We start from the raw sequence: 57,671 nt of genomic DNA on the forward strand, positions 1-57,671 counted from the left end.
CCGACGTCGGCGGCGCGGTCGAGGCGCGGGCCCCTCCTGCCCCGCCCCCCCCCCCCCCCCCCCCCCCCCCCCCCCCCCCCCCCCCCCCCCGACCCCGTCCCTCGCGCTTCCCGCCGCCTCGGTGAGCGGGTCCGACCGAAGGTGACCGCACGCGATCACTTTCGGTCCGTGAATGCTCTCTTTCGTCGCGGGTGTTTCACCGGGACCATCACCCGGTCCTTCGCGGCGTCATCCGCCGCGCGCGGCAGGGAACGCCCCTCGCCGCGAATCGCCGCGCCGGCGGAACCCGAGTGCCCGACGCGATGACGCGGGCGCGCTTTCGGCCCGCCTCCCTCGGCACGGCGTCGGCGGCCTTTTTATCGACGGGCTGATTTCGTCGTTTCTCCGCACCGTTCCAGAATCTCCCCGAAGGGGTCGACCGGCATGCATGAAGACAGCTCCTTCTCAGAAGACAGTTCCTTCCCGGCGGACAGCGTTTCCCGGGATCTCTTCGAACTGACGTCGGCCCAGCAAGGTGTCTGGTACGGGCAGTTGATCGATCCGGACAGCCCGAAGTACAACATCGGGGAATGCCTGGAGATCCGCGGCGACCTCGACGAGGCTCTTTTCGCCGCCGCGCTCGGCCGGGCCGTCGCCCACTGCGACAATCTCCACCTGCGGTTCGAGACCGGCGACGACGGCGTCCGGCAGTACGTCACCGAACGCCCGGCCATCGCGACCGACCGGGTCCGCCTGATCGACCTGTCCGGCGCGGAGGACCCGGCGGCCGAGGCCGAGGCGTACATGGCACGGGACATGGCCACCGTCGACCGGCTCGACGCCCCGTCCCACCACTTCGCGCTGCTGCGTCTGGCCCCCCGGCTGCGCTACTGGTACGTGCGCTACCACCACATAGCCATCGACGGCCTCAGCGGCGGCGTGGTCAACCACCTCGTGGCCGACCTCTACGCGCGTGCGGTCCGCGGCGAGGACATCGCCGCGGTCGACCTCCCGGCCGCCTCACTGCGCGAGCTGGTGGCGGACGAGCTGGCGTACCTCGGGTCGGAGCGCCACCGCGCGGACCGGGCGTACTGGATCGACGCCTTCGCCGGGCCGACCGCCGAACGCGGGACGGACGCGACCGGGACGGCCGGGACAGCGGCACCGGTGGGAACGGCACGAACGGCGGGAACGGCGGACGAGGCGGAAGCCCGCGGCGGCGCGCCGCTCATCCGCCGCCGCGCCGCGGACCTGCCGGACGCGGGCGACGACGCCGGGCCGGGCGCGGGCCCGGCCGCCCCGCTGCACACCGGCGAGTCGCTGCCCGTCGCCGTCCTGGACGGCCTGCGACGGCTCGGCTCCGCCCGCCGCACCACCTGGACGGCCGTCGTGGTGAGCGCGGCCGCCGCGTACGTCGCGCGGGCCACCGGCCGCGAGGACGTCACCGTCGGGCTGGCCTCGAACGGCCGGCACAGCGCGCTGCGGCACGCCGTCGGCATGACGGCCAACGTGCTGCCGATCAGGCTGCGCCTGCCCGCCGACCGGACCGTCGGCGACCTGATCCGGTCGGTGTCCGCCGAGATGGCCCGCGCCCTGCGCCACCGCCGCTACTCCCGCGAACAGCTCGCCCGCGAGGTGGACGCGGGCGACGACGCCGCGCGCCTGACCGATCTCGTCGTCAACGTCATGCCCTACAACTTCGACCTCGACCTCGCGGGCAGCCCCGCCACCTCCCGCGTGCTGTCCATCGGACCCGTCGACGACGTGTCGCTCTTCGTCTCCGAACGGTCGGAGGGCATAGGCCCGCTGATCGGGCTGGACGCCGCCCCGGCGCTCTACCACCCCGACGACGTCCTGCTCCACCAGCACGCTCTCGTCTCCTTCCTCACCGCTCTGGCGGCGGCGGACGCCGACACCCTGCTGCGCGACCTGCCGTTCCTGGACGACGACGCGGCCGAGGCGGTCCTCGCCCAGGGCCGCGGCGCGCAACTGCCGCCGCGCACCGTCACGGCGAACCTGCCCGAGGCGTTCGCCGCCCAGGCGCGCCTGACCCCGGACGCGACGGCCGTCGTGGACGGCGCCCGCACGCTCTCCTACCGCGAACTCGCCCGCACCGCGGACGCCCTGTCCCACGCCCTGGCGGGCTGGGGCGTGGCCGCGGAGGACCGGGTCGCGGTGCTCTTGGAACGCTCGGCCGCGGTGGTGTCCGCCACCCTCGGCGTGGTGGGCGCGGGCGCCGCCTACGTGCCGATGGACCCGGCCTGGCCCGCGGAACGGCTCAGCGGCGTCTGCGGCGTCGCGGGCGTACGCGCCCTGGTGGTCGACGAGGCCGCCGCCGCGCAGCCGTGGGTGAAGGAGGCGGCGGCCGGTCTGCCGGTCGTCGTCGTCGACAGGACCGGCGCCGTCGTCCGCGGCGGGCCGCCGTCCCCGACGCCGCCGCCGAGGGCCGGACATCCCGACCGGCTCGCGTACGTGATGTTCACCTCGGGCTCGACCGGTCTGCCCAAGGGCGTCGGCGTCACGCACGGGGACGTTCTGGCGCTGGCGGCCGACTCCGCGTGGCACGACGGCGCGGTGGAAGCGGTGCTGATGCATTCGGCGTACGTCTTCGACGCCTCGACGTTCGAGATCTGGGCGCCGCTGCTCAGCGGCGGCCGGATCGTCGTCGCACCCGAAGGCGTCCTGCACGCACCGGTCCTGCGCGACATGGTGGAGCGCCACGCGGTGACCGCGCTGTTCCTGACCACCGCCCTGTTCAACCTGGTGGCCGAGGAGGAGCCGACGGCGTTCGCCGGACTGCGCCTGGTCTGCTCCGGAGGCGAGGCCGCCGCTCCCGACCTGCTGCGACGGGTGGCCGTCGGCGCGCCCGACGTGACGGTGCTGCACGTGTACGGGCCCACCGAGACCACCACCTTCGCCACCCGCCACCACGTCACCGCCGACCCGCTGCCGGGACCGCCGCCCATCGGCCGGCCCCTGGACGGCATGCGCCTGTACGTGCTCGACGACGCCCTGCGCCTGGTGCCGCCCGGCGTGGTGGGGGAGCTGTACGTCGGCGGCTCCGGTGTGGCGCGCGGCTACGTCGGCCGCCCCGACCTGACCGCGACCCGTTTCGTGGCCGACCCGTTCGGTACGGGGGGCGGCCGGATGTACCGCACCGGAGACCTCGTGCGCTGGACCGCGGGCGGCCAGGTGGAGTACGTCGGCCGCGCGGACGGCCAGGTCAAGCTCCGCGGCTACCGCATCGAGCCCGCCGAGATCGAGTCCGTCCTGCTCACCGCGCCGGGTGTGCGCGCCGCGTGCGTCGTGGTGCGCGAGGACGCGCCGGGCGACCGGCGGCTGGCCGCCTATATCGTGCCGTCGGCCGACGGCCGCCCCGACGAGGAGTCCCTGGTCCGGCACGTCACGCGCGCCCTGCCGTCGTACATGGTGCCCTCGGTGTTCGTCCCGCTGGACGCGCTGCCGCTGAACCCCAACGGCAAGGTCGACCGGCGCGCCCTGCCCGTGCCGCCGGCCGCGGTCGCGACCGGCCGTGCCCCGCGCACCCCGCGCGAGGAGGTGCTCGCCGGGCTGTTCGCCGACGTCCTGGGCGTGGCCGCCGTCGGCATCGACGACAACTTCTTCGCGCTGGGCGGCCATTCACTGCTGGCCACCCGGCTCACCGGCCGGTTACGGGCGGCGCTGGGGGCCGAACTCGACCTGCGCACCCTCTTCGACCACCCGACGGTCGCCTCCCTCGCCGGGGTCCTCGACACCGCCCGCGCCCGCGGACCGGTCCTCGCCCCGCGCCAGCGCCCCGACCCGCTGCCGCTGTCCTTCGCGCAGCAGCGGCTGTGGTTCCTCAACCGCGTCGAGGGCCGCCCCGGCAGCACGTACAACGTCCCGCTCGTCCTCGCGCTCGACGGGGACCTGGACGTGCGGACCCTGCGCGAGGCGCTGGCCGACGTGGTCGACCGGCACGAGAGCCTGCGCACCGTCTTCGCCGAGGAGGACGGCGTCGCCCGGCAGGTGATCCGGCACGGCGCCGACGCGGCGGCGCTCGTCCCGCTCACGGTCGCGCACGCGCCGTCCGAAGAAGGCGGGGCAGGCAGGGCAGACGGGGCAGGCGGGGCAGCGGCAGCACGCGACGACGGCGCGGAAGGCGCGGAAGCCGGCGCGGGCCGGGGAAGCGAGCAGCGCCAGGAGCATGCCGCCGCCTGGGCCGAGGAAACGGTACGGCACCTGACCTCGCTCCCCTTCGACCTCGCAGGGGACGCCCCGCTGCGCGCCCACCTGCTCGTGCTGGGCGCCGACCGGCACGTCCTGGTCCTCGTCCTGCACCACGTCGTCGCCGACGGCTGGTCGCTGGCCCCGCTCGTGCGTGACCTCGGAGCCGCCTACCGGGCCAGGACCGCGGGCGCGGACGCCCCCGACTGGCCCGCGTTGCGCGTGCAGTACGCCGACTACACGCTCTGGCAGCGCGAACTGCTCGGCGGCGACGGCCCGGACGGCCTGGGCGCACGCCAACTCGCCTTCTGGCGGGAGGCGTTGGCGGGCGCGCCCGACCTCCTCGACCTGCCGCTCGACCGGCCCCGGCGCGCGGTGCCCACCCACCGCGGCGGCGCGCACCCGATCGAACTGCCCGCCGCCACGCACACGGCGCTGGTCCGGCTCGCCCGCGCGTGCGGCCGTACCCCGTTCATGGTCCTCCAGGCGGCCCTCGCGGTGACGCTGCACGCGTACGGCGCGGGCACCGACATCCCGCTGGGCACCGCGGTGGCCGGACGTACCGACGAAGCGCTGGACGACCTGGTCGGCTTCTTCGTCAACACCCTCGTGCTGCGCACCGACCTGTCCGGCGACCCGACCTTCCGCGAACTGCTGGACCGGGTGGGGCGGTTCGACCTGGCCGCCTTCGGCCACGCCGACCTGCCCTTCGAACGGCTGGTGGAGGAGCTGAACCCGGAGCGCTCGGGCGACCACCACCCGCTCTTCCAGACCATGCTGGTCCTCCAGAGCCAGCGGCAGGCGCGGCTCGACCTGCCGGGCGTCACCGTCCACGACCGGTCCGCGCACACCGGGATCAGCAAATTCGACCTGACCCTCTCGCTGACGGAGGCCGACCCCGACCCCGACGGCGACCCGGCCGAGGCCGGCGGCATCAGCGGGTATCTGGAGTACGCCGCCGACCTCTTCGACCCGGACACCGCCCGCGACCTGTGCGACGGCTTCGTCCGTGTCCTCACCCAGGCGGTGGCCGAACCCGGCCTCGCCGTCAGCGCGTTGGAGCCGATGGCGCCCGGCGCGCGGGCCCGGCTCCTCGGCCGCGGACAGGGCGAGCGGCGACCGCTGCCGACCCGTACCGTGCCCGAGGCGGTCCGGGAGTGGGCCCTGCGCACACCCGGCGCCGTCGCCGTGCGCGACGCGGGCGCCAGCCTGACCTACGCCGCTCTCGACGCCCGCGCCGACAGCCTCGCCCAGGTACTGCGCGAGCGAGGGGTCGGCCGCGAGAGCGTCGTGGCCCTGGCCGTACCGCCGTCCGTGGACACCGTGGTGGCCATGCTGGCGGTCCTGCGGGCGGGCGGGGCCTACCTGCCCGTCGATCCGCGGTACCCGGCGGCGCGCATCCGGCAGATGCTCGACGACGCCGGGCCCGTCCTGCTGCTCACCACCGGGCGGATACGCGAGGACCTGCCCGTCGGCGGCCCGCCCCGGCTCGCGCTCGACGACCCGGCCGACATGGCGGCCGGCCCCATGGCGCGGGACCCGAGACCGTCCCATCCGGCCGACCCCGCGTACGTCATCTACACCTCAGGTTCCACCGGCCGCCCCAAGGGCGTGGTCGTCCCGCACGGCGCGCTGGCCAACCACATGGCCTGGATGACGCGGCACTTGGACGTCACCGCGGACGACCGGGTGCTCGCCCGCACCTCCACCAGCTTCGACGCGTCCGTCTGGGAGGTGTGGCTCCCGCTGGTGAACGGTGCCGAGGTCTGCGTGCTGCCGCGCGAGGCCAACGAGGAACCCCGTGAACTCGTCTCCTGGATGAGCAAGTTCGGAGTGACCCTCGCCCAATTCGTGCCCTCCCACCTCGCCCTCGTCCTCGCCGAGGCCGGGAGCCACGCCCCGCTGCCCGACCTGCGCGCCGTGCTGTGCGGCGGCGAACCGCTGCCGCGCGCCGTCGCGGCCGAGGTCGCCGCCCAGTGGCGGGTGCCGACGCACAATCTCTACGGGCCGACCGAGGCGACCATCGACGCCACCGCCCACCGCGTGCCGGACGCGACGACCGCGCCCACCGGCCCGCACGCCCGGCCCGCCGCGCCCGACGAGCCGTCCGCCGCGCCCGCCGCGTCCGAGACCGTGCCGATCGGCCGCCCCGTCGACACCATGCGCGGGTACGTCCTCGACGACCGGCTGCGGCCCGTCCCGCCCGGTGTCACGGGGGAGTTGTACCTGGCGGGCCCCAACCTCGCGCGCGGCTACCTCGACCGGCCGGGGCTGACCGCCGCCCGGTTCGTCGCCGACCCCTTCGCCGCCGACCTCGCCGCCACCGGCGCTGACTTCGCCGCCACCGCCGACCCCGGCGACCCGACCTCCGCCGCCGGTGCCCGGATGTACCGGACGGGCGACCTCGTGCGGTGGAGCCGCGACGGCCTGCTCGAATACCGGGGCCGCGCCGACGACCAGGTCAAACTCCGCGGCTTCCGGATCGAGTTGGGCGAGGTCGAGGCCGAACTGGCGGCCCTGCCCGGCGTCACGGCCGCCTGCGCCGTCGTCCGCGAGGACGTCCCCGGCAGGCCCGTCCTGGTCGCGTACGCCGTCACCGGCGACCCGGCACCACAGGGTCCCGGCCTGCGCGACGCGCTCGCCGGGACGCTGCCCCACCACATGGTCCCCTCGGCGGTCGTCGTGCTCGACGCCCTTCCGCTGCTGCCCAACGGCAAGGTGGACCGCCGCGCCCTGCCCGAGCCCGCCGCGGGCACCGGCGGCCCGAGCGCACCGGGACGGCGCACCTTCCAGGAGGAACTGCTCGCCGGGATCTTCGCCGACGTCCTCGAAGTGCCCCAAGTACGGCCCGGGGACAGCTTCTTCGACCTCGGCGGGCACTCCCTGCTCGCGATGCGCGTCGTCAGCCGTATCCGCACCCTGCTGCACGCCGACGTCACCCTGCGCAGGCTGTTCGAGCACCCGACCGTCGAGGAGCTGGCCCGCGTCCTGGACACGCCGGGCCGCCGCCGACCCGCGGTGCTGCCCGTCACGCGGCGGCCCGACCCGCTGCCGCTGTCGTTCGCCCAGCGCCGCCTGTGGTTCCTCAACCGGCTGGAGGGCCCCAGCTCCACGTACAACATCCCGCTCGTCCTGCAACTGCGGGGCGCCCTGGACGCGGACGCCCTGCGCGGCGCGCTGCGCGACACCGTCGCCCGGCACGAGGCGCTGCGCACGGTGTTCCCCGAACGGGACGGCGTACCGCACCAGTTGATCCTTCCGGCCGACACGGCCGCGCCCGCGCTGCCCGTCACGAGCACCGCCCCCTCGCGGCTGGAGGCGGCCGTCCTGGACGCCGTACAGGAGCCGTTCGACGTCGGGACGGACCTGCCGCTGCGCGCGCTGCTGCTGCGCTCCGCGCCCGAACACCACGTCCTGGTCCTGGTGTTGCACCACATCGCGGGCGACGGCTGGTCGCTGGCCCCGCTCGCCCGCCACCTCGGCGACGCCTACCGGGCGCGCCTGGCGGGCGAAGAGGGCGGCACGGCGCCCGGCGCGCGGCTCCAGTACGCCGACTACACCCTGTGGCAGCACGCCCTTCTCGCCGAGGACGGAAGCGACAGTGCCGTCGAGGACCCCGCCGCCCACGGCGACAGCCTGCTGCGGGAACAGCTCGACCACTGGCGCGCCGCCCTCGACGGGCTGCCCGTCCTGATCGACCTGCCCTCGGACCGGCCGCGCCCGGCCGTCGTCGACCCGAGGGGCGCGGTGCACGCCTTCGACGTGCCGCCCGCCGTGCGCGACGGCCTGCTGAAGCTGGCCAGGCAGTCGGGGAGCAGCCTGTTCATGGTGCTCCAGGCGGCCGTCGCCACCCTGCTGAGCCGGCACGGCGCCGGGGACGACATCCCGCTCGGCACCCCGGTGGCGGGCCGCACGGACGAGGCGCTCGAAGACCTGGTCGGGTTCTTCGTCAACACCCTCGTGCTGCGCACCGACCTGTCCGGCGACCCCACCTTCGCCGAACTCCTCACCCGCGTCAGGGAGTTCGACCTGACGGCCTACGCGCACCAGGACATACCCTTCGAGCGGCTGGTGGAGGAGCTCAACCCCGCCAGAGCGCGCGACCACCACCCGCTGTTCCAGACCATGCTCGTCCTGCAGAACCAGGACAGTCCCCGCCCCGACCTGCCCGGCGTCGCCGTCGAGGACCGCCTCGTCCACAACGGCCTGAGCAAGTTCGACCTCACCTTCGCCTTCACCGAGGAGCCCGCGGGGGCCCCCGATGCGGACGGCTCCCTGAGCGCCGGAATCGAGTACGCCACCGCCCTCTTCGACCGTGCCACCGTCGAAACCCTCGCCGCGCGCCTGGTCCGGCTGCTGGAACAGGTCGTGGCCGATCCGGACCTGCGCCTGGCCGCGTACGACCTGATGACGCCGGACGAACACACCCGTATCACGCGCTGGGGCACCGGCCGCGCCCTGCCGACCGGCCCGGAGGACGGCACCCTGACCGCCGCCTTCGCCGCCCAGGCGCGGCGCACGCCGGACGCCGTGGCCGTCGTCGCCGACGACACCACCCTCGACTACGCGGGACTCGACCGGATCTCGGCCGACCTCGCCGGGGTGCTCGCCGGTCTCGGGGCCGGTCCGGAGACGCGGGTCGGTGTGCTGCTCGACCGGTCCGCCGCGGTGGTGTCGGTGTCCCTCGGCATCGTCCGCTCCGGGGCCGCCTACGTCCCCCTCGACGGGCGCTGGCCCGACGAACGCCACAGCCAGGTCGCCGACATCGCGGACATCCGCCTCCTCGTCGTCGGCGAGGAGGCCGCGCGATCGCCCCGGGTCGCCGCCGCCGGGACGCCGGTCGTGGTCGTGGACCGGCTCGGCCGGGTGCTGTCCGGAGCGCGCCGCCCCGCCGCCCCGACCCCCGTGCCCGGCCCCGCGACCCTGGCGTACGTGATGTTCACCTCGGGCTCGACCGGTCTGCCCAAGGGAGTCGGCGTCACGCACGGGGACGTCCTGGCGCTGGCGGCCGACTCCGCGTGGCACGACGGCGCGGTGGAAGCGGTGCTGATGCATTCGGCGTACGTCTTCGACGCCTCGACGTTCGAGATCTGGGCGCCGCTGCTCAGCGGCGGCCGGATCGTCGTCGCACCCGAAGGCGCCCTGGAGGCACACGTCCTCGACCACGCCGTCCACGAGCACGGCGTGACCGCCGTCTTCCTGACCACCGCCCTGTTCAACGTGATCGCGGAGACCGATCCCGGCGCCTTCGCGGGGCTGCGGCTCGTCTGCGCCGGTGGTGAACTGGCCTCGCCCGACCTGATGCAGCGCGTCGCCCGGGTCGCGCCCGGAGCGCGACTCCTGCACGTGTACGGGCCCACCGAGACCACCACCTTCGCCACCCGCCACCACGTCACCGACGATCTGCCGACCGGGCCGCCGCCCATCGGCCGCCCGCTGGACGGCATGCGCGGTCACGTCCTCGACCACCACCTGCGTCCGGTGCCGCCCGGTGTCACGGGCGAGCTGTACCTGGCAGGACGCGGCGTGGCGCGCGGGTACATCTGCCGCCCCGACCTGACCGCCACGCGCTTCGTGGCCGACCCGTTCGGTACGGGGGGCGGCCGGATGTACCGCACCGGAGACCTCGTGCGCTGGACCCCGGGCGGCCACGTGGAGTACGTCGGCCGCGCCGACGGCCAGGTCAAGCTGCGCGGCTACCGCATCGAACTGGGCGAGATCGAAGGGGCGCTGGCAGGCTGCGAGGGGGTCGCCGACGCCTTCGCCATGGTCAGGGAGGACACCCCCGGTGACCGCCGGCTCGTGGCCTACGTGGTGCCCGCGGCCGACGGCCGCCCGGAGGCCGGTGCGCTCGCGAGCGCCCTCGGCCACTCGCTGCCCGCCTACATGGTGCCGTCGGCCTTCGTCCTCCTCGACACGCTGCCGCTGACCCCCAACGGCAAGGTCGACCGGCACGCGCTCCCCGAACCCGCCCGCCGCGCGCCGGTCCGCACGACGGCCGCCCGCACCGCCCGCGAGGAGATCGTCCGCGGCCTGTTCGCCGACGTCCTCGGACTGCCCGCCGCGGCGGCCGACGACGACTTCTTCGCGCTGGGCGGCCACTCGCTGCTCGCCACCCGCCTCGCCGCCCGCGTCCGCACCGCGCTCGGTGTGGAGATCGAGGTCAGAGCCCTGTTCGAGCATCCCACCCCGGCCCGGCTCGCCGACGCTCTCGACGACGCGCGGCGGGCCAGGACGCCGCTGCTGCGGGCCGCCTCCCGCCCCGACCCGCTGCCGCTGTCCTTCGCGCAGCAACGGCTGTGGTTCCTCAACCGGTTCGAGGGGCCCAGCGCCACGTACAACGTGCCGATGGTGCTGCGGCTGGACGGTCCGCTCGACGCGGACGCCCTCGCGAGCGCCGTGGCCGACGTCGTCGAGCGGCACGAGAGCCTGCGCACGGTCTTCCCCGACACACGGGGCGTGGCACGCCAGGTGGTGCGCGCCGCCGACGACGCGGACATCGACCTCGCGCCGCGCGACACCGACCCCGGGCGGCTGGACGAGGCGCTGAGCGCGGAGGTGGCGCACACCTTCGACGTGAGCACCGGCCTCCCGCTGCGGGCGCGGCTGCTGCGGCTGGCCGACGACGCCCACGTCCTGGTCCTGCTGGTCCACCACATCGCGGGCGACGGCTGGTCGCTGGCCCCGCTCGCCCGTGACCTGGGCCTGGCGTACCGGGCCCGCGTCGCGGGCGAGGAGCCCGGCTGGACCGAACTCGCCGTGCAGTACGCCGACTACACGCTGTGGCAGCGGGAACTGCTCGGCGCCGAGGACGACCCGTCCAGCCGGGCCGCGCGCCAACTGGACTTCTGGCGCGGCGCGCTCGACGGCGCTCCCGAACTCCTCGACCTGCCGTACGACCGGCCGCGCCCCGACGTCACCTCGCATCGCGGCGACGCGTTCTCCTTCGCCGTGGACGCCGGTACCCATCGGGCGCTGGCGGACCTCGCCCGCGCGCGCGGGTGCAGCCTGTTCATGGTGCTCCAGGCCGGTGTGGCGGTGCTGCTCTCCCGGCACGGCGCGGGCGAGGACATCCCGCTCGGCACCCCCGTGGCCGGGCGCACCGACGAGGCGCTGGACGACCTGGTGGGCTTCTTCGTCAACACCCTCGTGCTGCGCACCGACCTGTCGGGGAACCCCACCTTCGGCGAAGTGCTCGACCGCGTGCGGGAGTTCGACCTGGCCGCCTACGCCCACCAGGACATTCCGTTCGAACGCCTGGTGGACAGCCTCGACCCGGTCCGCGCCCAGAACCGGCACCCGCTCTTCCAGACCATGGTCGCGCTCCAGAACCAGGCCGACGCCGCCGTGGACCTGCCCGGCCTCACCGTGACCGGGCAGCATGTCGGCACCGGCATCAGCAAGTTCGACCTGACGTTCACCTTCACCGAGAAGCGCGACGAGGTGAACGCGCCCGCCGGTCTCGACGCGGTCCTGGAGTTCTCCACCGAACTGTTCGCCCACTCCACCGCGCACGGCCTGGCCGACCGCCTCACCCGGCTCCTCGGCGCGCTCGCCGCCGAGCCGGAGCGGCCGGTGCACACCGCCCCCGTCCTGGCCGCCGACCGGCGGGCGGCGCTGCTGGCGGCCGGGTACGGCCCGCTCCGGCCCGCTGTGGGCACGATCCCCTCGGCGTTCGAGGCCCAGCGCGCCCGGACCCCGGAGGCCGTCGCGGTGCGCGCGGGCGCGCGGACCCTGACCTTCACCGAACTTGACGCGCTCTCCGACCAGTTGGCGGACCGCCTGCGCGGTCGCGGGGTCGGCCGCGGCGACCTGGTCGCCCTCGCGATGCCCGGCACCGCGGACCAGACGGTCGCCATGCTGGCGGTGGCCAAGGCCGGGGCGGCCTATCTGGCGGTCGACCCCGAGTACCCGCGGGCCCGTATCGCCTTCATGATCGACGACGCCCGTCCCGTACTGCTGCTCACCCGCGGGGCCACCGCGCCGCGGGACCTGCCCGTACCCGTCCTGGACCTGGATGTGGACGTGGACCTGGACCCGGGGGCCGTGAGCACCGGCGCGGACGGTCGGACTGCTGTGGCGGCCGACCCGCGCGACGCGGCGTACGTCATCTACACGTCGGGCTCCACCGGGCGCCCCAAGGGCGTGGTCGTCACCCACGGCTCCGTCACCAACCACATGGCGTGGATGGCCGCCCACCTCGAACTCACCGACGACGACCGGGTCCTCGCCCGCACCTCACCGAGCTTCGACGCCTCCGTCTGGGAGACTTGGCTGCCGCTGCTCCACGGCGGTGCCACCTGCCCCGTCCCGCCCGCGGCCAACCACGACCCGGCGGGACTGCTGGCCCTGATGCGCGAGACGGAGGTGACGGTCGCGCAGTTCGTGCCCTCGCACCTCTCGCTCCTGCTGGCCGAGACCGACCCCGGTGACGCGCCCGAGAGCCTGCGCGCGGTGCTGTGCGGCGGCGAGCCGCTGACCCGGACACTGGCGGAGCGCGTCGGCCGCGACTGGCGGGCGCGGGTGCACAATCTCTACGGCCCGACCGAGGCCACCATCGACGCCACCGCCCACCGGTGGGACGGGCGGCAGGGCACCGACGGGTACGGGGAGAGCGTCCCGCTGGGCCGCCCCGTCGACAACACCCGCGCCTACGTCCTCGACAGCGGCCTCCAGCCCGTGCCGCCCGGCGTCACCGGGGAGCTGTACCTCGCGGGCGACGGTCTCGCCCGCGGCTACCTCGGCCGCCCGGCGCTGACCGCGGCGCGGTTCGTCGCCGACCCGCACGGACCCGGCGGCGCCCGGATGTACCGCACGGGCGACCTCGTCAGATACGGCGCCGACGGCGAGCTCACCTTCGTCGCCCGCGCCGACGAACAGGTCAAGCTCAACGGCCTGCGCATCGAACCCGGCGAGATCGAGGCCGCCCTCACCGGCCTGGACGGGATCGCCGCCGCGTGCGTACTGGTCCGCGAGGACATACCGGGGGAGCGGCGCCTGGTCGCCTACACCGTCCCCGACCGGCCCGGCGCCCCCACCGACCGCGAACTGCGCGACCGCCTGGCCGCGGAACTGCCCGCCTACATGACACCCGCCGTCTTCGTCCCGCTGGACGCGCTGCCCCTGCTGCCCAACGGAAAGACCGACCGCAAGGCGCTGCCCGCTCCGGCCCGGCCCGCCGCCGCCCGGCCCGGAGGACAGCCGCGCACCGCGTCCGAGCGCGTCCTCTGCGAGGTCTTCGCCGCGCTGCTGCACACCGACACCGTCCGGACCGACGACGACTTCTTCGGTCTCGGCGGCGACAGCATCCTCTCGATCCAGCTCGTCAGCCGCGCACGGGAGGCCGGGCTGAGCGTCACACCGCGCGACGTGTTCGCGCACCGCACGCCCGAGGCGATCGCGGCCGTCGCCCGAACCCTCGGTCAGGACGTGCCGGCCCAGGCCGTACCCGGCTCCGGCGAACTGCCGGCCACGCCCATCGCCGCGTGGCTGCTGCGACGGCCCGGCACCATCGACGGGTACAACCAGTCAGGGGTGCTGCGCACGCCCGCGGGAGCCGACGAGGACAGCGTCGCCGCCACGCTCCAGCGCCTCATCGACCACCACGACACGCTCCGGCTGCGGGCCGTCAGGACCGGCGAGGACGGCCCCGTGCTCGACGTGCTGCCGCCCGGCGCCGTGAGCATCCGCCGACGCCTCACCCGTCTCGATGTCGCGGGGCTCGACGCCGACGCCGTCCGCACCGTCCTCGCCGAGGCGGGGGAGCGGGCCCGGCGGCGGCTGCGGCCCGCGGACGGCCACGTGATCGAGGCGGTCTGGTGCGACGCGGGACCGCACGCGCGCGGACGGCTGCTGCTGGTCGTGCACCACCTCGCCGTCGACGCCGTCTCCTGGCGCGTCCTCGCCGAAGACCTCGCCACCGCCTGGCACGCCGTCACCTCGGGTGCGCCCGAGGACGGCCTGCCCGCCGTCGGCACGACCTACCGCGGCTGGGCGCGGCTGCTCGCCGCCCAGGCGCTGGAACCGGCGCGCGAAGCGGAACTCCCGCTGTGGGAAAGGGCCTTGAGCACCCCCGCGCCCCGCCTGGGAAACCGGCCGCTCCACCCCGACCTGGACACCGCCGACCGGACCCGCACGGTGACCACCCGGCTGCCCGCCACCTGGACCGCGCCGCTGCTCACCGACGTGCCCGCCGCCTTCCACGCGGGAGTCGGCGACGTCCTGCTCACCGGCCTCGCCCTCGCCCTGAACTCCTGGCAGGCCCAACGGGCGGCCGACGGCGGCCCGTTGCCCGGCGGCACCGGCGTGCTGCTCGACGTCGAGGGCCACGGACGCGAGCAGATCGCCGACCACGTCGACCTGTCCCGTACCGTCGGCTGGTTCACCAGCCTCTACCCGGTCAGCGTCGATCCGGGACCCGTCGATCCCCGCGACCCCGGGCGCTTCGGCCCCGCGCTCGTGGACCGCGCGCTCAAACGCGTCAAGGAGCAGTTGCGGGCCGTGCCCGACCACGGCCTCGGATTCGGGATGCTGCGCCACCTCAACCCGGCCACCCGCCCCCGGCTCGCCGCCCTGCCGGAACCGCAGATCGGCTTCAACTACCTCGGCCGGTACACCACTTCGCACCAGGACACCGCCGGGGCCGCGCGGCAGGACGCGGGCGCCGACTGGGAAGTGCTGCTCGACGGCGGCGGCCCGCGCGCCCAGGACCCGGACATGCCCGTCCACCACGTCCTCGACATCAACGCGCACACCGAGGACCTGCCCGACGGCCCGCGCCTGGTGACCCGGTGGACGTGGGCCGCCGACCTGATCGCGGAAGAGGAGATCGACGCCCTGTCCGACGCCTTCGGACGCGCCCTGCGCGCCATCGCCGAGCACACCGAACAACCCGACGCGGGCGGCTACACGCCCTCCGACCTACCGCTGGTCTCGCTCGACCAGGCCCAGATCGACCGGCTTCAGAACAAGTGGGGTGGACACAAGTGACCGGGTTCCAGTTGGAGGACGTACTTCCGCTGACACCGCTTCAGTCGGGGATGCTCTTCCACGCGCTGTACGACTCCGCCGCCGTGGACGTCTACACCGCGCAATTCGTCTTCGACCTCGAAGGCGCCGTCGACGTCGCCGCGCTGCGCGCCGCCATCGGCGCCCTGCTGCGGCGGCACGCCAACCTGCGGGTCGGTTTCCTGCACGAGGACCTGGACGAGCCCGTACAGGCGGTCGCCGCCGACGTCCCCGTACCGCTGGAGGAACTCGATCTGACCGTGCGGGACGGCGCGGCGGCGGGCGAACGGCTCGGCGCGTTCCTCGCCGCCGACCGGACCCGGCGCTTCGACCTCACCTCCCCGCCGCTGATGCGGTTCACCCTGGTGCGCACCGCCCCCCGTCAGTCGCGGCTGGTCATGACGAGCCACCACATCCTGCTCGACGGCTGGTCGACACCGCTGCTGGTACGGGAGCTGTTCGAGCTGTACGCGAGCCGCGGCGACGACACCGCGCTGCCCCGCCCCACCCCCTACCGGACCTACCTGGCCTGGCTCGCCCGGCAGGACCGCGCCGCCGCCCTGGACACCTGGCGCACCGCCCTGGCGGGCCTGGAGGCCCCGACCCTGCTCGCCGGGCCCGGCCGGACGCGGACGGCCGCCACCGACGACCTGCCCGGAACGCTCGTCCTCGACCTGGACGCGGCCACCACGACCCGGCTGCGCGAGACCGCCCGCGCCCACCGGCTCACCGTCAACACCCTGGTCCAGGGCGCCTGGGGACTGCTGCTGACGCACCTCACCGGGCGCGACGACATCGTCTTCGGCACCACCGTCTCCGGCCGCCCGCCCGAGATACCCGGCGTCGAATCGATGATCGGCCTGTTCATCAACACCGTGCCGGTACGGCTGCGCCTGGAGCCCGGCGAGACCCTGGCCGCGCTCCTGACCAGGCTCCAGGCCGAACAGGGCCGCCTCCTGGACAGCCAGTACCTGGGCCTGACCGAGATCCGCGGCGTCACCGGACTGGACGAACTCTTCGACACCCTCGCGGTCTTCGAGAACTACCCGGTGGACGCCGCCGCGCTGAGCACCGCCCGGCGCGGACTGCCCGGCCTCGACCTCACCGGCTTCACCGGCACGGACGCCGCCCACTACCCGCTCACCCTCACCATCGCGCCGGGCGACCGGCTGAGGATCACCTTCGGCTACCGGGCCGCCGTCCTCGACCACGACGACGTGGCCCGCACCGTCGCCCGCGTGCGGCGCGTGCTGACCGCGATGGCCGACGGCCTCGACCGCCGCGCCGACACCGTCGACGTCCTCCTCGACGGCGAGCGCGAACGGCTGCTCGCCCTCGGGCGCGGCGCCCCGCTCCCCGTCGGCACCGTGGACACCAGCGTCTGGGACACCGTGCTGCGCCACGCCGCCGACCACCCCGACCGGCCCGCCGTGACCGGCGCGGGCGAGCCGTTGTCGTACCGCGAACTGGCCGACGTCGCGGGGGAGACGGCTCGCGCCCTGACCGGGCTCACCACCGCGTCCGGCAGCCGCGTCGGTGTCATGACGGAGCGCTCGGCCGCCCAGGTCACCGTGTCCCTGGCCGTGCTGGGCGCGGGCGCCGCCTATGTGCCGCTCGACCCGCGCTGGCCCGACGAACGGCTCACCCGTGTCGCCGAGGCGGCCGGACTGCGCGCCCTGGTGGTCGACGAGGCCGCCGCCGCCCATCCGTGGGTCCGCGGTCTCGCCACCGCCCTGCCGACGCTGACCGTGGACGCCGCGGGTCGGGTCCGCGCAGGCGCGCCCGCCGCCCCCGGAACCCTGCCGGAGGTCACCGGGGGAGCCCGGCTGGCGTACGTGATGTTCACCTCGGGCTCCACCGGCCTGCCCAAGGCCGTCGGCGTCACCCACGCCGACATCGCCGCGCTGGCCGCCGACCGCGTCTGGCACGGCGGCGCGGCCGACGCCGTCCTGCTGCACTCGGCGTACGTCTTCGACGCCTCCACCTTCGAGATGTGGGCGCCGCTGCTCAGCGGCGGCCGGGTCGTCGTGGCCCCGCCCGGCCCCCTCCAGCCCGCCGTGCTCCGGGACCTCGTGGCCCGGCACGGCCTGACGTCGGCGTTCTTGACCACTTCCCTGTTCAACCTCGTCGCCGAGGCCGACCCGGACGCGCTCGGCCTGCTCCGCACGGTCGCCTCGGGCGGCGAGGCCGCCGCCCCCGGCGTCCTGCAACGCCTGGCCGCCGCCCACCCCGGCACCGCCGTCCTCAATGTGTACGGGCCCACCGAGACGACCACCTTCGCCACCCGCCACCAGGTGCGTCCCGAGGACGGCCCCGACGGCGCGCCGCCGATCGGCGGCCCCACCGACGGCACCCGCGCCTACGTCCTGGACGCCGCGCTGAGCCCGGTCCCGCCGGGAGCCGAGGGCGAACTGTACGTCGCGGGCCCCGGCGTGGCGCGCGGCTACCTGGAGCGGCCCGCCCTGACGGCCACCCGCTTCGTCGCCGACCCGTTCGCCGCCACCGGGGACCGCATGTACCGCACCGGCGACCTCGTGCGCCAACAGCCCGACGGCGCCCTCCAGTACGTCGCACGGGCCGACCAGCAGGTCAAACTGCGCGGCCACCGCATCGAGCCCGGCGAGATCGAGGCGGTGCTGCGCGCCGACCCGTCGGTGCGGTCCGCCTGCGTCATGGTGCGCGAGGACCTGCCCGGCGGTCGCGGACTCGCCGCGTACGTCGTCCCCGCGCCCGGCCGCACCCCCGACCCCGACCTGCTCACCGCGCACGTCGGCAGCCACCTTCCCGGTTACATGGTGCCGACCGCGATCCAGGTGCTCGACGGCTTCCCGCTGACCGTCAACGGCAAGCTGGACCGGGCGGCCCTCCCCGCGCCCGCCGCCCCTGACCTGGCCCCGGTCCGGGCCCCGCGCGACGCCCACGAGGAGATCCTGACCGGCCTGTTCGCCGACGTGCTCGGGGTGCCCCGGGTCGGCCCGGACGACAGCTTCTTCGCGCTCGGCGGCCACTCGCTGCTCGCCACCCGCCTGGTGGGCCGCATCCGGACCGCCCTGGCCGCCGAGACCGAGATCCGCACGCTGTTCGACCACCCCACCGCCGCCGCCCTCGCGACCGCGCTGAAGGACGCGCGCCGCCCGGCGCGGCCCGCGCTCGTCCCCCAGCCCCGCCCTGCCGTCCTCCCGCTGTCGTACGCCCAGCGCCGCCTGTGGTTCCTGCACCGCCTCGAAGGGCCCTCGGCGACGTACAACATCCCCTTCGCCGTACGCCTGGACGGGCCCCTCGACACCGGCGCGCTGCGCCGGGCCCTGCGCGATGTCGTCGTCCGGCACTCCGCGCTGCGCACGGTCTTCCCCGAGCACGACGGCGGACCGCGCCAGCTCATCACGGCGGCCGACGACGTCCGCCTCGTCCTGGCAGCGGAGACCGTCGAGCCGGACAAGCTGCACGACCGGGTCAGGTCCGCGGCGGCCGAACCGATCGACATCGAGCGGCAGTTGCCGCTGCGGGCGACTGTGCTGCGGCTGGCCGACGACGCCCACGTCCTGGTCCTGGTGATCCACCACATCGCCTCCGACGGGTCCTCCATGGCGCCCCTCGCCCGTGACCTCGCCGCCGCCTACCGCGCCCGCGTCGGCGGGCGGGCCCCGGCCTGGGCCGAACCGCCCGTCGACTACGCCGACTTCACGCTCTGGCAGCGCGGGCTGCTCGGCGACGAGCAGGACCCCGACAGCGCCATGGCCCGCCAACTGCGGTACTGGAAGCAGGCGTTGGACGGCCTGCCGCACCTGGTCGAACTGCCGTGGGACCTGCCGCGCCCCGCCGTCCCCCGGCACACCGGCGCCAGCCACGACTTCGTCCTGGACCCCGCCGTGGCCCGGCGCGTCACCGACCTCGCCCGCAGCCGCGGCTGCACGGTCTTCATGGTGCTCCAGGCCGCCCTGTCACTGCTGTTGTCCCGGCACGGAGCCGGTGACGACATCCCGCTGGGCACGGCGGTCGCCGGACGCACCGACGAGGCCGCGACCGACCTCGTGGGCTTCTTCGTGAACACCCTCGTGCTGCGCACGGACCTGACGGGCGACCCGACGTTCCTCGAACTCCTGGACCGCGTCAAGGACGCCGACCTCGCGGCCTACGCCCACCAGGACGTCCCCTTCGAGCGGCTGGTCGAACTGCTCAACCCCGCGCGCTCGCAGAACCACCACCCGCTCTTCCAGACCATGCTCGTGCTCCAGAACCACGCCCCCGCCGCCCCCTTCGACCTGCCCGGCCTCACCGTCTCCGGCCTGCCCGTCGATCCGGGCGTCAGCAAATTCGACCTGTCGTTCACCTTCACCGAGACACCCGCCGGTACGGGTACGGATACGGCGGACGGTCAGGACGCGTCCGGCGCGTCCGGCCCGTCCGGCGGCATGCGCGCGACCGTGGACTACGCGACGGAGCTGTTCACCGAGGCCACGGTCGGCGCGCTCGCCGAGCGCCTCGTCGTCCTGCTCGGCGAGGTCACCGCCGACCCCGGCCGCCCGCTGCGGACCTACGACGTCCTCGGCCCCGGCGAACGCGCCCGGATCGCCGCCCTGGGCACAGGACCGGCCGACGACCTGCCCCGCTCGACGGTCCCCGAACTCTTCGCCCGGCAGGTCCGCCGCGCCCCGGACGCCCCGGCGGTGCGCGACGCGGCCACCACCCTCAGCTACGCCGAACTCGACGCGCGCGCCGACGCCCTGGCCCGCCGTCTCCTCGCGCGGGGGATCGGCCCCGAGGACCGGGTGGCCGTCGCGCTGCCCCGGACCAACGACCTCGTCGTCGCCCTCCTCGGCGTCCTCAAGGCCGGTGCCGCGTATCTGCCGCTCGACCCCGACTACCCGGCCCAGCGGCTGTCCTTCATGCTCGACGACGCCGGGCCGCGGCTGCTCCTCACCACGGCCGACGTCGGCGCCCGCCTCCCGGAGACCGCCGTACCGCGCCTGGTGCTCGACAGCCCCGAGGCGGACGGTCCGCCGGTCCCGCCGCGCGGGGACACCGCCGTCCCGCCGCGTGCGCTCCCGTCGCATCCCGCGTACGTCATCTACACCTCCGGCTCCACCGGCCGGCCCAAGGGCGTGGTCGTCACCCACCAGGGCGTCGGCGCCATGGCCAGGACGCAGCGCGACCGGCTCCGGGCCGGTCCCGGCAGCCGGGTCCTCCAGATGGCGTCGGTCAGCTTCGACGCCGCGTTCTGGGAGCTGTGCATGGGGCTGCTGTCCGGCGCCTGCCTGGAGATCGGGGAACGCGAGGCCCTGCTGCCGGGACCCGCCCTCGCGGACGCCGTCCGCACGCGCGGCGTCACCCACCTCACGCTGCCCCCGGCCGCGCTCGCGGTGATGGAGCCCGGCTCCCTGCCCACCGGGATCACTCTGGTGCTCGCGGGCGAGGCGTGCCCGCCGGAGCTGGCGCGGGCCTGGGCGCGCGAGCGGTACCTCGTCAACGCCTACGGTCCCACCGAGACGACCGTCTGCGCCACCATGAGCGGCTTCCAGCAGGCGGACGGCGCCCTCGCCCCCGACCGCGCGGTCCCCATCGGCCTGCCCGTGGACGGCACCCGCGTGCACGTACTGGACGACCGGCTGGCACCCGTCCCGTCCGGTGTCATCGGCGAGTTGTACGTGTCGGGCGCGGGACTGGCCCGCGGCTACCTCGGCAGGGCCGCCCTCACCGCGTCCCGCTTCGTGGCCGACCCGTTCGACCGCTCCGGCGGCCGTATGTACCGCACCGGCGACCTGGTGCGCCGTACGGCCGAGGGCCAGATCGTCTACGTCGGCCGGGTCGACGACCAGGTCAAGCTCCGCGGATTCCGGGTGGAACCCGGTGAGATCGAGGCCGCGATCACGGCGCTGCCCGGCGTCGCGGCGGCCTGCGTCGTCGTCCGCGAGGACCGGCCGGGCGACCGGCGCCTGGTCGCCTACACCGTGGCCGCGCGCGGCGGGACGGCCCCCGACGAGGCGGCGATCCGCGCCCGGCTCGCCGACACGCTGCCCGGCCACATGATCCCGGCCGCGTGCGTCCGGCTCGACGCGCTGCCGGTCACCCCCAACGGGAAGACCGACCGTCGTGCCCTGCCCGCACCCGGTCACGCCGCGCCCGCCGCGTCCAGGCCCCCGGCCACCGACCGCGAACGCGAGCTGTGCGCGGCGTTCGCGCAGACGCTCGGCGTGCCCGAGGTCGGGGTGACGGACGACTTCTTCGCCCTCGGCGGCCACTCGCTGCTCGCGGTGACCCTGGCCCGCAGGATCGAGGAGCGGTGCGGCCGACGGCCCTCGCTCAGGGCGCTGTTCGCGGCGCCGACGGTCGAAGGCGTCATCCGGTCGCTGGACGGCGCGGCGGACAGAGGTCCGGCGGCGCCGGACACCACGCCGACCGGGCCGGGCGAGGGCCCGGGCGAGGGACCGCTGGACCCGGTCGCGTCGTACCTCCTCGCGGAGGTCCGGCTCGCCCCCGACATCACGGGCGGTGCGCGCCGGACCGCGCCGGTGCCCGCTCCCACCCGCTCCCGCCCCGCCGCCCGCCCCCTGCTGACCGGCGCTTCCGGCTTCCTCGGCGCGTTCCTGCTGCGCGACCTCATCGAGGCCACGGACGGCCCCGTCGACTGCCTGGTCCGCGCCGACGGCCCGGACCACGCGGCGCACCGGCTGCGAGCCAACCTGGAGCGCTACGGCCTCTGGCGCCCCGCCTACGCCGACCTGGTCCGTCCCGTCCCAGGCGACCTGGCCGCCCCCGGCCTCGGCCTGTCGCCCGACGACCGCGCCGCCCTGGCCCGCCGCCTCGGCCCGGTGCTGCACAACGGCGCCCGGGTCAACTTCGCCGCCCCGTACGGCGATCTGCGCGCCCCCAACGTGGCCGGTACCGAGGAACTGCTGCGGCTGCTCGCCGACTCCGGCTCACCGGGCATGCACTACATCTCGACCACGAGCGTCTACGCCCCGTCTTCCGATCCCGACGCCGCGCCCGTCACGGAGTCGACGCCGACCGGCCCGGCCGCCGACCTGCCGGGCGGCTACGCGCAGAGCAAGTGGGTGGCGGAGGGGATCGTCGACCTGGCGCGCGCCCGCGGTCTGCCGGTCACCGTCTACCGACCCGGCCGGATCAGCGGCGACACCGCCACCGGCGCCTGCCAGGACCGCGACCTGCTCTGGCAGCTCATCAAGGGCTGCCTCCAGGCCGGGGCGGTGCCGGACCTGCCGCACGGCTCGACCGACTGGATACCCGTCGACTACGTCAGCGCGGCCGTCGTGGCACTGGCCCGCTCCGCCGGGACCAGTACCGCCATGCCCGTGTACCACCTCACCAACCCGGACGCCCCCGACCTGCGGACCGTCTTCGAAGTGGCCGCCCGCCTGGGCCACGACCTGCCCACCGTCCCGGTGGCGCGGTGGCGCTCCCGCGTGGCGGCGCAGCCCGACAACGCCGCCCAGCTCCTGCTCGGCGACGACGCCCCGCCCGCCGGCTCCGCCCCCTCCCACCACCGCCGCTTCGACTCGCGGCGCACCGCCGCGCAAGCCGCCGCCGCGGGCGTCCACCTCCCGCCCCTGACCGACACGGTCCTCACCCGCTACCTCACCCACGGCCACACCACCGGCTACCTCCCCACCCCCTGACCCGGCCCCGTCCGCGCCGCGACCGACCGACCCCTCAGGACCCGCGCCTCCCGAAACGCGGTGGCCCCGGGCCCCGGGGGGTGGGGAGGATGGGGCGATGACGACCGACAGCGGGGCCGTGGGGGCACAGGGTGTGCGAGCCGAGTGGGGGGACGTGCCCGCGGGGGTGCGGGGAGAGGCCGAGGCACGCCTGGGGGCACGCGTCGCGGCGGCGGAGACGCAGGCCGGCGGCTTCTCGCCGGGCGTGGCGGCCCGCCTGCGGCTGACGGACGGGACGAGGGCGTTCGTCAAGGCCGTGACCCCGGCGGCGAATCCGGAGAGCCCGGGCATCCACCGGGCGGAGGCCGCGGTGGCCGCGGCGCTTCCCCGTGAAGTCCCGGCCCCGCGCCTGCTGGCCTCCTTCGAGCGGGACGACTGGGTGGTCCTGCTCTTCGAGGACATCGAGGGCCGCACGCCCGCACAGCCGTGGGACGCGGCCGAGTTGGAGCGCGTCCTGGCCGCGGTCGGCGACCTCGCGACGCTGCTCACACCGTCCCCGGTGGAGGTCCCGCCCGTGGCGGAGGCGAACGCGGAGAACTTCCACGGCTGGCGCGCCCTGGCCGCCGAGCACGCGGCGGGCACCGACGACCTGACGGGCCTCGACCCCTGGGCCGTACGCCATCTGGCGGAACTGGCCGCGTTGGAGGCCGGATGGGCGCGGGCGGCGGCCGGAAAGACCCTGGCCCACGCGGACCTGCGGGCCGACAATCTGCTGCTCACCGCGGACGGCCGCGTCATGGTCGTGGACTGGCCGTGGGCCTGCCTGGCGGCGCCCTGGTTCGACCTGCTGCTGATGCTGCCCAGCGTGGGGATGCAGGGCGGACCGCCCCCCGCCGAGATCTTCGACCGGCACCCGGTGGCCGCGGGCGCCGACCCGGACGGCGTCACGGCGGTGCTGGCCGCCTTCGCCGGCTTCCTGCTCGGCCACGCGCGACGGCCCGCGCCGCCCGGCCTGCCGACACTGCGCCCTTTCCAGCACGCCCAGGGCGTCGTCGCGCTCGACTGGCTGCGGACCCGTACCGGCTGGTCCTGACGGCGGCGCGCCCTACCCTGGCCTTATGTCCCCTTTCGTGGTCGAGCGCCGCACCCCGCTGCCCGTCGCCGAGGCGTGGCGGCGGCTGACCGACTGGGAACGGCACACCGCCACCGTGCCGTTGACCCGGATCAGCGTGCTGACGCCGCCGCCCGACGGGGTCGGCACGGCCTTCGTGGCGCGGACCGGGCTCGGCGGTGCCGGGTTCGACGACCCGATGCGGATCGTGCGCTGGGAGCCGCCGGTCGACGGCGGCCCCGGATTCTGCCGCCTGGAGAAGACCGGCCGGATCGTCACCGGCTGGGCGGAGATCGACGTACGGCCGGACGACACCGGTACGGGTACGGGTACGGGTACGGGCGCGGATACCGGCTCGTGGGTGCGCTGGCGCGAGGAGCTGCGGGTGTGGCGGCTGCCGGGAGCGTTCGACGCGGTCACGGCGCGTACCGGACGGCTCGTCTTCGGCCGGGCCGTGGACACCCTGCTGCGCGGGGAGTGAGGCGAAGACGGCCCGCGGGTACCGATGAGTTCCGCGCCGCGCACCGGTCTACCCCGGTGAAGCGCACGACCTTCCCGTGACACCGACCAGCGGAACGTAAGGCAGGCACCCATGTCCACGAAGATCTTCGTCAATCTCCCCGTGAAGGACCTCGACCGCTCCGTGGCCTTCTTCACCGCCGCCGGGTTCACCTTCAACCCGCAGTTCACCGACGACAACGCGACCTGCATGGTGATCAGCGACGACATCTACGCGATGCTGCTGGTCGAGCCCTTCTTCCGGACCTTCACCGAGAAGGAGATCGCGGACACCGCCACCACGACCGAGGCCATCGTGGCGCTGGGCCTGGACAGCAAGGAGCAGGTCGACCGGATCGCGGAGGCGGCCGTGGCCGGGGGCGGCACGGCGGCCAAGCGCACCGAGCACGAGAGCCCGATGTACACCCGGAGCTTCTTCGACCTGGACGGCCACCACTGGGAGCTGTTCTGGCTGGACCCGGCCCTCGCCCAGGGCTGACCCGCCCCTGGTCCAGCGCTGACCCGCCCCTGGTCCAGCGGCCTGGTCACCGTACGGGCGGCGGCCCGCTGCTCTCGCGGACGACCAGCTCGCCCGCGACCTCCACCCTGGTCGACGCGGGCTGCTCCCCGCCGAGGAGCTGGAGCACCATCCGGGCGGCGAGCGCGGCCATGTCGGCGAGCGGGGTGCGTACGGTGGTCAGCCGCGGGGTGACCCAGTCGGCGAAGGGCAGGTCGTCGAAGCCGACGACGCTCAGGTCGGCCGGGACGCGCAGCCCGAGCGCGGCGGCGGCGCGGTAGGTGCTCAGCGCCTGCTGGTCGTTGCCCGCGAAGACCGCGGTCGGCGGGTCGGGCAGCCCCAGCAGGTCCAGGGCGTGCCGGTGCGCGGGCTCGTGGGTGAAGTCGCCGTGGCGGACGAGCGCCGGGTCGAAGGGCAGCCCGGCCTCGTCGAGCGCCGAGCGGTAGCCGTCCACGCGGGCGCGTGAGGCCAGCCGCTCCGGCGGCCCGCTGATGACGGCGATCCTGCGGTGGCCGAGCCCGATGAGATGGCGGGTCGCGGCCAGCCCGCCCGGCCAGTTCGTGGCGCCCACCCACGGCACTCCGGGCGCGGGCTCGTCGGCCGGGGCGATCAGCGCGAAGGGCAGGCCGAGCCTGCGCAACTCCTCGTGCTGGGCGGGCATCAGCTCCGGCAGCACCAGGATCGCGCCGCGCGTGCGACGGGTGGCGAGCGAGTCCAGCCACTGCCGGGTGAGCCGGCTGCGGCCGTGCGTCGCCGACACCACCATGCCCAGCCCCTCGGCGTGCAGCGACTCCTCCGCGCCCCGGATCAGCTCGCCCGCCCACGGGCTGGCCAGTTCGTTGATCACGAAGTCGATCAGGCCGCCCGCCGCCAGCGCCGTCGCCGCGGGGCGGTGCCGCGCGAGATACCCGTGCTGCTCCAGCAGCCGCTGGACCTTGGCGCGGGTCCTGGACGCCACGTCCGAGCGGTCGTGCAGCACCTTGGAGACCGTGGAGACCGACACCCCCGCCTGCCGCGCGATCTCGGCGAGCGTCGTCGTGCCTCCGCCGCCCGCGCCGCTCCCCGCGCCTGCGTCTGTGTCGCCGTCTGTGCCGCCGCCTGTGTCGCCGTCGGCTTCGTGCCCCGGTTCCGCCGCCGCCATCCTCTGGTCTCCCGCGCTCGCGCTCCCGGCGGCCGTAACGCCGTGCCGGTCCGCCTTTTGCGAAAGCTATCGCGAATCACCGCGGTCGCGGTCCCCGGACCCGGCGGCAGTCGGCGGGCCTGGAGACGGACGGCGGGTCCGGCGGCGGTCGGCGGGCCTGGTCGCGATCCCCGGACCCGGCGGCGGTCCGCGGGTCCCGTCACCGCCTTGACCCTCACCGAAGGTGAGGGCCCACCGTGAGGGCAGGGCGTACCGCACGCCGCGGAACCGGACGAGAGGACCTTCCATGAAGACGACAGGACCCTCCACGACAGAGCGCTGCGTCATCCTCGACATCGGCGGAGTCCTGGAGATCACACCGCCGACGGGCTGGATCGAGCGGTGGGACGAGCGCCTCGGCCTCCCGCCGGGCACCGTGGACCGCCGTCTCGACGACGTCTGGGAGGCCGGCGCGGTCGGCGCGATCACCGAGCCCGAGGTACGCGCCCAGGTCGGCGCCCGTTTCGGCCTCGACGCCCGCCAGGTCGAGTCCTTCATGTCCGACCTCTGGGCCGAATACCTCGGCGCCCCCAACACGGAACTCATCGACTACGTCCGCGGCCTGCGCTCCCGCTGCCGCCTCGGCATCCTCAGCAACAGCTTCGTCGGCGCCCGCGAACGGGAGACCGCCCGCTACCGCTTCGACTCACTGGTCGACGAGATCGTCTACTCCCACGAGATCGGCGTCTCCAAGCCCGACCCCCGCGCCTTCGCGCTCACCTGCGAGCGCCTCGAAGTCCGCCCGTCGGACTGCCTGTTCATCGACGACCACGCCCCCAACATCGCCGCCGCCGAGAGCGCGGGCATGCGCGCCCACCTCTTCACCGGCACCCCGCAGGCCGTCGCCCGCGTCGAAGCCCACCTGCCGGCGCTATGAGGTACGGGTGTTGGTGAGGTGCGGTCCGATGTGGCCGATGTAGAGCAGACCGGTGTTGGCGGTGTCGTCGAAGAAGTGCAGCCGCGGGGAGATGGTGCTGCCGCCACCGATCCGCAGATGGGCCTCCATGTAGACCGCGCCGGAGGGATCGACGGCGCGGGGCACGGGGAGGGTGCGCTCCTTGCGCCAGGAGAGGTTGCGCCAGACGGTGTCGGACTCCTTCATCAGGACCTTGCCCGCCGGGAAGGGGTGGCAGCCGGAGGGGAGATCCTGGCACCAGGAGCGGAAGTCGCCGCGGGCGCGGCCGGCCACCGAGGCGGCGGCGAAGTCCTCGAGAGCCTGGAGCGCTTCCCAGCAGACGTTGACCCAGTTGGGCTTGGAACGGTCGTCGAGACCGGTCATCACCTTGGCGTCCCCGGTGAAGAGCAGGGTGGGGAACTGGTGCAGCCGGGCGTGGAGTTCGGTGAAGCTGCCGGGCAGCGCCTCGCTCTCGTCCTCCTCGACGGGGGCGAAGGCGGCCTCGTAGGCGCCGACTTGCTGGAGACGTAACTGGAGCGCGCGGACCTGCTGTTGGGCGGCGCGGCGCTCGGCGTAGAACTCCTCGGCGAGCCAGTTGGCGTCGGCGAGGTCGTGCTGGAGCTCGCGGACCTGCTTGTAGCGGGCGGCCTCGGCCTCCGCCGCCTCGTCGAGAAGGGCGATCAGGCTCTCGTGGTCGGCGCGCAGGCGCGCGATCTCGTCGCCGTGCTCGGTGGACCGGGGCCGCGGGCGCTGGGCGTGCAGGCGGGCCAGCGGCTGGGGGAGCGGCATGCGGGCCGCCTGGTTGCGCGGCAGCGCGGTCAGCACGGTGGCGGCCCGTACCGGATCGGCCTCGACCGTGGCGCGGGACATCACCGGGTGCCGCTGCCCGTCGGCGGCCCACGCGGGGTCGACGCGCGGCATGTACGTACGGATGCCGCCGCCGAAGACCGGATGGTGTTCGAGCGCCTTGTTGAACGCGGCCTGCGCCTCGCGGGTCAGCACGTACAGCACCGCGCGGCCCACGAGTTGGGTGAAGGCGCGGTCCACGACCTTCTCCAGCCACTCGTCGGCGTCGGTCCCGTACGGCACGCTCGCCACGACGATGGGCAGCCGCCGCTCCCGGTCGGTCAGCTCCTCGACCACCTCCTTCACGTCACCGGCGTAGATGAAGCTGGCGCGGGCGCGGATCTCGGCGATGCCGCTGTGCGTGTCCAGGGCGTCGAGTATCGCGTCGGCCAGCCGCGGCTTGGACGCGCGGATCTGCGGTATCTCCGCCGAGTCCGGCCGGTGTTCGACATCGAGCTGCACCCAGGTGCGGCCCGGATCGGCCATGTCGGTCCGGACGATGAGCGTGGACTGCCAGGTCGCCCGCAATGCCGGCGGGCTCTCCCGCAATCGCCAGCGGCTGTGCGCGCCCTGCTGCCCCGAATCGGTGTCGCGGTCGAGCGTCACGTGCTCGGCTATCTCGTTGCGGCCGTCGTGCAGCGCCGTGACCGGATAACCCTTGGCGTCGGTGAGCCACTCCGCGACCAGCCGGTCGGCCGTCGCGGCGGCCGTGACGTAGTCCTGCTCGGTCCACACGACCATGCGGTACGCGGACGCGTCCACGCAAGTCCCCCCTCGGTGGGCTGATCGATCTTCAAGGGGAGGCTAGAAGAGCGCGGTGTCACGGTGATAGGGGGCACGCCGTCCAGCCGGGCCGTACGGGCTGCCCGATCCGGGGCGAATCGGGTCCCCGGCCGTTGGGCGTCACACCTCCGCTGCCCCAGTGGCCTACGCGAGCGCCGCCCGCAACTCCCTTGTCGTGGGCGGGTTGGCGCCGGGCCGCGAGACGGTGAGCGCGGCGGCGGTGCCCGCGTGGCGCAGCACATGGGCGAGGGTCGCCTTGTCCAGGGCGCCGAGGGCGGGCCGGGCGGCGGCGCCGGTGAGGCCGAGGCCGGTGAGGGCGTCCAGCGTCGCGGACATGAAGGAGTCGCCCGCGCCCACGGTGTCGGCGACCTCGGTCCGCACCGGCGCGCCCGTCACCTCGATGTCACGGGTGAAGGCGGCGGCGCCCTCCCCGCCCATGGTTACGAAGACGACGGCGGGCCCGGCCGCCAGCCAGCGCGCGGCGACCGCCGCGACCGGCTCGCCCGGATACAGCCACTCCAGATCCTCGTCGCTCGCCTTGACGAGGTCGCTCAGCGCCACGCACCGCTCGACTCCGGCGACACCCTGCTCGTGCGTGCCCATCAACTCCGGCCGGATGTTGGGGTCGTAGCTGACGGTGGCGTCCGCGCGCAGCCGCGCGGCGAGGTCCACGGTGGTGGCCGCGCCCGGCTCCGCCACGGCGGCGATCGACCCGATGTGGACGTGCCGGAGCGCGGTAGGCGGCTCGACGGGCCCGAGCGTCCACGCGATGTCGAAGTCGTAGCGCGCCGCGCCCTGTTCGTCGAGCGTGACCACCGCCGTCGGCGTGCGGACGTCGTGCCGGCCGTCCGCGAGCAGGTGTACGCCCGCCGACCGCAGGTGGTCGGTGATGAGCTTGCCCGAGGGGTCGTCGCCGAGCTGCGTGAGGAGCGCGGTGGCGTGGCCGAGGCGGGCCAGCCCGTACGCCACGTTGGCCGGACTGCCGCCGGGATGCGGCACATCGGGCTGTCCGGGGGTCCGGACGATGTCCGCTACGCACTCACCGATCACCAGGAAGTCGCTCATGGGCCACATGCTGCCGTATCGCGGTCCCGCCCGGCGACCCCCGTCCCCGTACGCGATCACGCGGGCGGTCCCCTGCCGGTACGCGGCCGGAGACCGTCTGCCGCGGCGGGCCCGCCCGCCCTACGCTGGTGGCGGCGGCCCCGCGGATGAGCGGGGCGGCGGACGAAGGGGGGCTCCGTGGACGCGGAGTTGGCGGCACTGGCCGCGTCGGGCGCGACGCAGGTGGTCACACTGATGGCGTCCGACGCCTGGACACAGGTACGGGACCGGCTGGCGCGGTTCCTCGCACGCGGCAGCGGCGGCAGCGCCGGGGCGGCGGCCGAGGACGGTACGGCAGCCGACGACGGTACGACCGGGGCCGCCGCACGCGCCGGGGACGAGACCGCCGCTCTCGACGAACTCCAGCTCTCCCGCGCCGAGTTGACGGCCGCCAGGGACTCGGGGGACGCGGACGCCGCCGCCGACATCGAGGCGGGCTGGCGCACCCGGCTGCGCCGCGTCCTGCGGGACGACCCGGCCGCCGCCGCCGAACTGCGGCTGCTGCTGGAGGAGTTGGCCCCGGCGGCCGGCCGTGGCTCGGTCAGCGTCGTCAACAACACCGTCAACGACGGGGTGTTCCACGCCCCGGTCATCCAGGGCCGCGACATCAGGAGCACCACCGTCCACGGCGGCGGCCCGACGACGCCCTGACGGCGGCAGGGCCCGGCGGTCAGGACTCGGACCTGTCCAGCTCCTCGTCCAGCGCCGTCGCCGCCGTGATCAGCGACAGATGCGTGAACGCCTGCGGGAAGTTGCCCAGTTGCTCACCCGTCGGCCCGATCTCCTCGGCGAACAGGCCGACGTGGTTGGCGTAGGTGAGCATCTTGTCGAAGGCGTAACGGGCCGGGCCCAGGCGCCCGGCGCGGGCGAGCGCGCCGACGTACAGGAAGCTGCACAGCGAGAAGGTGCCCTCGCCGCCGCGCAGCCCGTCGGGGGACGCGCCCGGGTCGTAGCGGTAGACGAGGCTGTCGGAGACCAGCTCCTCGTCCATCGCGTCCAGCGTCGACAGCCAGCGCGGCTCCTTCGGCGCGACGAAGCCGACCTCCGGCATCAGCAGCAGCGACGCGTCCAGCACCTCGCTGCCGTAGTGCTGCACGAAGGCGTGCCGCTTCTCGCTCCAGCCGCGGTCCATGACCTGTTCCATGATCGTGTCGCGCGCCGTCGTCCAGGTCTCCAGATCGGCGGGCCTGGCGAGTTCCGCGGCCAGCCGGATGCCGCGGTCGAAGGCCGACCAGCACATCAGACGGCTGTACGTGAAGTCCTGCCGCCCGCCGCGGGTCTCCCAGATGCCCTCGTCCGCGCGGTCCCAGTGCGCGGCCAGCCAGTCCAGCAGCCCGGAGAAGGCCCGCCAGCCCTCCCACCCGGCGAGCTGGGCGATGTCCTGCGACCGGGACAGGGCGTGCACGGCCTCGCCGTAGATGTCGAGCTGGAGCTGGTCGGCGGCCCCGTTGCCGAGCCGGACGGGCGCGGAGCCGCGGTAGCCCTCGAAGTGGTCCAGCGTCTCCTCGGCCAGGTGCGGGTCGCCGTCCACCCGGTACATGATCTGCAACGGCTCGCCGGTGACCGTGCCGCCCGCGCGCAGCCGCCCGCCGAGCCAGCGGCGGAAGGCGTCCGCCTCCGCGGTGAAACCGAGGTCGACCAGCGCGTTCACCGACAGCGACGCGTCCCTGACCCACGTATAGCGGTAGTCCCAGTTGCGCTCGCCGCCGACCTGCTCCGGCAGGCCCATGGTGGCGGCGGCGACCGGAGCGCCGGTCGGCGCGTACGTGAGCAGCTTCAAGGTGATCGCCGAGCGGTTCACCGCCTGCTGCCAGCGGCCCCGGTAGCGGCACTGCCGGATCCAGCCGTGCCAGAACTCCCGCGCCCCGTCGAATTCCGCCCGCAGGCCGTCCACCGTCACCGGCTCGGGCGGCTCGCCGTGCGCCGCGCACACCGTCAGCACCGCGGCGGCCATCTCGCCCTGCTCCAGCGTGACCGCGGCCCGGACGTCCTCCTCGTCGCGTTCGAGGTCCAGCGGGCCGACCGGCTGGAGGTACGCCCACGCCCCCGACGCGCCGAATCTGGCCGTGCCGTCGTCGCTCACGTGCAGCCGGTGGTCGCAGCGGCCGTAGTCGAAGCGCGGCCTGCACTCCAGGGCGAAGCGGACCGTGCCGCGCACCACCCGCATGACGCGCAGCAGCCGGTGCCGGTCGGTGGCGGTCTCCGGCCGGTCCACCGGCATGAAGTCGATGACCTCGCCGACGCCGTCGGGGGTCATGAAGCGGGTGACGAGCACCGCGGTGTCCGGCAGATAGAGCTGCCTGACCCTCGCCTCAGGGCTCGCGGCCGCGATCGAGAAGTAGCCGCCGCGGTCGTGGTCGAGGAGCGAGGCGAAGACGCTCGGCGAGTCGAAGCGCGGCGCGCAGAACCAGTCGACGACGCCCCGCGACGACACCAGGGCGCTGGTCTGGAGGTCTCCGATGAGGCCGTGGTCCGCGATCGGCGGGTAGCGACGCATGAGGGCACCTTTCGCCGTTCCCCCGCCGCGGTGCGCCCGCCGCGAGGCGTCCCCCCGCCCTGACCACGCTAGATGACGCGGTCCGCACCGGCATTCCGGCGCGATCGCGGGTCCGTGCCGCCGGCGGGTCCGAGGAGGGAGGCCAGCGGCGGCTCGGAGGCCAGCACGGCGCCCGCGGTGATGGTGAAGGTCAGCACCGCGCAGATCGCGATCAGCCAGGACAGCATCGTGAAGACCGACCCCAGGGAGCCGTAATTGGCCAGGCTGCGGTTGAGGGCGGTCGGCATGTAGAGGCGGGCGGTCACCGACAGGGCCGTCATCGCCAGTGCGGTGAGGATCGCGCCGGGCAGCAGCGGCAGCCACGCGACGCGCTTGCTCAGCAGCAGCCGCTGGGTCCACCACCACACCAGGACGTCCGCGAGGAAGGTCAGCGGCAGGCCGAGCCACAGCCCGACGCCGAAGCCGTCGCGCAGCGGCCCCTGGAGCACCAGCGCCACCATCCACGCGGCGATCCACACCACCCAGCGCCACACCGCGACCCGCACCGAGGCGCGCGGCAGCCCCCACGCCCGCTCGCACACCCGCGCCATCGCCCGGCTGCACGCGGTGGCGGACAGCAGCGCCATCAGGACGCCGATCACCCCGATGGTCTGCCGCAGATCCCCGCCGTTCGCGCTGTAGACCTGCCTGAGCTGCTCGTCCGACGCCCCGGTGAGGCCGAAGACGTTACGCGCGGTGCTCACGAGCTGGTCGCGTACGGTCTTCGGCGCGAAGGCCGCGACCACGAACAGCAGCGGGACGGCGGTCAGGAAGAGCTGGGCGGCCAGCCGGGTGCCCGCGTCCAGCAGATTCACCGACAGCAGGCGGGCGGTCAGCTCGGTGATGACGGGGAAGCGGCGTTCCGCCGCATGGCGCAGCCGCAGCCCGCGCGCCTTCCAGCGCGCCGCGCGCCCGGCCGCCCCCGCGACCGTACGGCCGACCAGGCCCTTCTCGCGGTCGGCCCGGCCCTTCTCACGGCCCGGGGGCCCGGAGGGTGCGGCGGCCATACGCGACCTCCACGGCGGACACGGCGGACACGGCTGTGACAGGCGGACATGGCGAGCACCGCGAACACGGCGGCGACGAACGCCACGAACGCCACCAGTCAAGGCGGTGTACGGGGAACGCGCGACTTGTGACGCCGACGGACGGCCTCCGCGCCGGGCTCAGCGCCGGGCTCAGCGGGCCCGCGGCGCGGGAAGGACCGCCTCCAGACACACCCGGCCGCCGATCTCGACGGTGCCGTCAGGACCGGGCGCGGTGAGGATCTGCGAGCCCCGGCCCTGCGTGATGTGCAGCGCGCGGCCGAGCTGCCGGGTGAGCAGCAGCGCGGCGGCGCCCGTCGCCTCGTCCTCGTCGATGCCGTCGCCGCGGCCGGGGAAGGCGCGCGCCCTGATCCGGCCGGCGGCCTCGTCCTGCCACGCCCAGGCGTACACCCACTCGCCCGGCTCCGGCACGTCCAGCGCGTCGACCTCGGCGGGCAGCGCGTACTCGCGCAGGGTGCGCGGCGGCGCCCACTCCGCGCGGACGGTGATCCAGGTGAACTCCCCGTCGTCGCGCGTGAAGACCTCCCCGACCTCGGGTTCGAGCACCTCCACGTCGAGCAGCCAGGCGACCCCGACCAACGGGTGCCCGGCGAAGGGCAGTCGCAGCCCCGGCGTGTAGATGTCGACCGCGCCGCGCTCCGGGTCGTCCACGAACACCGTTTCGCTGAAGCCGAGTTCACCGGCCAGGGCCTGCCGTGCCGCGCGGTCCGGGTAGCGCGAGCCGTCGCGGACCACGCCGAGCGGGTTGCCGTACCGCCGGTCGGGGCCGCAGAAGACCCGCAGCACATCGATGCCGCCCGATGTCGTATTCACTCCGGCATTCAAGCATTCGGGGCGCGGGAGCGGACCCGCTCGCACCGGCCGGTTCCGGCCGTCCCGCCGCCGGGACCCGTGGAACTGGTCAGACCACCTGGCGGAAAGCTATCCTGAGCGTCGCTGTTCATCAGTTACGGCGTCGGCGGCCGGAGGTCGCGAGCGCGTCATTATGGGGGCCTCACGTATGAACGACTCTCGCGAGGTCGCGGGCGTTATCCTGCCGGGCTATCCAGAACCCCTGTGGATCCAGGCGGTGAATTTGATCCGCAGCGAAATCGACCGGGGCGAGCTGAGGCCGGGAATGCGGCTGGCGCCCGAGCGGGAGCTCTGCCGTCAACTGGGCATCAGCCGGGTCACACTGAGGAAAGCCCTGGGTCACCTGGTGGAGGAGGGCGTGCTCAGCGCGTCCCACGGCCGTGGCTGGTACGTGACGCAGTCGGCGCCGAAGAAGGAATGGCCGAACAGCCTGGAATCCTTCAGCGAGACCGCGGCACGAATGGGGTTGAAGCCGCACTCCAAGGTATTAATGGCACAGGCGAGCCCGGCCAGCATCGACGAGGCGGAGCGGCTCGGTATCGCGCCCGGCACTCCGCTGTTCCGGCTGGAGCGGGTACGGCTGCTCGACGGTGTTCCGATAGCGCTGGACCTGACGCGAATTCCGCTCGCTCTGGTGCCCGGCATCGAGGACGTCGATTTCGCGGACCGCTCGCTGTACGCGACTCTTTCCGCCGCCGGGGTCGAGCCGGTCCGCGCGGACAGCACGATCGAGGCGACCAAGGCCGACGACCGCGCCGCGGGACAGCTCGACATGGCCTCGGGCGATCCGCTTCTGGTCATGCACCAGATCGCGGTCGGCTCCGACGAGGAGCCGCTGTTCGAGTCCACGATCCAGTACGCGGGCGACCGGTACCGGCTGCGTACGTCCTTCGCGCGCTCGCACGGCTGAGCCGCGGGCGGCCGTACGGCTGAGCCGCGGGCGCTCGTACGGCTGAGCCGCGGGCTGAGGCCGGACCGGTGTGCCGACCTCAGCCGTGCGCGTGGTCAGAGCACCAGCACTCCCTTGACGAAGTCGGGACCGGCCGCCGTCATGGCGCGGAAGGCGTCGTCCACGCCTTCGAGGCCGAAGCGGTGGGTGATCAACGGCGCGTAGCTGAAGCGGCGTTCGCCGATCAGCGCGAGCGCGTCGCGCATGGCGCCCATCAGCCGGGTGCGGTCCGGGCAGAAGCCGTTGACGACGGTGACGGCCTTGTACCAGAGGTTCATGTCCATCATCGCGTCGCCGGTGTGGTGGTAGCCGACGACGCACAGGGTGCCGAAGGGCCGCACCAGGCTGCCGGCCGTGCCGAGCCCGCTCGTCGTGCCGGTCGCCTCCAGGACCACGGCGAGCCGCGCGTCGGTGGCCCGTCCGGTGTCCTTCCGGTACTCCTCCGGGAGGTCGTCGGGGGCGAAGACGAGGTCGGCGCCGAGCCGCAGGGCGCGCTCGCGGCGGGCCGGGTCGGGGTCGACGCCCACCAGCAGCCCCGGCGCGTGCCGCTTGGCGAGCTGGACCAGGCCGAGGCCCATGAAGCCGAGGCCGACGACGGCGACCCGGTCGCCCGCGCGTACGCCCGTACGGGCCAGCGCCTCCTCCAGGTCGGCGACCGGTTCGCCGATCGCGTGCGCGGGTTCGATCCCGGCCGGTACCGGCAGGACGGCGTGCGCGTCCATGACGGCGAGCGTCGCGAATCCCTCGCCGCCGAGCCCGGTCACCAGGTCGCCCGGCGCCCAGCGGCCCGCGTCCCGGCCGGTGCCGACCACCCGCCCCACGATCTCGTGGCCCAGCCTGACCGGCGGCGCGGCCGGGTCGTGCGAGAGCCACGGCCCGATGTCGGAGGTGCAGACCCCGCTGGCCAGCACCTCGACCAGCACCTGGTCGGCGCCGGGGACCGGGTCGTCGGCCGCGACGACCTCCGAGGTGCGCGGGCCGACGAGCTGACTGATCTTCATACGGATCTCCTGGCCTGAGTGGTGGGACGGCTGGTGATGTGACGGCTGGTGGTGTGACGGCTGGCGGTGTGACGGCTGGGCGGGGATGGCGGGCCGAGCGGGGTGACGGGGTCGGTGACGACCGGGGACCAGCGTAGCGAAGTGGTTCTATGTGGTCAGTAGTGGTGTCGTAGGAATCCAGCCGAGGTGACGGCGGAATTGTGCCTGTCTGTGGCTGAAAAGTGCGAAGTGCGCCCGGTTTCCCCGGCATTCTGGTCTGCTTCACCCTCTAGACAGGACCGGCTTTCGTATTACGATGGCGGCAAGTGGTATGGCTTTGGCACATACCCAACGACCGCTGTCCGGGCCCTCGACAGGCCCGGAAGCGGTCCTGGCGGGACTCACTTCAGGCGGGACTCAGGGGAGGAGAGCGGATGGCATCCGTCACCGCGGCAGTCATCGGCGCGGGTTCGCAGGGCCGGGTGCACGGCCTCGGCCTGAGGGCGGTGCCGGGCGTCGAGCTCGTCGCCCTCGCCGACGTCGACGAGCGGACCGCGGAGGACCTGGCGGGGGAGCTGGGCGTACCGCGGACGTACCGCGACTACCGCGAACTGCTCGTCCTGGAACGGCCCGACGTCGTCAGCGTCTGCACACCGCCCGCCCTGCACCCGGAGATCGTCCGGGCCGCGGCGGCGGCCGGGGTCCGCGCGGTGCACTGCGAGAAGCCGGTCGCGCTGTCGTACGGCGAGGCCCTGGAGATGACGCGGGTCGCGGCCGACGCCGGCACGCAACTGACCTACAACCTCCAGCGCCGCTTCGAGGCCGTGCAGCGCTTCGCCCGCGAAGCCGTCGCCGGGGGCGAGATCGGCGAGGTCGTGACCATCGAGGGGTACTGCCCGAACCTCTTCGACTGGGGCACCCACATCCTCGACCTGATCCTCTTCCACCGCGGCGACACCGCACCGGAGTGGGTCTTCGGCCAACTCGACGTGACGCTCGACCGCTATGTGTACGGCGCCTTCGTCGAGACCGCGTCGGTCACCCAGATCGGCTGGGCCGACGGCGTCCGCGCGGTGGTCTCCACCGGACGCGAACCGCACACCCCGGTCCTCAACCTCCAGAACAACCTGGGGCTGATCATCCAGGGCACCCGCGGGCGCGCCGACATCCGCGGCGCGCGCTGCCTGATCCAGCGCTTCGGCAAGGACGACCTGGTCCACGACTCACCCTTCGACACCGACCCCCGCACCTGGGACCGCGGCGTCGACCCGGCGATCGTGGCCGCCACGGCCGAGGCGGTGCGGGACGCGGTCGACAGCCTGCGCACCGGCGGCAAGCCCGCCCTCGACGCCGAGCACGGCCTGCGCGGCGCCGAACTGGTCTTCGCGACCTACGAGAGCAGCCGGTCCCGGCGGCGCGTGCCGCTGCCGCTCGACCGCATGGACAACGCCCTGCTCAGCGGGCGTGCGCAGGGCTACTGGAGCCCTACCGGCGAACTGCGCTCCACCTACTGAAACGAGCGGCCCGACGATGCCGAGAACCGCCAGCCCCACCGCCCTCGCCGTCTTCAGCGGCGACGACGTCCACGAAGACCTCTTCACCGCCGCCCGCGAAGTGCGGACGCTGCTGACCGACGAGGGATTCGTCACCCGTACCGCCGTCGGCACCGGCCGCTTCGACGGCCCGGTCGACGCCGAACTCATCGTGCTCTACACGGCCTTGGGCCGCTTCACCGACGCACAGCGCGCGAGCCTGGCCCGCGCGGTCCGCGGCGGCGCCGGACTGATCGCCCTGCACTCCACCACCGTGGACGCGGACCTGTTCGACCTGGTCGGCAGCCGGTACGTCTCGCACGGGCCACCGCCCCACGAGAGCCGGTTCACCGTCACCCTCGACGGCGCACACGAAGTGACCGCCGGAATACCGCCGTTCGAGCTGACGCACGAGCACTACCACGTCGAGACCGCGCCCGGCGTGCTCACCCTCGCCCGCCGTACGACCCCCGGCGGCACCGAACCCCTGCTGCACGTCCGCGAATTCGGGAACGGACGTGTCTGCTACCTCCAGTTGGGCCACGACATGCGGAGCTGGGGAGAACCCGCCGTGCGCCTTCTCGTCCGGCGCGCGGCCCGCTGGGCGTGCCGCCTCGAAGCCCGAGGGAACTGACCCATGCGCATCCTTTTCCGGAAGATCTGTTTCTACCTGCTCACGGCGTGGGCGGCCATCAGCCTCAACTTCGTCATCCCGCGCGTCATGCCGGGAAACCCCGCGGACAACCTGATCCAGCAGTTCCACGGGAAGCTCAGCCCCTCCGCAGTCCAGGCCCTGCGGGTGCTGTTCGGCGAGTCCGACAAGAACCTGTGGGAGCAGTACGTCAGTTACTGGCACAGCATCTTCACCGGCGACTTCGGCACCTCGTACGCCTACTACCCGTCGCAGGTGAGCACCGTGCTCGGGCAGAGCATGTACTGGACGCTGATCCTGGTCACCATCTGCACGGTGCTCGGCTTCGTCATCGGCACCACGCTCGGCATGCTCGTCGGCTGGAAGCGCGGCACCTGGCTCGACTCGCTGATACCGATCACCACCTTCCTGTCGTCGATCCCGTACTTCTGGTTCGCGATCATGATCGTGTACGTCTTCGCGATCACCCTCAAGTGGTTCCCGCTGTCCGGCGGTTACGGGCTCGACCAGACCATCGGCCTGAACGCCGGGTTCATCGGCAGCGCGATCAACTACGCCGTCCTGCCCGCCGTCACCATCACCGTCGCCTCCGTGGGCGGCTGGCTGATCAGCATGCGCAACATGATGGTCACCACGCTCAGCGAGGACTACGTACGGCTCGCCGAGGCCAAGGGGCTCCCCAGGCGCCGGGTGATGTACACCTACGCCGCCCGCAACGCGATGCTGCCGTCCTTCTCCGGCTTCGCCATGTCGCTCGGCTTCGTGATCGGCGGTTCCATCGTCACCGAGGTCGTCTTCAACTACCCCGGCATCGGGTCGGTGCTGTTCAAGGCCGCACAGGCGGCCGACTACCCGCTGATGTCCGCGATCTTCCTGCTCATCACCGTGCTGGTGCTGATCGCCAACCTGATCGCCGACATCGCGTACGTGTTCCTCGACCCGAGGACAAGGGAGAGCTGATCCATGGCCGTGCAAGCCGCCGCCCTCGCCGAGGCGGACACCGCCGACACCGCCGCCGAGCCCGCCGGCGGATCCGCCCGCCTCCGGTCGCGCCTGCTGCGCTCACCGCTGACCCTCATCGGCCTCGCGGTCGTGCTGGTCTTCGTCGTCCTGGCCGTCGTCGCGCCGTGGATCTCGCCGTACGACCCCTCGACGGTCAGCGACGACACCCTCGTGGGACCGTCCACCGCGCACTGGCTCGGCACCACCCAGAACGGCCAGGACGTCCTGTCGCAGATGCTCTACGGCGCCCGCGCCTCGATGCTCGTCGGCCTGGGCGCCGCGGTCCTCGCCACCTTCCTGTCGGTGATCGTCGGCGTCACCGCCGGATACGTCGGCGGCCTCGGCGACGAAGTGCTGTCGCTGCTGGCCAACGTGTTCCTGGTGCTGCCCAGCGTGCCGCTGACGATCATCCTGGCCGCGTATCTGCCGCACAGCGGCTCGCTCGGCATCATCCTGGTCATCACGCTCACCGGCTGGGCCTGGGGAGCGCGGGTGCTGCGGGCGCAGACGCTCTCGCTGCGCAAACGCGACTTCGTGGAGGCCGCCCGCGCCACCGGCGACAAGACCTGGCGGATCATCCTCAAGGACATCCTGCCGAACCAGCTCGCGGTGATCGCCGCGTCCTTCCTCGGCACCGTCAACTTCGCGATCCTCACCCAGGCGACCCTGGCCTTCCTCGGCCTCGCCGACGTCACCCAGTGGTCGTGGGGCACGATCCTGTACTGGGCCCAGACCGGCAGCGCGCTGCTGACCGGCGCCTGGTGGTGGTTCGTCCCCGCCGGCCTGGCCATCGCCCTGCTCGGCACCGCCCTGTCGCTGGTCAACTTCGGCATCGACGAGTTCATCAACCCCCGGCTGCGCCAGGCCGGGATCGGCACCAAGAAGGCCCAGCGCGGCCAGGTCGCCGCCAAGCGCGCCCGCCGGATCAAGAACCACACCCCGGCCGAACGCCGCACCGAGGTCACGCCCTTCACCCCGGACAGCACCGACGTCGTCCTCGACGTCCGCGACCTGCGGGTGGAGTACGTCGGTGACGGCGGTGAGCGCACCCCGGCGGTCAGCGACGTGTCGTTCACCCTGCGGCGCGGCGAAGTCCTCGGCATCGCGGGCGAGTCGGGCTCGGGCAAGTCCACCCTCGCGTACGCCATCACCCGGCTGCACAAGCCGCCCGCCGAGATCACCCAGGGCCGGATCGTCTACACCAAACCCGACGGCGACACCGTGGACGTGCTCGCGATGGGCGACGCCGAGCTGCGGGGCTTTCGCTGGGAGGAGCTGTCGATCGTCTTCCAGTCGGCCATGCACGCGCTCAACCCGATCATGCGGATCGGCGAGCAGATCGAGGACGTCATCGTCGCGCACCGGCCGCGGATGACCCGGCAGGAACGGGCCGCCCGGGTGGTCGAACTCCTCGGCATCGTCGGCATCCCCGCCGACCGGGCGGGCTCCTACCCGCACGAGCTGTCCGGCGGCATGCGGCAGCGCGCGATGATCGCGATCGGCCTCGCGCTCGACCCCGAGATCATCGTGATGGACGAGCCGACGACCGCGCTCGACGTCGTCATCCAGCGGCAGATCATCGAGAAGATCATGGAGCTGAAGGACCGGCTCGGCTTCTCGGTCGTCTTCATCACCCACGACCTGTCGCTGCTGATCGAACTCTCCGACACGATCGCCGTGATGTACGGCGGCAAGATCGTCGAGACGGCGGCGGCCGACGACTTCTACCGCCGCCCCCAACACCCCTACAGCCGGGGCCTGCTGGCGTCCTTCCCGACCCTCGGCGGCCCCAAGCGGGAGCTGACCGGCATCGTCGGCTCGCCGCCCGACCTGCGCAGGCTGCCCAGCGGCTGCGCCTTCCAGCCGCGCTGCCCGCTCGCCTTCGACGCCTGCGGGAGCCACGTACCGCCGCTCCTGCGGATCACCGGGCCGGACGGCGCCACCTCGCACGCCGCCTGCCTGCTGCACGCGGACGGCGCCCAGAACCAGGACCGACTCGTGACAGGTGAGATGCGATGAGCGGCGATGTGACGAAGAAGAACGCCGGGGCCGCCGCCCGCGACGGCCGCGCCGCGGACGGCGCCCGGCCGGTGCTCGAAGCGGTCAACGTGACCAAGCACTTCCCGGTACGCGGCGGACGCCTGCGCCGCGGCGCGGCCCCGCAGGTCGTGCACGCCGTGGAGAACGTCAGCCTGAGCCTGTACGCGGGCCGGATCACCGCGCTGGTCGGCGAGTCGGGCTCCGGCAAGTCGACGCTGGCCCGGCTGCTCGCCCAGCTCTACCCGGTCACCGGCGGGGAGGTGCGGCTGCACGGCGTCCCCGTGAAGTCGCCGCGCGGCCGGGCCTTTCGCGACCACGTCCGCCAGGTGCAGTTGATCCTCCAGGACCCCTTCGCGTCCTTCAACCCGGTCGCCACCATCGCGGGCACCCTCAAGCGCGCGGTGGCCATCCACCACCCCGGCAAGCGCGGCAAGGAGCAGACCGCCGTCATCGACGACCTGCTCCAGCAGATCAACCTCGTGCCGCCACGGCAGTTCACCGAGAAGTACCCGCACGAACTGTCCGGCGGCCAGCTCCAGCGGCTCTCCATCGCCCGCGCCCTGGCGGCCGACCCCGAGGTGTTCCTCGCCGACGAACCGGTCTCCAGCCTCGACGTCTCCATCCGCCTCGGCATCCTCAACCTGCTGCGCCGCCTCACCGAGGAACGCAACGTCGCGATGCTGTACGTCACCCACGACATCGCCTCCGCGCGCTACTTCGCGGCCGACACCGCCGTGATGTACGCGGGCGAGGTCATCGAGACCGGCCCCTCGGAAGCGGTCACGCAGCAGGCGGCGCACCCGTACACCCAGCTCCTGATCGCCTCCGCGCCCGATCCCTCGCGGGGCGGCGCCGCGCGGGTCAAGGACATCGGGCAGCCGCCCAGCCTCATCTCCCCGCCGGGCGGCTGCCGTTTCCACCCGCGCTGTCCGTACGCGATGGAGCGCTGCGCCACCGACATCCCGCCGTCCTTCGACCTGACCGACGGCCACACCGCCCGCTGCTGGCTGTACGCGGACGACGAGCAGGCGCGCGGGCGGCGCGCAGAGAACGCGGCGGCCGTCACCGCCTCCGCCGCGCGGCCTGCCGGCACCGACCCCTCGGTCACCGACCCCACTGTCGACGAACCCGCTCTCCCCACACCCGATTCCGCTGTCCCCACCTCCGAAGGAGCAGACGCACAGTGACCACAACGCAGTCGTCGATCGCGTCAGGAATGACGAGACGCGGTCTTCTCGCAGGCGCCCTCGCGGGCGCGGGAACCCTTGCCCTGTCGGCCTGTTCGGGAACCGCGGGAGGCTCGGGCTCCGCCAAGGGTACGCTCACCGTGGCGGGCCAGTCCGACAACCTCACCCAGGTCTTCAACCCGTTCCTGGCCAACACCGCGCAGAGCCTCACCTACACCCCGCAGGGCCAGGGCGGCTTCATCTACGAGCCGCTGGTGCAGATCAACACCGTCGACATCGGGCGCGACCTGCCGTGGCTCGCCAAGTCCTGGCGCTGGTCGGACGGCAACAAGACGCTGACGATGGAGCTCCGGACCGGTGTGAAGTGGACGGACGGCACCCCGTTCTCCGCCGACGACGTCGTCTTCACGTACTCGATGCTCAAGCGGTATCCGGGGCTCAACCTGCTGGGCATCGACTTCAGTTCGGTCACCGCGCCCGGTCCGGCGCAGGTCGTCTTCGCCTTCCCCGCGCCCTCCGAGCAGCACTTCACCAACATCGTGTCGGCGCCGATCGTCCCCCAGCACCTGTGGTCGAAGGTCAAGGACCCGACGACGTACACCGACAAGAACCCCGTGGGGACCGGGCCGTTCAAACTGTCGTCGTTCTCCGCGCAGAGCTTCCTGCTGGTGCGCAACGAGGACTACTGGCAGCCGAAGGCGGAGATCAGCTCGCTGCGGTTCGTGGCGTACAAGGACAACGAGAGCATGACCAACGCGCTCGTCCAGGGCCTCGCGGACTGGGGCGGCACGTACATCGCCAATGCCGACAAGACGTATCTCAGCCGGAACAAGCACTACAACTACTGGGCGCCGATCGCCGGAACCGACGGCATCATCCCCAACCTGGAGCGCTGGCCGCTCAGCGACATCGCGGTGCGCAGGGCGATCAGCCTCGGTGTGAACCGCAAGCAGGTCGGCGCGGCCAGCGGCGCGCCGCCCGCGACGAGCGTCACCGGTCTGCCGATGCCCGCCTACACCTCCTCGATCGCCCCCCGGTACAAGGGAGTCGACTTCGTCCAGGACGTCGACAAGGCGCACAGGACGCTGACCGACGCCGGATACGCCAAGGGCGGCGACGGCTACTACCGCAAGGACGGCAAGCGCGTCGAGTTCTCGATCAGCTTCCCCTCCGCGTACACCGACATCGCCGCGCGCGTGCAGGTGCTGGTCTCGCAGCTCAAGGACATCGGCATCAAGCTCAACGTCGACACGACCACGGTCAACGACATCAACGGGCTGACGTCCAAGGGGAACTTCGACTCCACGATGGGCTACCCGGTCAACTCCGCGCCGCGCGCCTTCTCGTACTACAACGACACGATCAACCCGAATCTGTACTACCCGGTCGGCAAGGCGACGCCGACCTTCCAGAACATCGAGCGGTTCCAGAACGCCGAGGCCGCGACGCTGTTCACCGAGTACCCCAAGGCGACCACGGACGAGCAGCGGCAGCAGATCATCAACAGGATCGAGGAGATCTTCGTCGAGAACCTGCCGTGGATCCCGATGTTCTACTGGGGCAGCTACGGCAACTGGAGCACCGCCAAGGCCACCGGGTTCCCCACACCGCAGAATCCGTACTTCAGCCCGGTGCCCAACCCCGTCGTCGCCCTGCGGCTCAAGCCCGTCTGACCCTCCCCGCCCCGCCCGGCCCGCCTCCCGCGGCCGGGCGGGGGCCGCCGAGCCACGCCACGACGCACGACCCCAAGCCATCTGTGAGGAACGCAATGCCACACCTCTCGACCCCGAGAGCCATGGTCATCGTGAACGGCGACGACATCCACCACGACCTGCTGAGCGCTGCCGAGGTCTTCCAACAGCTCGGCACCGAGGCCGGGTTCGCGACCCGCAAGGCGATGGGCACCAGCCGCTTCGTCGACGCGCGGCCGGAGACCGCCGAGGCGGACGTGTACCTCTTCTACACCGCGGGCGGCCACTTCGCGACCGAGCAGCAGCAGGCGCTGGCCGACGCCGTACGCGCGGGCAAGGGCCTGGTCGGCGTGCACGGCGCCAACATCATGGGCTGGGCGGGCGACGGGCTCGACCCGGCCGACCGGCCGCTGTTCGAACTGCTCGGCAACCGCTACCTCTCGCACGGCCCCGGTCACCACGAGGGCCGCCACACCGTCGAGATCGTCGCGGACCACCCGGTCACACGCGGCCTGTCCGACTTCGAACTCTTCGACGAGTACTACGAGTTCGAGCTGGCCGACGACGACGTGACGGTCCTCGCCTCGCGCCGCCGCGCGGACGGCGAGGTGATCCCGGTGCTCTACGCCCGCGAGGCCGGGGAAGGCCGCGTGGTGTATCTGGCGCTCGGCCACGACATGCGCTCGTGGGGCGAGCCGCCGGTGCGCGCCCTGGTCCGCCAGGCCCTGCTGTGGGCGGCCCGCCGTACGGAGGAGGACGCGTGACCGCCGAGATCGGTGTGATGACGTACACGGTGCTCGATCTGGCCCGCGCCGACCTGGAGGGCACCCTCGCCGAGATCGCCGGGATCGGTTACGCGGGCGTGGAGACCTACGGCCTGGTGGAGCACTTCGGGGCCGCCCGGGTCAGGGACGCCGTCGCGTCCGCCGGGCTCGCGCTGACCAGCGCGCACACCCCGTTCCCCGCCGGTCCTGACGCCGAGGCGCTGCTGGACACCAACCAGGAGCTGGGCGCCGAGGTGCTGGTCTGGAGCATGGAACGCGAGGAGTTCGACTCGCCGGACGCGATCAGGCGCGGTGTGGAGCGGGTGAACGAGGCCGCCGAGCGCGCCGCCGGGCGCGGCATGCGGATCGCGTACCACAACCACTTCGCCGAGTTCTCGCAGGTCTTCGACGGGCGGCAGGCGTACGACCTGCTGCTCGACCTGCTGGACGACCGCGTCCTGGTCGAACTCGACGCCTACTGGGCGCAGATGGGCGGCGCCGACCCGGCCGAGGTGCTGGCCGGGCTCGGCGACCGGGCGCGCTTCGTGCACGTCAAGGACGGCCCCGCCGTCAGCTACGAGGACGACGTGATGGTGCCCATCGGCGAGGGGCGGATCGACTGGGCGCGCACGCTGACCACGCCGTCCGGCCTGCGCTGGCACATCGTCGAGCTGGAGCGGCTGCACATCGACACGTTCGAGGCGCTGCGCCGCTCCTACGACCACCTGGTCGGCCGCGGGCTCTCCCGCGGCGCCTCGCACGTCCCGGCGCCGACCGAGGAGCGGGCATGAGGGTGCTGTTCCTCGGCGGCGCCGGGATGATCGGTTCCGCGGCGGCCCGCGAGGCCGTCGCGCGCGGCGCCGACGTGACGATCGTGACGCGGTCCGCGCCCGTCCGGCCGCCGGCCGAGGGCGTACGGTCGCTGCGCGCGGACGTCCGGGACGCCGCCGCGCTCGCGTCGGCGCTGGGCGGGGAGGAGTTCGACGCCGTCGTCAACTGGGTCGGCTTCACGCCCGACGACGTGCGCGACCACCGGGAGCTGTTCGCCGGCAGGGCCGGGCAGTACGTCTTCATCAGCACCTGCTCGGTCTTCGGCCGCCCGGTGCCGCTGCTGCCGATCACCGAGTCCAGCCCGCGCCGCCAGCCGCACTTCGGCTACGCGCGGGACAAGATCGCCTGTGAGCTGCTGCTGGAGGAGGCGTACCGCGAGGCGGGCTTCCCGCTGACGATCGTGCGGCCCTTCCACACCTACGACCGCACGGTGATCCCGGTGCTCGCGGGCTGGACCGCGATCGAGCGGATGCGGGCGGGCCGGCCGGTCGTCGTGCACGGTGACGGCACCTCGCTGTGGTCCCTGACGCACTCACGGGACTTCGCGCGCGCCTTCGTCCCGCTGCTCGGCAACGGTCAGGCGATCGGCGAGAGCGTCAACGTCGTCAGCGGCGCGATCCTCACCTGGGACCAGATCCATCTCGCGCTGGCCGCCGCGGCCGGGGTGCGGGAGCCGGTGCTGCGGCACCGGTCGAGCGAGTCGATCGCCGAGCTGGTGCCGGGGTGGCGGGACGTGCTGGAGCACGACTTCCGGCACTCGATGCTCTTCGACACCTCCAAGCTGCGGGCGCTGGTCCCCGGTTTCGCGCCGGAGGTCTCCTTCGCGCAGGGCGCGCGTGAGGCGCTCGCGCACTACGACGCCCACCCCGGACTGCGGGTGGTCGACGAGGACCTGGACCGGGCCTTCGACGGCCTGCTGGAGGCGTGATGCGCGCCGCACCGGACAGTGGTACTCCGTGGTCTTTACGTGACGTACCTTTATAAGACCAATGCAAAACCACTTTGCTATCATGGGGCGAGAATGACGAGGGAAGAGGAACGCGTGATCGGCGTCGGGCTCATCGGTTCCGGATTCATCGGCGACACCTACGCGGACGCTCTCCAGGACGTACGGAACGCGGCGCTCGTCGCCGCCTGTTCGCGCGACCTCGCACGCGCACAGGCGCTGGCCGCCAAGTGGGCGCCGGACGCGACCTGTTACGACGACATGGCGGCGCTGTGCGCGGACCCGGCCGTCGACCTCGTCGTGGTCGCCGTGCCCAACGAGGCACACCTGGACGCGGTACGGGCGGTCGCCGCCGCGGGCAAGGGCGTGGTCTGCACCAAGCCGCTGGCCCGCGACGGCGACGAGGCCGCCGAGATCCTGCGGGTGGTCCGCGAGGCCGGGATCTGGCACGGCTACGCCGAGAGTTCGGTCTTCTCGCCGAACATCGCCAAGGCGCACGAGATGGTCGCCGCGGGCGCCATCGGCGACCTGCTGACCCTGCGCGCCCGCGAGGCGCACTCCGGGCCGCACGCCCCGCACTTCTGGGACGCGCGGACCGCGGGCGGCGGCGCCCTGCTCGACATGGGCTGCCACACCGTGGAGTCCGCCCGGCACTTCTTCGGCAAGGACAACCCCGTCACCGAGGTCTTCGCCTGGGGCGCCACCCTCGCCCACGCCGACCGCACCACCGGCGAGGACACCGCCGTCGCGCTGCTGAAATTCGCCGGCGGCCAGCTCGCCACCGTCGAGTCCTCGTGGATCGAGAAGGGCGGCATGCAACTGCGCCACGAACTGGTCGGCAGCGCGGGCCGGTTGGTCACCGACACCTCGGCGACCCCGGTGTGGGGCTTCATCGAGAACCCCGCGGGCTACCTGGTGGAGAAAGCCGACGCCGACACCGGCTGGGTCCACCCGGTGCCCGAGGAGGCCCGCGCCTACGGCTTCAGCCAGGAGATGCGGCACTTCGTGGACCGCTTCGCCCGCGGCGAGACCCCGCTGGAGACCTTCGAGGACGGCCATGTCGTCAACCGCGTCCTCGACGCCTGCTACGCCTCCATGCGCTCGGGCACATGGGAGAAGGTCCAGGTCCCGGCATGAGCACGCAGCACACGGCGCCCCGGGCGCTCACCACGCACTACCCGGAGCCGCTGTGGCTCCAGGCCAAGGCCGCGCTCCAGGAACGGATCGCCGCGGGCGAGGTCGAGCCCGGCTCACGGCTGCCGCCCGAGCGCGAACTGTGCCAGATGCTCGCCATCTCCCGCGTGACCCTGCGCAAGGCGCTCACCGCGCTGGTCGAGGAGGGCGTGCTGCGCCCGGCGCACGGCCGCGGCTGGTACGTCGGCGTGCCCGAGCGCAAGGAGTGGCCCAACACCCTGGAGTCGTTCACCGAGACGGCCCGCCGGATGGGCCTGGTGCCGACCTCGCGGGTGCTCCGCCGCGAACTGGGCACCTCGACCTTCGACGAGGCGGAGGCGTTCCAGATCGCGCCGGGCACCCCGCTCTACCGCGTCGACCGGGTCCGCATGCTCGACGGCGTGCCGATCGCGGTGGACGAGTCCTTCGTCCCCGCCGACATCGCCGTCGGCTTCGACGAGGTCGACTTCACCGACCACTCGCTCTACGACACCATCGCGGGGCTCGGCTTCCAGCTCGACCGGGCCGACACGACGATCGAGGCGCGCCCGGCCGACGACGTACTGGCCGGACACCTCGCCATCGCCGCGGGCACGCCCGTGCTGGAGATGCGGCAGATCGTCCGCGACCGGAGCCAGCGCCCGCTGCTCTCCTCGGCGATCCGGTACGCGGGCGACCGCTACCGGCTGCGGACCTCCTTCGCGCGCGGCAACGCGACATGAGCCGTCACCCGAAGGCCGCCGCCACGGCGCGCTCCCGTACGGTTCCGGCCCGCCGCCCGGGGGTCGCGGCAGCCGCCCCGGCCCGCCGCCCGCGCGCCGCCTCCCTCGCCCCGACCCGCCGCCCGGACCCACTCGCAGATGCGGAGACCTCGTGACCCCGACCCCGCCTGAACCGTCCGTCCTAGCCGGGGCCGTCCCGGGAGCCCGCGCCGACGCGCTCGCCGGGTCCCCCGCCGGGGCTCTCGCGGGGGCCCTCGCCTCGCCGCGGCCGGCGGAGATCACCGCGACCACCGCGCTGCTGCGGCGCGAAGGGCTCCTCGGCCCCGACACCCATGTCGCGTACCTCGGCCTGGCCGAACAGGACAAGCGCGAACTGCTCGCGGGCGACGTGGCCCCCCGCCGCTTCCGCGTGATGCTCATCGACATGCGCACCGGGGTCTCGTACGACACCGTCGTCTGCCCCGAGCAGGACCGGGTCGTGACCGCCAGGGAACTGGACGTCGCCACCGACGGCCATGTCCCCGTCGTCCTGGCCGAGTTCCCGCTGGTCGAGGAGATCGTGCACCGCGACGAGCGCTGGCTCGCCGCCATGCGCAAGCGCGGCCTGACCGACCCCACGCAGCTCCGGGTCAATCCGCTGTCGGCCGGGGTGCCGGGCGAGGGCGAGACCGGCCGCCGCCTCCAGCGCTGCTTCACCTTCGTGCAGAAGACCCCCGACGACCTCGGGTGGGCGCACCCGGTGGACGGCGTCACCGCGATCGTGGACGTCGTCACCCGCGAAGTCCTCGACGTCCAGGACCACATGGACCTGCCGGTGCCGCGCGAGGACGGCAATTTCCACGACCCCGCGTGGGTCGGGCAGCCGCCGCGCGCGGGACTGAAGCCCATCGAGATCACCCAGCCCGAGGGCCCCAGCTTCACCGTCGACGACGACGGCGTCCTGCACTGGCTCGGCTGGTCCCTCCAGATCGGCTTCGACCAGCGCGAGGGCCTGGTCCTGCACAACGTCGCCATCGAGGACGCGGGCGTGCCGCGCCCCGTGCTCTACCGCGCCTCCATCGCGGAGATGATGGTCCCCTACGGCGACCCGAGCCCGCAGCGCTGGTTCCAGAACTTCTTCGACTGCGGCGAATACCTGCTCGGCGGCTTCGCCAACTCCCTCGAACTGGGCTGCGACTGCATTGGCGACATCACCTACCTGGACGCCGTGCTCGCCGACAGCGCGGGCGAGGTCCGGGTCGTCCCGCAGGCCATCTGCGTCCACGAGGAGGACACCGGCATCCTCTGGAAGCACTACGACAACTGGACCGGCTCGTCCGACTCACGCCGCAACCGCCGCCTGGTCGTCTCCTTCTTCGTCACCGTCGGCAACTACGACTACGGCTTCTACTGGTACTTCTCGCTCGACGGCGCGATCGAGCTGGAGGTCAAGGCGACCGGTGTCGTCTTCACCTCGGCCTACCAGGGCCCCGGCCACCCCTTCGCCTCGGAACTCGCCCCCGGCCTGGGCGCCCCCTACCACCAGCACCTGTTCAGCGCCCGGCTGGACATGACGGTCGACGGTACGGACAACGCCGTGGACGAGGTCGAGGCCGCCCTCGTCCCGCGCGGACCCGCCAACCCCACCGGCACCGGCTTCACCCAGACCGTCACCCGGCTGCGCACCGAAGCGGGCGCGCAGCGGCTCGCCGACAACACCCGCAACCGCTCCTGGCTGATCACCAACCCCTCGGTGACCAACCGGCTCGGCAACCCGGTCGGCTGGATGCTGCACCCCGAGGGCCTGCCCGTGCTGCTCGCCGACGAGGAGTCGGACATCCACCGGCGGGCCACGTACGCCACCAAGCACCTGTGGGTGACGCCGTACGCGCCGGACGAGAACTATCCGGCGGGCGACCTGGTGAACATGCACACCGGCGGCGCGGGGCTGCCCGCCTGGACCGCCGCCGACCGGGACGTGGACGGCACCGACATCGTGCTGTGGCACACCTTCGGGCTCACCCACTTCCCGCGCCCCGAGGACTGGCCGGTCATGCCGGTCGACTCGGCCGGCTTCGTCCTCAAGCCGTACGGGTTCTTCGGCCGCAATCCCACCCTCGACATCCCGCCGTCGAGCGGCGACCACTGCCACCCGGCCGGAACCCAGGGCGCGGGCCACAGCGGCCACGAGGGCCACGAGGGCCATGACGGTCACCGGGGCCACGACGACCGGGACGGCCGGGGCGAAGACCACGACCACAGCCGCCACGACCACACCCACCAGCAGAAGCACCAGCAGCAGCACGACGATCACGGAAAGGCCGGAGCATGACGGCAGAGCACCCGCTGGGCATCCAGCTCTACAGCGTGCGTGACGACCTCGGGCCCGACCGGCTCGACGGCACGCTCGCGCGCCTGGCGGCGCTGGGCTTCACGCATGCCGAGCCGTACGACATCCTCACCGACCCGGCCGGGCTCGCCGCCGCCCTGCGCGACAGCGGCCTGCACGCGGCCACCGCGCACTCCTCCGTACTGCGCCACGACACCGCCGAAATCGTGGACGCCGCCGTCGAGTCGGGCATCGGCACGGTGATCACCCCGTGGGTCGCACCCGACAGCGTCGCCGACCGCTCCGGGGTCCAGCGGCTCGCCGACACGCTCAACGCGGCGGCCGAGCAGGCCGCCGCGCGCGGTGTGCGGATCGGCTACCACAACCACGACTTCGAGTTCGCGCAGCGCGTGGACGGCGTCCCCGCCTACGAGGTGCTGGCCGGACTCCTCGACCCGGCCGTCGTCCTGGAACTGGACGTCTACTGGGCCGGGGTCGGCGGCGCCGACGTCTTCGAGCTGCTGCCCCGGCTCGGCGACCGGGTCAGGCTGCTGCACGTCGTACGGGACCGCGAGCCGGGCAACGACCGGCCGGTGCTCGGCGTCGACGCCACCGACCGGATGGCCGAGGTCGTGGCGCTGGCCGCCCCCGTACTCGAACTGCCGGTCGTCGAGGTCGTCGCCCACCACAGCGACGTATGGCCGCTGGTGGAGCGCAACGCCGCCTACTTCCGTGAGCTGGTGACCGCGTGAGCGCGCACGGGACGCCGACCCGCGTCGCGGTGGTCGGCGCGGGCAACATCTCCGACGAGTACCTGCGCTCGCTGACCTCCTACCCCGACCTCGCCGTCACGGCCGTCGCGGACCTCGACCCCGCGCGGGCCAGGGCGCAGGCCGACGCGTACGGCGTCCCGGTGTCCGGCACGACGGCCGAGGTGCTGCGCCGCGACGACGTCGACCTCGTGGTCAACCTGACCGTCCCGGCCGCGCACGACGAGGTCGCGCTCGCCGCGATCGAGGCGGGCAAGCACGTGTGGGGCGAGAAGCCGCTCACGCTGGACCGCGACAGCGCCCGCGCCGTCCTGGACGCCGCGAGCGCCGCCGGGGTCGCGGTGGGCAACGCGCCCGACACGATCCTGGGCCCCGGCGTCCAGACCGCCGCGCGGCTGCTCGCGGACGGCGCGGTCGGCCCGGCGCGGACCGTACTGACGCTGATGCAGGGCCCGGGACCCGACGCCTGGCACCCCGGGCCGGGGTTCCTCTTCGCCAAGGGCGCGGGCCCGCTCTTCGACATCGGCCCCTACTACCTCACCGCGCTCGTCCAACTCCTCGGCCCGGTCGCCTCGGTGACCGCCGCGGGGCACCGGCCGCGCGCGGAGCGCACCGTCGGCTCCGGACCGGACGCGGGCGCCCGCTTCCCCGTCGAGGTGGACACGCACCTCAGCGTCCTCACCACCTTCGCGTCCGGGGTGGTCGGCACGTCCGTCTACAGCTTCGACTCGCCGGTACGCCGCCAGTTGTTCGAAGTGACCGGCGCGGACGGGGTGCTGGAGGTCCCGGTCAGCGGATTCGACGGCCCCACACGGCTGTTGACCGACATCACCCCCGAGGCGCCGTGGCGGACCGTCCCCGCGACCGGCGCCCCGGCCGGGCGGGGCGTGGGCGTCCTGGAGATGGCCCGCGCGATCCGGGCGGGCCGACCACCGCGCGCCGGCGGCGAACTGGCCTACCACGTACTCGACGTCATGCTCGCGATCGAGGAGTCCGCCGACCTCGGCGCGCCGGTACGGATCGACAGCACCGCGCCGCCTGTCCCACCGATCCCGCCGCACTGGGATCCGACCACCCGGACATCCGAAGGAACGGAGCAGAAATGACCGACGGCTACATCGCCTACTCGGCGGCCCGCGCGACCCAGGCGGAGGCCCTCGCCACGGCGGTCACCCGGCTGACCGGCGCGGTCACGGCGTCGGCGGCGGAGGGCCGGCTGGCGGGGCCGGGACCGGTCTTCGTCGGCATCGGCGCCAGCCTGGCCGCCGCGTGCGCGCCGGTCTGGGCGCTGCGCAGCCGCGGTGTCCACTCCTGGCGGCTCGGCGCGGGCGACCACCCGCTGCCCTTCCCCGCCAGCGCCCACCCGGTGGTCGGCGTCTCGCAGAGCGGACGCAGCGCGGAGACGCTCGCCGTGCTGGACTCCGTCGACCCGGCGCGACGGTTCGCGGTGGTCAACGTCGTGCCGTCGCCGATCGCGGACCTCGCCAGCGGTGTGCTCGACCTCGGCAGCATCCCCGACAGCTACGCGTCCACCATCGGCTACACCGCGACCGTCGCCGCGCTCGGCCTCCTCGCCGACGCCTGGGACGGCGGCCGGATCGACGACGGCTGGGCCCGACTCGGCGAGGTCTTCGCCCGCACCGAGCGCGTCCTGACACCCCAACTGCGCGCGCTGGCACCGCTGTTCGCGTCCGCGACCTCCGCGGACTTCGTCGGCACCGGGCCCGCGGTCGGCTCGGCGGAGGCGAGCGCCCTGCTCTTCCGCGAGGTCGCCAGGATTCCGTCGACCGGCATGAGCACCCGGCAGTATCTGCACGGCTCGATGGAGTCGGCGGGCGGCGGGGTGCACGTCATCTTCGGCGACACCCGCGAACTGGCCGTCGCCGAGACCCTGGCGTACTCCGGCCACCGGGTCGTCCTCGTCACCAGCGAGCCCGTCCAGGGCGGCCCGCTGCTGCACCCCGTCACCGTGCCGCGCCTCCCGGCCGCGCAGCGTGCGATCATCGAAATCCTGGTCACGCAGATCCTCGTCGAAGCGGTCGCCGAGGTCAGGGGAGTCGAGATCGAGGAATTCGTGTTCCACAACTCCGACATCAAGGTCGCGGCCGAACGGCCCGGCGTATGAAGGTCGTTGTCGGCGCCGACGTGGGCGGCACCAAACTCGCCGTCCGCGTCGCGCCGTTGGCCGACCCGGCGGCGTCGCCGCGCGCCGACCGCACGCTGCCGGCCGACGGCTGGGAGGCGGCGCCGGTCGACACCGCCGCGCGCTGGCTGCTGGAACGGCTGACGGGCGCGGTGCCCGAGGGCGACGAGATCGCCGCCGTCGGGATCGGCGCGCAGGGCTGCGACACCCAGCGGCACTGCGCGCACCTGGCGGCGGCCGTCGAAGCCCTCGGCGTACCCGCCGTCGTCGTCAACGACGCGGCGCTGCTGGTGCCCGCGGCCGGTCTCGACACCGGCATCGGCGTCATCGCGGGCACCGGCTCGATCGGCGTCGGCGCCGACGCCGCGGGCGAGGTGCTCTTCGCGGGCGGCTGGGGCTGGGTGCTGGGCGACGAGGGCGGCGCGCCCGCGATCGTCAGGGACGCCGTCAGATCGGCGCTGGCCGCGTACGACGCCGGGCGGGCCGACGACGGACTGCTCGCGGCGCTGCTGGACCACTTCGGCGACCCGGACCCGCAGACGCTGGCCCGTACCGTCAACGACGAACCCACGCCCGGCAATTGGGGCCCGGCCGCGCCCGCCGTCTTCGGTGCCGCCGACGCGGGCTCCGCGCTCGCCGCCGCGGTGGTCGAGGAGGCGGGCCGGCAGTTGGCGCTGCTGGTCACCCGGCTCGTCGGCCGGGGCGCCGTCGGGGACACGGTGGTGGCCGCGGGCAGCGTCGTCGTGCGCCAGCCGCGGCTCGCCGACGCCTTCCGCGCCCGGCTCGCCGCCGCGCACCCCTCGCTGACCCTGCGCCTGCTGGACGTTCCCCCGGTGGCGGGCGCGGTGGCGCTGGCCAGGGCCCGGCACCGCACGGGCTGACATGGGCCGGGGCGGCGGCGCGTGGGAGGGATACGCGCCGCCGCGCCGGGTCGTGGGCGGTCAGGAGCAGATGAGCTTCGCGTCCGCCCAGTCCGCGTGGTCGCTGTCGTTGCCGTCGCCGCCGTCGTCCACGACGAGCCGCACATTCTGCGCGCCGGTCACGTCGGCCGTGAGCGCCTTGCCGCCCATGGCGTTGGTGACCACGCCGCTGTCGGCGACCGTCGTGCCGTCCGCGACGACCGTGAAGCGGACGGTGCCCTTGCCGTTCTTCTCGTCGTCCACGCCGACCGTCGCCGTCACCGTGGAGCAGACGCCGCCGAGGTAGTAGGCGATGTCGCTCGGCGCGTGCACCCCGAGGCCCTTGGCGTAGACGGTGCCGCCGAGTGTGATCGGACTGCCGTCGTCCGCCCCGGTCTCACCGTTGCTGCGGTCGCGTTCGACCGGCCCCCACCCGTTGCTCGACGTCGTCCATGGCAGGTCGCTGAGGTAGCTGGTCCCCGCGGGCGGCGGCACCTTGACGGCGACGCTGCCGACCAACGGCACCGTGACGGTACGGCCGTTGACCAGATCGCGGTAGCTGACCGTGCCGGTGACCGGATACGCGCCCGGCCGCGCGTCGGCGGGCACGGTGACCGTCCACGGTGTGGTGAGGGTCCGGCCGCCGGGCAGCAGCAGGCTGCCGGTGGCGCCGGTCGCGCGGACCGTCCAGCCGTCGGGGCCGGTCAGCCGCACCTTCACCGTCGCGGCGGGCAGCGAGCCGAGGTCGGTGGCGTACGTGGACACGGTCGCGCTGTGGCCCGGCTCGATGTGGTCGGGCCCGGTGACCCCGGTGTCGAACAGCGGCGGCGCGAGGACCGCGCGGGGATCGGTGCCGACCCGCAGCAGGACGGTGCCGTGCGCGGGCACGGTCGCGGACAGGCCGCCCGCGCTCTGGTAGTCGGTGTGCGACCACAGGTCGCGCACCGAGTAGTTGCCGCGCTTGGGCAGTCCCGCGGCCCGCGCGGTGGTGGAGATCCGCTGCGCCTGGTCGCCCGAGTTGAACAGGGCCACCGCCCGCTCGCCGCCTGCCAGCTTCTTGCTGAGCACGTACCGGCCGCCGTCGGAGGAGACCACGGTGGCCTGGCTGCCGAGCGGGTCCTGGTCGAGGGCGATGACGTCCTTGTTGCCGAGGATCGACAGGGTCTGCGGGGTCGCCTTGCGCAGGTCGGTGCCGATCAGCAGCGGCGAGTTCATCATCGACCAGAGCGAGAAGTGCGTGCGGTACTCGGTGTCGGTCATGCCGCCGTTGCCGACCTCCAGCATGTCGGGGTCGTTCCAGCGGCCGGGGCCCGCGTACGGCGCCAGCGGCATGTTGTCCTCGGCGATGGACAGCATGCTCGTCCAGTTGTCGCTGATGTCGCCCGTGGTGCGCCACGAGTTGCCGACGTCACCGGCCCACTCCCACGGGTTCTGCACGCCCCACTCGCACAGCGAGTACACGATCGGGCGGCCGGTGGCGGCCAGCGCGTCGCGCATCGCGGTGTACCGCCTGACGTAGTCCTCGCGGGTGCCGTCGCTGGTGTTGTTGCAGTTGTCGTACTTGAGGTAGTCCACACCCCAGTCCGCGAAGGTCCGCGCGTCCGTCGTCTCGTGGCCGAGGCTGCCCAGGTACCCGGCGCAGGTCGCCGTGCCCGCGTCCTCGTAGATGCCGAGCTTGAGTCCCTTGCCGTGCACGTAGTCGGCGGTGCCCTTGATGCCGTCGGGGAACTTCACCGGGTCGGGGACCAGGCGGCCGTCGGCGTCGCGGGTGTGCGTCATCCAGCAGTCGTCGATGTTGACGTAGGTGTATCCGGCGCTCTTCAGACCGGAGCTGACCAGGTAGTCGGCGGTCTGCTCGATCAGGGCCTGGCTGACGTCGCAGCCGAAGGCGTTCCAGTCGTTGAAGCCCATCGGGGGCGTACGGGCGAGGCTGTTGTCGAGTGCGGCGGCGGGGGTGGCGGTGACCACCGCACCGGCCGTGACGGCCGCGCCCGCGAGGGCGCCGCCCCACAGGGTGCAGGCGGTGGCGCAGGCGAGCAGCCTGCGGACGAGTCGTGGCATGGAGAATCCTCTGCTCGCGGGGTGGGCGAGGCGGACCGGAGGTCCGCGGATGCGCGCCGTGGGACTGATCGTGTGCGGATCGCTGGCATTTCGACGCTTTGACTCAACGGAACTGAACAGAGTCGAGCAAATTTCTTCGCGGCGACACGTTAGGAGCCGTGCGGGGCCATGACAAGACTTCGGTCAGATTCACCAGAAGTGTCGACACTCAACGGTGCGGGGGTGCGGATCGCTGGCCCCTGGACAGGGGGTATCCCCTTTGCTTCAATCGGGTCCCGTGGTCGAGTGTCGACACTTCAGGGGAAAGGCGGTGCTCGCTCACCTCGACGAGGAGGGACCCGGGCATCCGCGGGCGCAGCGACACCGGCGACGTACAACTCGCGGACTACTCTTGCGGCTTCTTCGACCTTCATCGCGTCGCGACACACATGAGAGAACGGGAGGCGAGTGGCGTGAGGTCCCTCGACGACGTCAATGACCTGCGGACCTGGCTCGAACTGGCCGGGGAACTCGGTGAGGTCCGCACCCTCTCCGGCGCGCACTGGGACAAGGAGATCGGCGCCGCGTCCGAGGTCAACTACAAACGCCCCTCGCCGCCCGCGCTGCTCTTCGACGACATCGAGGGCTACCGGCCCGGCCAGCGAGTGCTCACCGCCAGCATGGCCAACGCCCGCAGGCTCGGCATGACCCTGCGGCTCGGCACCGACCTGGACGACCGCGGTCTGGTCGAGGCGCTGCGCACCCGCCCCAACGAGTGGGTGGAGAACGCCGGGAAGTACCCCGTCGAGGCCGTCGACCGGGGCCCCGTCACCGAGAACGTGATCACCGCGGCCGACGCCGACCTGCTC

At 73.6% G+C, this 57,671-nt stretch carries 33 protein-coding genes and 1 pseudogene (1 of these 34 only partly in view); 26 read left to right on the top strand and 8 right to left on the bottom strand.

Annotated elements, in window-relative coordinates; all coding sequences use genetic code 11:
• Positions 1-423 precede the first annotated feature (423 nt).
• From ACZ4EF_RS19180 to ACZ4EF_RS19200, 5 genes are all read left to right on the top strand, one after another.
• Complete coding sequence (locus tag ACZ4EF_RS19180; protein ID WP_467505530.1) at positions 424-15,174, top strand: amino acid adenylation domain-containing protein; 14,751 nt, start codon at positions 424-426, stop codon at positions 15,172-15,174.
• Positions 15,171-22,826, top strand: coding sequence for an amino acid adenylation domain-containing protein (locus ACZ4EF_RS19185; RefSeq protein ID WP_467505532.1), 7,656 nt, complete (start codon positions 15,171-15,173; stop codon positions 22,824-22,826). Before ACZ4EF_RS19180 ends, ACZ4EF_RS19185 begins: the two co-directional genes overlap by 4 nt.
• 97 nt (positions 22,827-22,923) lie before the next feature.
• Complete coding sequence (locus ACZ4EF_RS19190) at positions 22,924-23,898, top strand: aminoglycoside phosphotransferase family protein (RefSeq protein ID WP_467505534.1); 975 nt, start codon at positions 22,924-22,926, stop codon at positions 23,896-23,898.
• A gap of 25 nt (positions 23,899-23,923) precedes the next feature.
• A complete protein-coding gene (locus ACZ4EF_RS19195; RefSeq protein WP_467505536.1) occupies positions 23,924-24,397 on the top strand; it encodes an SRPBCC family protein in 474 nt (157 codons plus the stop codon).
• A 111-nt stretch (positions 24,398-24,508) separates the two neighbouring features.
• Positions 24,509-24,913 carry a VOC family protein gene (locus tag ACZ4EF_RS19200; protein ID WP_391048396.1) on the top strand — a complete coding sequence of 135 codons (405 nt, stop codon included), beginning with the start codon at positions 24,509-24,511 and terminating at the stop codon, positions 24,911-24,913.
• A gap of 46 nt (positions 24,914-24,959) precedes the next feature.
• Here the strand turns inward: ACZ4EF_RS19200 and ACZ4EF_RS19205 are convergent, their stop codons facing one another.
• Entirely contained in the window at positions 24,960-26,072 is a 1,113-nt protein-coding gene (locus ACZ4EF_RS19205; protein WP_467505538.1) for a LacI family DNA-binding transcriptional regulator, read from the bottom strand.
• 286 nt (positions 26,073-26,358) lie between these two features.
• Here ACZ4EF_RS19205 and ACZ4EF_RS19210 point away from each other — a divergent pair, with 286 nt between their 5' ends.
• Positions 26,359-26,988: an HAD family hydrolase gene (locus tag ACZ4EF_RS19210; RefSeq protein ID WP_467505540.1), complete on the top strand. Its 630-nt coding sequence runs from the start codon at positions 26,359-26,361 to the stop codon at positions 26,986-26,988.
• Here the strand turns inward: ACZ4EF_RS19210 and ACZ4EF_RS19215 are convergent.
• Both ACZ4EF_RS19215 and ACZ4EF_RS19220 read right to left on the bottom strand, forming a co-directional pair.
• Positions 26,983-28,614, bottom strand: a complete 1,632-nt coding sequence (locus ACZ4EF_RS19215; RefSeq protein ID WP_391161173.1) for a hypothetical protein — start codon at positions 28,612-28,614, stop codon at positions 26,983-26,985. The genes ACZ4EF_RS19210 and ACZ4EF_RS19215 overlap by 6 nt on opposite strands.
• Positions 28,615-28,779: 165 nt before the next feature.
• Positions 28,780-29,700: a carbohydrate kinase family protein gene (locus ACZ4EF_RS19220; protein WP_467505542.1), complete on the bottom strand. Its 921-nt coding sequence runs from the start codon at positions 29,698-29,700 to the stop codon at positions 28,780-28,782.
• 177 nt (positions 29,701-29,877) lie between these two features.
• Here ACZ4EF_RS19220 and ACZ4EF_RS19225 point away from each other — a divergent pair, with 177 nt between their 5' ends.
• Positions 29,878-30,390, top strand: coding sequence for a hypothetical protein (locus ACZ4EF_RS19225; protein ID WP_401720977.1), 513 nt, complete (start codon positions 29,878-29,880; stop codon positions 30,388-30,390).
• Positions 30,391-30,409: 19 nt separating this feature from the next.
• On the opposite strand, the gene ACZ4EF_RS19230 is transcribed toward ACZ4EF_RS19225, so the two are convergent.
• The 3 genes from ACZ4EF_RS19230 to ACZ4EF_RS19240 all read right to left on the bottom strand — a co-directional run bounded on the left by ACZ4EF_RS19230 (position 30,410) and on the right by ACZ4EF_RS19240 (position 34,134).
• Entirely contained in the window at positions 30,410-32,236 is a 1,827-nt protein-coding gene (locus tag ACZ4EF_RS19230) for a glycoside hydrolase family 15 protein (RefSeq protein WP_467505545.1), read from the bottom strand.
• A gap of 68 nt (positions 32,237-32,304) precedes the next feature.
• Positions 32,305-33,282: a YhjD/YihY/BrkB family envelope integrity protein gene (locus tag ACZ4EF_RS19235; RefSeq protein WP_355333229.1), complete on the bottom strand. Its 978-nt coding sequence runs from the start codon at positions 33,280-33,282 to the stop codon at positions 32,305-32,307.
• Between the two features lie 171 nt (positions 33,283-33,453).
• The gene (locus tag ACZ4EF_RS19240; protein WP_391048380.1) at positions 33,454-34,134 is read right to left on the bottom strand and encodes a PhzF family phenazine biosynthesis protein; all 681 of its coding nucleotides are present in this window, start codon (positions 34,132-34,134) and stop codon (positions 33,454-33,456) included.
• Positions 34,135-34,321: 187 nt separating this feature from the next.
• Here ACZ4EF_RS19240 and ACZ4EF_RS19245 point away from each other — a divergent pair, with 187 nt between their 5' ends.
• Positions 34,322-35,083, top strand: coding sequence for a GntR family transcriptional regulator (locus ACZ4EF_RS19245; protein ID WP_355333224.1), 762 nt, complete (start codon positions 34,322-34,324; stop codon positions 35,081-35,083).
• A gap of 95 nt (positions 35,084-35,178) precedes the next feature.
• On the opposite strand, the gene ACZ4EF_RS19250 is transcribed toward ACZ4EF_RS19245, so the two are convergent.
• Positions 35,179-36,123 (bottom strand): zinc-dependent alcohol dehydrogenase, encoded by a 945-nt coding sequence (locus ACZ4EF_RS19250; protein WP_467505548.1) that lies wholly within the window; start codon positions 36,121-36,123, stop codon positions 35,179-35,181.
• Positions 36,124-36,536: 413 nt separating this feature from the next.
• Here ACZ4EF_RS19250 and ACZ4EF_RS19255 point away from each other — a divergent pair, with 413 nt between their 5' ends.
• The 17 genes and pseudogenes from ACZ4EF_RS19255 to ACZ4EF_RS19335 all read left to right on the top strand — a co-directional run bounded on the left by ACZ4EF_RS19255 (position 36,537) and on the right by ACZ4EF_RS19335 (position 54,744).
• Positions 36,537-37,616, top strand: a complete 1,080-nt coding sequence (locus tag ACZ4EF_RS19255) for a Gfo/Idh/MocA family protein (protein ID WP_467505550.1) — start codon at positions 36,537-36,539, stop codon at positions 37,614-37,616.
• A 16-nt stretch (positions 37,617-37,632) separates the two neighbouring features.
• Entirely contained in the window at positions 37,633-38,268 is a 636-nt protein-coding gene (locus ACZ4EF_RS19260) for a ThuA domain-containing protein (protein WP_401856285.1), read from the top strand.
• A gap of 3 nt (positions 38,269-38,271) precedes the next feature.
• Entirely contained in the window at positions 38,272-39,246 is a 975-nt protein-coding gene (locus tag ACZ4EF_RS19265; RefSeq protein ID WP_355333214.1) for an ABC transporter permease, read from the top strand.
• Between the two features lie 3 nt (positions 39,247-39,249).
• A pseudogene (locus ACZ4EF_RS19270) lies at positions 39,250-40,092 on the top strand (ABC transporter permease); the annotation flags it as partial.
• A 207-nt stretch (positions 40,093-40,299) separates the two neighbouring features.
• A complete protein-coding gene (locus ACZ4EF_RS19275; RefSeq protein WP_391048662.1) occupies positions 40,300-41,307 on the top strand; it encodes an ABC transporter ATP-binding protein in 1,008 nt (335 codons plus the stop codon).
• Complete coding sequence (locus ACZ4EF_RS19280) at positions 41,304-42,515, top strand: ABC transporter ATP-binding protein (protein WP_355333211.1); 1,212 nt, start codon at positions 41,304-41,306, stop codon at positions 42,513-42,515. Before ACZ4EF_RS19275 ends, ACZ4EF_RS19280 begins: the two co-directional genes overlap by 4 nt.
• Before the next feature lie 140 nt (positions 42,516-42,655).
• Entirely contained in the window at positions 42,656-44,188 is a 1,533-nt protein-coding gene (locus ACZ4EF_RS19285) for an ABC transporter substrate-binding protein (RefSeq protein WP_467505554.1), read from the top strand.
• Between the two features lie 122 nt (positions 44,189-44,310).
• Positions 44,311-44,970 (top strand): ThuA domain-containing protein, encoded by a 660-nt coding sequence (locus ACZ4EF_RS19290; protein ID WP_366823664.1) that lies wholly within the window; start codon positions 44,311-44,313, stop codon positions 44,968-44,970.
• A complete protein-coding gene (locus ACZ4EF_RS19295) occupies positions 44,967-45,761 on the top strand; it encodes a sugar phosphate isomerase/epimerase family protein (RefSeq protein WP_355333205.1) in 795 nt (264 codons plus the stop codon). The genes ACZ4EF_RS19290 and ACZ4EF_RS19295 overlap by 4 nt, the downstream gene beginning before the upstream one ends.
• Positions 45,758-46,729 carry an NAD-dependent epimerase/dehydratase family protein gene (locus ACZ4EF_RS19300; protein WP_391048361.1) on the top strand — a complete coding sequence of 324 codons (972 nt, stop codon included), beginning with the start codon at positions 45,758-45,760 and terminating at the stop codon, positions 46,727-46,729. The genes ACZ4EF_RS19295 and ACZ4EF_RS19300 overlap by 4 nt, the downstream gene beginning before the upstream one ends.
• Before the next feature lie 93 nt (positions 46,730-46,822).
• Complete coding sequence (locus tag ACZ4EF_RS19305; RefSeq protein WP_467349228.1) at positions 46,823-47,884, top strand: Gfo/Idh/MocA family protein; 1,062 nt, start codon at positions 46,823-46,825, stop codon at positions 47,882-47,884.
• On the top strand, positions 47,881-48,642 hold the full coding sequence (locus ACZ4EF_RS19310) for a GntR family transcriptional regulator (RefSeq protein ID WP_355333197.1): 762 nt from the start codon (positions 47,881-47,883) through the stop codon (positions 48,640-48,642). Before ACZ4EF_RS19305 ends, ACZ4EF_RS19310 begins: the two co-directional genes overlap by 4 nt.
• Positions 48,643-48,793: 151 nt before the next feature.
• Complete coding sequence (locus ACZ4EF_RS19315) at positions 48,794-50,953, top strand: primary-amine oxidase (protein ID WP_467505558.1); 2,160 nt, start codon at positions 48,794-48,796, stop codon at positions 50,951-50,953.
• Positions 50,950-51,702: a sugar phosphate isomerase/epimerase family protein gene (locus ACZ4EF_RS19320; RefSeq protein ID WP_401313653.1), complete on the top strand. Its 753-nt coding sequence runs from the start codon at positions 50,950-50,952 to the stop codon at positions 51,700-51,702. The genes ACZ4EF_RS19315 and ACZ4EF_RS19320 overlap by 4 nt, the downstream gene beginning before the upstream one ends.
• Complete coding sequence (locus ACZ4EF_RS19325; RefSeq protein WP_467505560.1) at positions 51,699-52,826, top strand: Gfo/Idh/MocA family protein; 1,128 nt, start codon at positions 51,699-51,701, stop codon at positions 52,824-52,826. The genes ACZ4EF_RS19320 and ACZ4EF_RS19325 overlap by 4 nt, the downstream gene beginning before the upstream one ends.
• Complete coding sequence (locus ACZ4EF_RS19330) at positions 52,823-53,845, top strand: SIS domain-containing protein (RefSeq protein ID WP_467505562.1); 1,023 nt, start codon at positions 52,823-52,825, stop codon at positions 53,843-53,845. The genes ACZ4EF_RS19325 and ACZ4EF_RS19330 overlap by 4 nt, the downstream gene beginning before the upstream one ends.
• The gene (locus ACZ4EF_RS19335) at positions 53,842-54,744 is read left to right on the top strand and encodes a BadF/BadG/BcrA/BcrD ATPase family protein (RefSeq protein ID WP_401856278.1); all 903 of its coding nucleotides are present in this window, start codon (positions 53,842-53,844) and stop codon (positions 54,742-54,744) included. Before ACZ4EF_RS19330 ends, ACZ4EF_RS19335 begins: the two co-directional genes overlap by 4 nt.
• Before the next feature lie 60 nt (positions 54,745-54,804).
• On the opposite strand, the gene ACZ4EF_RS19340 is transcribed toward ACZ4EF_RS19335, so the two are convergent.
• On the bottom strand, positions 54,805-56,823 hold the full coding sequence (locus ACZ4EF_RS19340; RefSeq protein ID WP_467505565.1) for an NPCBM/NEW2 domain-containing protein: 2,019 nt from the start codon (positions 56,821-56,823) through the stop codon (positions 54,805-54,807).
• Positions 56,824-57,275: 452 nt separating this feature from the next.
• Between ACZ4EF_RS19340 and ACZ4EF_RS19345 the strand changes: the two genes are divergently transcribed.
• Positions 57,276-57,671 carry the beginning of a UbiD family decarboxylase gene (locus tag ACZ4EF_RS19345; RefSeq protein WP_467505567.1) on the top strand. 1,062 nt of this gene lie beyond the right edge of the window, so 396 of the gene's 1,458 nt are visible here — the first part of the coding sequence; its start codon is at positions 57,276-57,278; the stop codon falls past the right edge of the window.

This window comes from Streptomyces sp. NPDC025721 (assembly GCF_055558595.1).

Bases quoted from the DNA above. Each gene is read 5' to 3' on its own strand.
- ACZ4EF_RS19180 (WP_467505530.1), top strand. From the start codon at position 424: ATGCATGAAGACAGCTCCTTCTCAGAAGACAGTTCCTTCCCGGCGGAC.
- ACZ4EF_RS19190 (WP_467505534.1), top strand. From the start codon at position 22,924: ATGACGACCGACAGCGGGGCCGTGGGGGCACAGGGTGTGCGAGCCGAG.
- ACZ4EF_RS19195 (WP_467505536.1), top strand. From the start codon at position 23,924: ATGTCCCCTTTCGTGGTCGAGCGCCGCACCCCGCTGCCCGTCGCCGAG.
- ACZ4EF_RS19200 (WP_391048396.1), top strand. From the start codon at position 24,509: ATGTCCACGAAGATCTTCGTCAATCTCCCCGTGAAGGACCTCGACCGC.
- ACZ4EF_RS19205 (WP_467505538.1), bottom strand. From the start codon at position 26,072: ATGGCGGCGGCGGAACCGGGGCACGAAGCCGACGGCGACACAGGCGGC.
- ACZ4EF_RS19210 (WP_467505540.1), top strand. From the start codon at position 26,359: ATGAAGACGACAGGACCCTCCACGACAGAGCGCTGCGTCATCCTCGAC.
- ACZ4EF_RS19220 (WP_467505542.1), bottom strand. From the start codon at position 29,700: ATGAGCGACTTCCTGGTGATCGGTGAGTGCGTAGCGGACATCGTCCGG.
- ACZ4EF_RS19230 (WP_467505545.1), bottom strand. From the start codon at position 32,236: ATGCGTCGCTACCCGCCGATCGCGGACCACGGCCTCATCGGAGACCTC.
- ACZ4EF_RS19235 (WP_355333229.1), bottom strand. From the start codon at position 33,282: ATGGCCGCCGCACCCTCCGGGCCCCCGGGCCGTGAGAAGGGCCGGGCC.
- ACZ4EF_RS19245 (WP_355333224.1), top strand. From the start codon at position 34,322: ATGAACGACTCTCGCGAGGTCGCGGGCGTTATCCTGCCGGGCTATCCA.
- ACZ4EF_RS19250 (WP_467505548.1), bottom strand. From the start codon at position 36,123: ATGAAGATCAGTCAGCTCGTCGGCCCGCGCACCTCGGAGGTCGTCGCG.
- ACZ4EF_RS19255 (WP_467505550.1), top strand. From the start codon at position 36,537: ATGGCATCCGTCACCGCGGCAGTCATCGGCGCGGGTTCGCAGGGCCGG.
- ACZ4EF_RS19260 (WP_401856285.1), top strand. From the start codon at position 37,633: ATGCCGAGAACCGCCAGCCCCACCGCCCTCGCCGTCTTCAGCGGCGAC.
- ACZ4EF_RS19265 (WP_355333214.1), top strand. From the start codon at position 38,272: ATGCGCATCCTTTTCCGGAAGATCTGTTTCTACCTGCTCACGGCGTGG.
- ACZ4EF_RS19280 (WP_355333211.1), top strand. From the start codon at position 41,304: ATGAGCGGCGATGTGACGAAGAAGAACGCCGGGGCCGCCGCCCGCGAC.
- ACZ4EF_RS19290 (WP_366823664.1), top strand. From the start codon at position 44,311: ATGGTCATCGTGAACGGCGACGACATCCACCACGACCTGCTGAGCGCT.
- ACZ4EF_RS19300 (WP_391048361.1), top strand. From the start codon at position 45,758: ATGAGGGTGCTGTTCCTCGGCGGCGCCGGGATGATCGGTTCCGCGGCG.
- ACZ4EF_RS19305 (WP_467349228.1), top strand. From the start codon at position 46,823: ATGACGAGGGAAGAGGAACGCGTGATCGGCGTCGGGCTCATCGGTTCC.
- ACZ4EF_RS19310 (WP_355333197.1), top strand. From the start codon at position 47,881: ATGAGCACGCAGCACACGGCGCCCCGGGCGCTCACCACGCACTACCCG.
- ACZ4EF_RS19320 (WP_401313653.1), top strand. From the start codon at position 50,950: ATGACGGCAGAGCACCCGCTGGGCATCCAGCTCTACAGCGTGCGTGAC.
- ACZ4EF_RS19330 (WP_467505562.1), top strand. From the start codon at position 52,823: ATGACCGACGGCTACATCGCCTACTCGGCGGCCCGCGCGACCCAGGCG.
- ACZ4EF_RS19335 (WP_401856278.1), top strand. From the start codon at position 53,842: ATGAAGGTCGTTGTCGGCGCCGACGTGGGCGGCACCAAACTCGCCGTC.
- ACZ4EF_RS19340 (WP_467505565.1), bottom strand. From the start codon at position 56,823: ATGCCACGACTCGTCCGCAGGCTGCTCGCCTGCGCCACCGCCTGCACC.